Raw genomic sequence first — 56,735 nt, 5'->3', positions numbered from 1 at the left:
GCGCGGCGGGCGGCGGCGTGAACGCCGACCGGTCATACACCAGCGCCCGCAACTGCTCACGGAGTTCCGTGCCGTTCAGGTCCGGTCCCAGCCGCCCACCCAGCGCGATCCGCATGCTGCCGCGCTCCTCGCTGACCACCAGCACCACCGCGTCCGTCAGTTCCGACAGCCCGATCGCCGCGCGGTGCCGCGTGCCGTACCGCCGGTACGTGCCGTCACTCGACTGCAGCGGAAACAGACACCCGGCCGCAATGACCCGCGAACCCTGAATAATCACGCCCCCATCATGCAGCGGCGCGTTGCGTGCGAACAGCGCCTCCAGGAACGGCACGCTGACCAGCGCGTCCAGCGACACCCCGGTCCCCGCGTACTCGCCCAGCGGCGTGCGCCGCTCGATGGCGATCAGCGCGCCCGTCTTGCGTTCCGCGAGGCGTTCCATCGCGCGGGCCAGGTCCTGCAGCGCCGCGCCGCTCGCGCCCACGTCCCGCGCGCGGGGCCGCCCCACCCGTTCCAGCGCCGCGCGCAACTCCGGCTGGAACAGCACCACCAGCGCGAAGATCCCCACCGTTCCCGCCCGGCCCAGCAGGTAACTCAGGGTCGGCAGGTTCAGCACCTGCGCGGCCACCCACACACCCGCGAACACCAGAATGCCGCGCACCACGTTCACCGCCCGCGTCCCGGCCACCAGCAGGTACCCCTGGTACACCAGGAACGTGACCAGCAGGATGTCCAGAACGTCCCGGACATTCACCTGACCGAAGGGGGTGGGCATGACGTGAACGGCACTCCTTTCAAGAAACGGGGCGGAAACGGGCAGCGGTGCGCGCCCACTATACGGCCTTCCCCCTGCCCCTCACCGTTCGCGCGCCCCCAGACTTCACCGCCGCAACCCTGGCAGCATGGGCGGCGACACCCCCCGCAGCCCACAGGGCACCACAGGAGACACCATGAACATTCAATTCATCGGCCACAGCACCTTCCTGCTCGAACACGGCGACACCCGCCTGCTGATCGACCCGTTCATCCAGGGCAACCCGCAGGCGACCGTCACCCTGCAAGACGCCCTGAACTGGAACGTCACGGCCATCCTGATCACCCACGCGCACGGCGACCACTGGGGCGACACCCTGGAATTCACGCGCACCGGCACCCCCCTGATCGCTACCGCCGAGATCGCCGCCTACGCCCAGCAGCGCGGCGCGGCCCACGCCACCGGCATGAACATCGGCGGCACCTACCGCGCCGACTGGGGCAACGTCACCCTAACTCCCGCCTGGCACAGCAGCTCCTTCCCGGACGGCACGTACGGCGGCATGCCCACCGGCCTGATCGTCGAACTCGGCGGCCAGCGCGTATACCATGCCGGCGACACCAACCTCTTCAGCGACATGACCCTGATCGGGGACCGGGGCCTGGACGCCGCCCTGCTGCCCATCGGCGACCACTACACCATGGGCCCCGAGGAGGCCGCCCGCACCCTGGACCTGCTGCGACCCCGCGTCGCCATCCCCATGCACTACGGCACCTTCCCGCCCCTGACCGGCGACCCCGCCGTGTTCCAGCGCGAAGGGCAGGCGCGCGGCGTGGACATCCGCATCCTGACGCCGGGTGAACACACCACCCTGTAAGAACCAGAGAGAGATGGCAGGTGGCCGTTACGTGCCATCTGCCATCTCTTCATGGCCGTCCGCTCAGCGTTCCCCGGTCACCACGCGGCGGCCCGCTCCCTCACCGTCGGCCGCCACGCGCGTCTGGTTCGGCGTGGGCTCCGGAAACTCCGGGTTCGCCTTGCGGTCCGGCGCACGCACGAACGACCGCGAATCCACCAGCAGCTCCTGCGGCTCCCGCACCTTGAAGCGCGTCGTGCGTGCCGGCACGCCCATCGCGATCCCGTGCGGCGGAATGTCACTGCGCAGCAACGCGTGCGTCGCCAGCATCGCGTCGTCACTCACCACGCTGCCCGCCAGCACCGTCGAATGGTACGTGATGCGCGCCCCACGCCCGATCACCGTGCGCCGCAACGTCACGTCCGGGCCGTCCAGCACGCTGTGCGTGTGGCTGTACACGTTCACGTAATCACTGATGCTGGCGTTATCGTGCAGCTCGATCCCGCCGATGTCATCCAGCAGCACATGCCGGTGAACGACCACGTCGTCCCCCACCTCCATGTTGTACCCCACGCTGAACTCCACGTTCTGCCAGCACTTGAAATCCCGCCCCACCCGCCGGAAGATCCGTTCTGCCAGCACCCGCCGCACCGGAATCCCCAGCACCGGATTCTGCCCCAGTGGGGTCAGGTCCAGGTTCTTCCAGAGCCACAGCAGCGGCTTGACCCGCCCGAACTGCTCGGCATCCGTCGCCAGGTAGTACTCCGCCTCGAACGTCACGTTCCGCGCGTCCAGATTCAGGGCCGCCAGCGGCGCGTCCGCCAGCAGCGCCGCGTAGGAGCGGCCATACATCGCCTCGGCCAGCACCTCACGCGCCAGCACGAACCGGTCCGTTCCCGGATCCGCCAGCCGCGCCTCCAGATCCCGCAAGAACTCACCGTACGCCGACTGCGCGTCACGACCCACATCCACCGGCTTCAGCCAAGTCACCCCCACACTCTAGCGCCCACAGTGAAAAACAAAGTGGTGACGGTTAGGCCAATTCGTTGTGTGTCACTACAAGGGCAGCGGTGTCTCCGTGTGCAGCTACTACACTTGCGCCCCTCACAAGAAAGTCACAAACGGCGTCTGAATCGACAAAATACCCCCTATCAGGTGAGCCCCTGCCCTGGGGTGGTTTCTACTCCTCACAAGGAACAGACTGCTGCTATGAAGAAGTCTCACCGCACCGAGGGAGCCATGCTGATCGTGACCGTGTTGGTGGTCATGGTCATGATGGTCGTGATCCTGGCGATCACCTCGCAACTGGCGCTGTCCTCGCGGCGCACATCCACAGCGCAGGAATCGTCCATTCGAGCGATGTATGCGGCTGAAGCAGGTCTGTCCCGTTCGCAGACGCAGCTGAATCTCGTCAACAATCTGCTCCAACCGAACTCTATAGACATTCCGTCCGGTCCATCGGGTGTCACGACCACTCAGATGCAGACTGATATTCTCAACCTCTGTGGCCTCATCGCTGTGCCTGTCAATGTCGTGAATAACGTCACCAATATGCTGTGTAGTTCCACGGGGCCGCTGGGCATCCTCGGGAGTCAGTCCCTTGTATCCCTCTCCACGGGAAACCGCCTGGATTTCTTCGTCAAGTACATCCCCACGTCTGCTTTTGCCTCGGCTTCATATACCCTCAGTGGAGATAGTCGCGCCTTCTGGGGACAGGTGTTTAGCGAGAACGGCGTCGAATTGAAAGGTGGCAAGGACAATGCACAGTACGCCAGCCGCGTTCGGCTGGTTCTGAATTCTGTTCAGAGGACAGCAACCGACACTTTTGTGCTGACCCTCTCGGTGCCCTCCGTCTCTGCCACGGGCACTCCTGACAGCAGCTCCACCCGCAACCTCGCTGTGGGGAGCCAGAACAAGACCTACACCCTGAATGTCGGGCGCGGCTCATTTGCCAAGTACGCCCTGCTGACCAACCGGCATTACTCCAGCAAAGGCGCTGAAGACGAGTGCGCCTCGAAGCCCAGTGACTGTAACCGCATCACCTTCACCAGCAACACCCTGTTCTCCGGTCCTGTACACACCAACTCCAACTTCAACTTCCAGGGGACCCCATACTTTGGCGGGGAAGTCACTTCAGCTGGCTGCCCTGGCGGTGCCATCAAAACCAACAGCAGCGGCGACGACTACTGCTCGGCAGGCACGAACGCGGGCGCCTACTTCTACAGCAAGACCTGGAAGGCCAAGAGTGCGATGTCCCCTAACGATCAGGCGCCCGTCGTCACTACCGGGAGCGGCACTTCCGACCCCAGGTTCCAGGGTGGCGTTTCGTGGAACAAGAACTTCATTGCGCTGCCCAAAAATGCGAACAATCAGGCTCTTCAGGCCAGGCTGGGCGGTGTGTTCATCGACGGTACAGCCTCGAACCTGACCCTCCAGGCCTCGAATATCACCTTAGGCACGACTAGCACTCCGGTGCAGCGCATCACGTATACCCTGGGTAGTAATACCGTCAATCTGGCCACCGACGCAGATCAGAACGTGTATCTGCTGAACACCGCCACCAACACCTGGTCAAAAGCCACCCAGGATCCCATTACGGGTGCCTGGAAGCAGGGTGGGACGGGCACTAAGTTCACGGGTGTCATCTATGCGAAGGACGGAGTGACTAACCTCAACGGTCCTGCGCGGACCGATTCCAACAACCCCGCCACCGCCCCCGCCGCTATTGCTTCCTTCGCCCAGATGACCCTGGCCTCCACCGGCGATATCGCCATCACCAGTGACCTCAAGTATGCCGATCCTCCCTGTAGCGGCAGTAACTCGGTGACGAACGGGGTGTTCAATGCGGCTACCTGCACCAACAAGAACGCCAAGAACATCCTGGGCATCTACTCCTCCGGTGGGGACGTCGATCTGGTCAGCCCGAATTGTAGGGCCACAAACGCTGACGGCGCCTGCACCACCACCGGTACTCGCCCCGGCATGCCCAAGAACGTCAACATTCACGCCGTTCTGATGGCCAGCCAGGGCAAAGTCAAGGTTGATGGGTACGATGGCGGTGCCGCAGACGGTAGTCTGGGACAGGTGAACCTGATGGGTGGCATCATCGAGAACTACTATGGCGCGTTCGGTCTGACGAATGGCAAGGGTTACGGTCGTAACTTCGTCTACGACCAGCGCACCAACGAGGGCGTCACCCCGCCTTTCTTCCCCACACAACAGGAATGGTCAGCCGGCCTGACGACCCCCATCAAACTGCAGCAGAACGGTAATCAGGTTCAGACTGCAAAGGACGGGAGCTGAAGTGACCGCGTTTCCCTCACGAAACCGGCACACCCAGGGGTTCTCGCTGATCGAGCTTCTTGTGGTCATGGCGATCATCGGGATTCTCTCCGCCGTCCTGCTCGCCAGCAGTGCCCGTGGCGTCCGGCAGCAGCAGTTGCGGGAGGCCGGAACCCAGCTGCTGGCGGATTTGAACAGGGCTCGCACCCAGGCCACGCAAAGCTCTATCGCCACTAGTGTGACGCTGACCAGTACCGCAGCCTCGTCGCCTAAGGCAACATACGTGACCGTCTGGTCGCCCGGCGGGAGTGTCACACGTACCCTGCCGAACAACGTGCTGGTCGCCCCCGTGGCCACCTCCGTAAATACCATCACCTACGCGGCTCCCTACGCGGAGAGCAGCGTGCCGGGCGGAGCCGTCTGGGTCCTGAGCAACTCAGTCGGTGAACTGCTCTACATGAAACTCCTGGGAACCACAGGAAAGGGGACTTTTAGTGCGCAACCCTGATTACCGTCACGCCGCACAGGGCTTCACGATCATCGAGGTGCTCGTCGCCGTACTGCTCCTGCTGATCATCGTGACGGCCGTCCTGGCACCGCTGACCGGACTGTTCGGACTCTCACGGCAGTCCACCCAGCAGGTAGCCGCCACCAACCTGGCCCAGGCAGCCATAGAACAGGTCAAAGGCGAATGGCAGGACAGCCCCAAATACCAGATGAACTGTGTCTCGTTGACTGCTTTTCCTGCGGGCGTTCAAGTGCGTACGCAAGGCATGGACTCTAATTTCAACAAGGTCGGCACTGAAGTGGATGTTCAGGCGACCGGTAGCGCTTGTGGTGTCAGCCCGGCATTGCCAGATACCAGTCCGACCAACCGGACTGTGACAGCCACTGCCACAAGCGATGGAAGAACCGTCACCTTTTCTACGGAGGTTGCTCACCCATGAAGTCATTGCAGGCTAGACACCCAGAGGCTGGCTTCACTCTGGTAGAACTGCTGATCGGCATGGCCCTGATGAGCGTGGTTCTACTGGCAGTCTTCAACGTGAATCTCTCCTCCACGCGGGCGTCCATGTCATTACAGACGCGCAACGACCTCCTGCCCGAAACGCAGATCGCGCAGACGTACCTGCTCTCCAAACTCCGTGAGGCAGCGTACGTGTACCCCACCTCAACAACGTTCGATCTGGGAACAGATCCGACCGTGCGGAATCCCCGTACCGGTTCTGGCGTCTGGACTGTGGGTACAGATGCGTTTGTCGCTGTAGTCCTACCGCCCAGAAGCGGGACGCCGAATTGCGCTGTCACTGCTCCAGCCGTGCCGGACACAGCCAACTGCTACACCCTGCACGCTTATTACCCGGTCTTGCGCTCGGCCCTGACCGGCAGCACCACCCTGAGCAGTGGCCGTCGACCGTCGGCTGAGCCGCTGAACGACTCAGCCTGGGTATTGATGGAATATCGCCGCTCGTTCGGCAAACTGACCGGCACCGTGTTCCCGGTCCCAGCGGCCAACACCACGCAGGGCGCGATGGTAATGGATTACCTGCTGCCAGTCACCCTACCGCAGGTGAGCAGTGTTCCAGACCGCCTGTTCAGTCTGGCGGGAGACGCAGGCATTCAACAGGTCGGCAGGACCGCTATCACCGTGAATCTGGCTGCCCAGCGTCAGGTGGGTGGCAGTCCAAGGGTGCGTGTTCCCGGCAGTGGTCGCTCCACGGTCACGGTGTTCCCCAGAAACGTAGGTAAGGGCATCGGCCTGAACTGAACGGCAGGCGTTCTCACTCTGACTGGTGGCTGGTGCGGATTGCATCAGTCACCAGCTTCGCATTACACCCGGTAGGGGTGGCGGTAGGTTTGCTGAAGGTGTGGTCAGGTGGGGGCGGGTAGGCTGTCTGACATGTTGGTGTCGAGTCGGGTGCAGGATCTGCTTGGGCGTGAGCGGGCGCTGCTGGGTGACGTGCTGGGGCTGCTGGTGGGGCAGGGCGCGCCGCCGGAGGTGGTGGAGGGCGCGCGGGTGGCGGTGCGGGCGCTGGATGAGGCGTTCCTGCTGGTGGTGGTCGGGGAGTTCAATGCGGGCAAGAGTTCGTTCGTGAATGCGCTGCTGGGCGCGTCGGTGCTGCCCGAGGGGGTGACGCCGACCACGGACCGGATCTACGTGCTGGTGAACGGGGAGGTGCCGGGGCAGATGGAGGCGACCCGTGATCCGTTCGTGAGTCGCCTGACGTACCCGTTGCCGTCTCTGGAGGGGGTGGCGCTGGTGGACACGCCGGGCACGAACGCGATCGTCCGGCAGCATCAGGCGCTCACCGAGGGGTTCCTGCCGCGCGCGGATCTGGTGTTGTTCCTGACGTCGGCGGACCGGCCGTTCACGGAGTCCGAGCGGCAGTTCCTGTCGCTGGCGGCGCGCTGGGGCCGCAGTGTGATCATGGTGGTGAACAAGGCGGACCTGCTGGAGACGCCGGAGCAGAAGACGCAGGTGCGGGAATTCGTGGAGGCGGGCGCGCGGGGCGTGCTGGGCCTGACGCCGCCGGTGCTGCTGATCAGCGCGCGGGCCGAGCAGCGCGGCGGGGATGTGGGCTTTCACGCGCTGCGGGAGGTGCTGCGGATGCGGCTGTCCGAGGTGGAACGCACGCGCCTGAAGCTGCTGAGTCCGCTGGGAACGGTCGCCGAGTTGCTGGCGGGAGAGGAGGCGCGGGGCGCGGCGGCGCGAGTGACGCTCGCGGAGGACCTGGGGGTGCTGCGCGAACTGGAGGAGCGGCAGCGGGCGCATCAGGAGAGCACGCTGGGTGAACTGGACGGGCAGCTCAACCGCGTGAACCGCCTGCTGAGCGAGTTCGAGGTGCGCGCCGACCGCTTCATCGACGAGAAGTTGCGGTTCGGGAACCTGCGGGGCCTGCTGAACGCGCGCGAGCTGGAAGAGTCGTTCCGGCGCGAGGCCGTGGCGGAACTGCCCGAGGCGATCGACCGGCAGTTCGGGACGATGATCGACCGGTTCGTGGAGGTGAACCTGGGTTTCTGGGAGGACGTGCAGGTGTTCCTGGCGCGGCGGCAGCCGGAGTCGGCGGTGGCCCGCACGCGCTTCAGTTACGACCGGGCGGCGCTGCTGGAGGGTATAGCGGGTAGCGCGCAGCAGCATCTGGAGGCGACCACGCAGACGGAACTGGCGCGGCAGCTGTCGCGGGACGCCGAGGACGCCATGAAGGGTGCCGTGGGTGGCCTGGCGGGCGGTCTGGGCATCGGGGCGGGGCTGGGTGCGCTGATCGGGGCGTCCGCGCTGGATTTCACGGGCGGGATCCTGGCGGGCCTGACGCTGGGTAGCCTGGGGCTGTTCGTGCTGCCGAACAAGCGGTTGCAGGCGCACCGGCAGCTCCGTGAGAAGGTCGCGGCGCTGCGTGAGGTGCTGGAACGGATCGTGCGCAGCGAGTACGGGCGCGAGCAGGAGCGGGCCGATACGCGCCTGCGGGACGCGGTGCGGCCGTTCACGCAGTTCACGGCGCAGGAGCAGACGCGCCTGAACGACGCCGAGCGGAAGCTGGCGGCCCTGCAACTGGAATTGCAGGCGCTGCGCACCGAGGTGCAGGCGCTGGCGGCGCCCCCGGCGGCCGCCCCGTCGTCCCCGGCGGCAGGAGGCGCGGCCGACTGAGCGTGGCGGCCCGGACGCTGGGTGCGGCGGGGGTCAGGGCAGCGTTTCGGCCTCGCGGACGATCTGCAGGACGCGTTCGCGGATGCTGCGTTCCTCGCGCAGGTAGCGTCCGGCGCTCATCTGCACGCCGATGGCGGCCACGACCGTGTCGCCGCTGTGCGGGTCGGGCAGGCCGCTGTGCAGCGCGTGGTACGGCACGCCCAGGGTGCACTGGCCGGGAATCCATTCCTCGATGGAGTACGCGTAGCCCAGGCGGCGGACCTTGGCGACCTCGGTCTTCCATTCGTCCAGCGAGGTGATGGAGCTGGGCGTGCAGGCCTCGAAACTGCGGGGCGTGATGTCGGCGTGCGCGTACAGGATCTTGCCGCTGGCGGTGGCGGTGGCGGGCAGGTACACGTCGAGCGGCAGTTCGATGTCGGCGTCCGGGTGGCGTTCGCGGATGGTCGCCACGACCTCCTCGCCTTCCAGGATGCACAGGAACGCCACGGCGCGGACCTCCAGGGCCAGCCGGGTGATCAGGGCGCGGGCCTCGGGAAACCACGGCAGCGAGGCGGTCAGTTGCGCGCCCATCTCGGCGAGGTGCCAGGACAGGCGGTACTTGCCGGCGGGGGTGCGGCGCAGGAAGCCCGCCTCGGTCAGGCCGGCGAGGTAGGCGTGTGCGGTGGCGCGGGGCACGCCGAGGTGGGAGGCCAGCGCCCGGACGCCCCATTCGGGTTGTTCGGCACTGAAAGCTCCCAGAATGTTGGCCGCTTTCTGGAGTGAGAGCACACGTCCAGCCTACAGGGACAAGCGCGGATTGTATACATCTTTTCAGTCCCTTTGACCCGGTGCAACGACCCGGCCCGGCCGCCTGCCGCCCGTCATCATACGGATTCCGTTTGTTTCGCTGACAATCCGGAACTTCACCGGATTGCCAGCTCCACGTCCGGAACCCGTTTCTCTCCCACTCGCATCCGCTCGGATTGAATGGGCTGCAAAGCCCATTCAATCGGAGTCCGTATCAGTCGCGGCGCAGGTACGCCAGCATCAGCTCACCCGTGGCGCGCAGGGCGTCGGTGTGCGTGCGCTCGTAGGCGTGGCTGGCGTCCACGCCCGGCCCGATCAGCGCCACCGGGTAGTCCCCACCGGCCCGCCACGCCGCCGTGCCGTCCGAGGCGTAGAAGGGGTAGATGTCCACCCGCAGGTCCAGCCCGGCCGTGCGCGCGGCGGCACGCAACCGGTTCCCGAGCGCGTGGTCGTACGGCCCGCCGCCGTCCGCCACGCACAGCGTCACGTGATGCTCGCTGCTCGTCTGACCCTCGCCCACCGCCGCCATGTCCACCGCGATCAGCTCGTCGGTGTGCGGGGGAATGCCGGTGGCCGCGCCGTGCCCGACCTCCTCGTAGGTCGTGATGTGAAAGGCCGCCGTGACACCCACCGGCCGGGCCAGCAGTTCACGCGTGACTGCCAGGAACACCGCGACCGCCGCCTTGTTGTCCAGGTGGCGGGCCTTCACGTAGCCGCTGGCGGTCACGCGGGGCCGCGCGTCGAAACTCACGAAGTCGCCCACGCCCACGCCCAGCGCCTGCACGTCCCGCGCGCCGAACACCGGTTCGTCCAGCCGGACCTCCATGACGGCCGCCTCGCGTTTCAGGTCACGCAGCGCCGCGCCGTGCACGTGCGTGCTCTGGCGGACGTTCACGACCGTGCCCGTCAGTTCCCGCCCGGCCTGGGTGTGCACGCGCACGTCCTCGCCCTCCACGGTCGCCCAGTCGTACCCGCCCAGTCCCCACAGCCGCAGCCGCCCGCTGTCCCGGACGCCCTTGACCATCGCGCCCAGCGTGTCCACGTGCCCGCTGAACGTCACGTGCCCCGCGCCCGTGCCCGGCACCTCCCAGGTCAGAGCGCCCTTGCGGGTCCGCTTGCCCGGCACGCCCAGCGCCCGCAGTTCGGATTCGATCAGGGTCACAGCGCGGTCCGTGAAGCCCGTCGGGCTGGGCGTATCCAGCAGGCGCACCAGCACGTCCAGCGTGTACTCCAGGTTCAGGTCGCTCACGCCGGCACCAGGTCCGACACCGCGAAGCCCTCCGCCTGCGCGGACGCCAGGGTCGCCGCGAGTTCCGGCGTGCCCGGCAGCGCCAGCACGTGCAGGGTCCGCACGGCGCGCCCGTGCAGCTGCGCGGCCAGTTCCGATCCCTCGAAGGCGTCCGGGCGGCCCGCGCGGACCAGCACGTCGCCCTGCTCGGCCCGGAAGTCCGGGTGCAGCGTCCAGGCCTTCGAGAAGGTCTCCCAGTCCGCGCCGCGCGGCGCGTCCCACTGCACGAACGCCACCAGCCACCCGGCCGCGCGGGCCTCATCCACGTGGTGCGCCCAGTCGCGCGCCAGCGCCCGCTCGTCGCTGCGGTCCTCCAGGTCGTGACGCTGCGCGTTCAGCAGCAGCAGGGCGTTCGGGGTGAGGGTCATGCCGCCCAGGATAAGGCAGGGCGCGCAGAGCCCGGCCCCGCTTCTGCCCTCCCAGTTCAGCTCTCCCGGTTCAGCTCTCGATCTTCATGGCCATGATGCTGGAGCCCGCGTCCACGTACACGGTCTGGCCGGTCATGCCGCTGCCCAGGTCGGAAAGCAGGAACAGCGCGAGCTTGCCGACCTCGTCGGGCGTGGCGTTGCGGCCCAGCGGGGCGGCCTCGGCGGCTTTCTCGTACATGGTCCCGAAGCCGGGGATGGAGCGGGCCGCGATGGTCCGCATGGGGCCGGCGCTGATGGTGTTCACGCGCACGCCGGCGGCGCCCATCTCGCTGGCGAGGTAGCGGGTGGTGGCTTCCAGCGCGGCCTTGGCCACGCCCATCACGTTGTACTTGGGCACGACTTTCTGCGAGGCGTGGTAGGTGAGGCTGATCACGCTGCCGCCGGGGCGCAGCAGGCTCTCGGCGTGCCGGCAGGTGGAGACCAGCGTGTACGCGCTGACGTTCAGGGCGGTGTTCCAGTCGGCTTCGGTGGTGTCCAGGAACCGGCCGTCCATGGCGGCGCGCGGCGCGAACGCGATGGAGTGCACGAGGTAGTCCAGCCCGCCGAATTCGTCTTTCACACGGCCGAACAGGGCGCCCAGGTCGTCCTCGCTGGTGGCGTCGGCCTGCTGGGTCCAGACGTTCTCGTGTCCGGCCAGCAGTTTGTCCAGTTCACCTTTCAGGCGTTCGCCCTGGTACGAGAAACCCACCCGGCACCCGGCCGCCAGAAGCTGCTGCGCGATGGCCCAGCCGAGGCTACGTGCGTTCGCCACGCCCATCACCAGGGCCGTCTTGCCGCTCAAGTCAATGCTGACACTCATGGGGGGGACTCTAGCAACCTGCGCGCGTGCCCGCTGAAGCCGGTGCAAAACGCCCCCGTCCGGGCCGGGCGCAGGCGGGGGCGTTCACTGCATGAAGGCCGCATCCCCCGGTGTGGGACTTGACGCGTCAGAATCCGGTGAGAGATGACCCTGCATACTGAACGCCTGATGCTGATCCGCGCGCCGCACCTCACTGCGCCGCACGCCTTCACGACGCGTGCTGGTGGCGTGTCCACCGGTCCCTACGGTGGGCTGAACCTCGACGACCGTGAAGACGACCCCGCGCACGTGCAGGAAAACCGCCAGCGGCTGTGTGCGGCGCTGGGCTTCACGCCCGCCCAGGTGGCCCGCCTGACCCAGGTGCACGGCACCGACGTCGTGCACGCCCGCAGCGGCGGCCACTGGACCGGGGACGCCCTGGTCACCGCCGACGCCGGGGTGCTGCTGGCCATCGGCACCGCCGACTGCTACCCGCTGCTGCTGCACGACCCGCACGCCGGCGTGATCGGCGCCGCGCACGCCGGCTGGAAGGGCACGCTGGGTCGCGTGGCCGCCCGCACCGTGGAGGCCATGACCGACCTGGGCGCCGACCCGGCCCACATCCTGGCCGCTGTCGGCCCCGGCATCCGCGCCGCCGCGTACCCGGTGGGCGAGGAGGTCGCGCTGGCCTTCGCGCAGGACGGCCTGGGCGCGTTCGTGGGAGCCGACGAGGACGAACTGCGCGGCGATCCCGCCTGGCATCTGGATCTGGCCGGAGCGAACCGCGCGGTGCTGCGGGAGGCGGGCGTGCCGGACGCGCAGGTGTGGGTGAGTGGCCGCTGCTCGACCGAGGCCGACTTCTACTCGTACCGCCGCGACGCGGGCCGCACCGGGCGCATGTGGGCCGTGATCGGCCAGCGCGCCCTGGGCGACACGCCGGCGCGGGGGCAGGCGTGAGTCTGCTGCGCCCCCGCGACGTGATCGACCACGTCACGCACCTGACACCGGAATTCCTGGCCGACCGGGGCCTGCACGGCCTGCTGCTGGACCTGGACAACACCCTGGTGCCCTACGGCAGTTACGACCCGGTGGGCGTGGCCAGCACCCTGGCCTGGGTCCGGGACCTGAAGATTGCGGGCGTGGGCCTGTACCTGCTGAGCAACGCCACCGGGCGGCGCGCGGCGTTCTGGCTGGACAAACTGGAATTCCAGGGTGTCGGACTGGCCGGGAAACCCAACCCCCGCGCCTTCCGCCGCGCCCTGAGCGAACTGCACCTCCCGCCGCATCAGGTGGGCATGGTCGGTGATCAACTGTTCACGGACGTGCTGGGCGGCAACCTGAGCGGCATGCATACCATCCTGGTGCGTCCCCTGGCCACCAACGCCCTCCCGCATACCCGCGTGGCCCGCCGCCTGGAACGTGCCGTCCTGAAACGGTACGGACACGACTGGAACCACTGACATGACGGCACCCCCTGACCCGCCCGGCCTGCACGCGGCCCACGTTTCCCTTCCTCATCTTCCCACCATCTGCACTTTCCCTCACGCCGCGCGGCCCGGCCGGGCCTGAACTAAGGAGACACAACATGGCACTCTCAATCGGTGACCGGCGCCTGGGCGCCATTCTGCTCGAACAGGGGTACGTGAACGACACGGACCTGCAAAAAGCCCTGGTCCGTCACGCCGAGGTGGGCGGCCGCCTCGCGGAGATCCTGATCGACTCCGGTCTGGTCGGTGAGAAACGCATCGCGCGGGCCATCGAGGAGGCGCTGGGTATTCCGCTCGTGAACCTGCTGGTCGTCACGCCCGAACCGCAGGCGCTGGCCGCCGTGCGCTCCCAGACGGCCCTGAGCGTGCAGGCCTTCCCGTTCGCCGTGGACGGCGGGACCCTGCGCGTGGCGATCGTGGACCCGTTGTCCAGCCTGAGCATCGAGGCGCTCGAGGACGACAGCGGCCTGAACATCGAGCCGTATCAGGCGCTGCGTGACCAGATCATGTGGGCCATCGCCACGAACTACCCGGACCTGAACCTGCAGGCCGAACTGCCCGCCGACGCCGAGGGCAACAGCGGCGGCGGCATGATGGGCCAGCGCCTGATCTCGCGCGGCCTGATCACCGACGCGCAACTGCAGATCGCGCTGGACTCGCAGCAGCAGACGGGCGAACCGCTGGGTTCCACCCTGATCGCGCAGAAAGCCATCACGGAAGATCAGCTGTACGAGATCCTGGCCGAGCAGGTCGGCGCGGTGTACCTGCGCAACCCCCGCGACTTCCAGCCCAGCGAGGACGTGCTGGGCAGCATGCTGCGCGCCGACGCCCTGCGCCTGAACGCCGTGCCGGTCGACGAGACCGACAGCGGCGTGACCGTGGTCGCCAGCGACCCCCGCAAGCGCGAGGACATCGAGGCGCTGGTGGGCCGCCCCGTTCAGCTGATTCTCGCCAAGCCCCGCGACGTGGAACTGCTGATCGAGCGCTTCTACCCGCAGCGCGGCCGCCTGGGCGAACAGATGGTGCAGCAGGGGACGCTGTCGCGCGCGCAGCTGCGCGAGGCGCTGCAGGTGCAGGCGCGCGAGGGCCGCGTCAAGCCGCTGGGCGAGGTGATCGTGGAACTCGGGTTCGCCGGGGCTGACGAGATCGACAACGCCCTGCAGAAACAGAACGCGGGCGGCGGTCGCCTGGAAGATACGCTGGTGCAGTCCGGGAAGCTCAGCCCGGAGATGCTGGCCCGCTCACTGGCCGCGCAGCTCGGCTACGAGTTCCTCGATCCCGTGCAGAACCCGCCGGACAGCAAGGTCGCGCTGCTGATCCCGGAAAGCACCGCCCGCCGCTACGGCGTGGTGCCGGTGAGGTTGCAGGGCGAGTCGCTGGTCATCGCCATGAAGGACCCGCGCAACGTGTTCGCGCTCGACGACCTGAAACTCATCACGGGCCGCGAGGTCATCCCGGCCGTCATGGCCGAGAAGGACATCGTCCGCCTGATCGAGCGGTACTTCGGCAGCAAGGACATGGCCGACCTGAACCAGCGGCTGGTGCAGGAAAGCAACAAGCGCGACAAGGACAACAAACGCCAGGAGGACACCGACGTCAGCGCGGGCCTCGACGACAACGCCGTGGTGCGCGTCGTGGACAACATCATCCGCGAGGCGGCCCTGCAGGAAGCCAGCGACATCCACATCGAACCGACCGAGACGGCCCTGCGCGTCCGTTACCGCGTGGACGGCATTCTGCGCGAGCAGAACGAGCTTCCCAAGGGCAGTTCGCAGAGCATCCTGGCGCGCATCAAGATCATGGGCCACCTGGACATCAGCGAGCGGCGCGTGCCGCAGGACGGCCGCGTGCGCTTCAAGAAGGGCAGCATCGACCTCGACCTGCGACTGTCCACGCTGCCCACCGTGTACGGCGAGAAGGCCGTCATGCGACTGCTGCAGAAGGCCAGCAACATCCCGGAAGTCGAGCAGCTGGGCTTTTCCGAACACAACTACCAGCGCTACCTGGACACCATCCACAAACCCAACGGCATCTTCCTGGTGACCGGCCCCACCGGTTCGGGCAAATCCTTCACGTCCTTCTCGACCCTCAAGCGCATCGCGGTGCCCGAGAAGAACACCACCACCATCGAGGACCCGGTCGAGTACGAGATTCCGGGCATCATCCAGTCGCAGGTGAACAACACGGCGGGCATGACCTTCGCCCGCGCCCTGAGGGCCTTCCTGCGACAGGACCCCGACATCATCTTCGTTGGCGAGATCCGAGACACCGAGACCGCCAAGATCGCCGTCGAGGCCGCCCTGACCGGACACCTCGTGTTGGCCACCCTGCACACCAACGACGCGCCGGGCGCCATTGTGCGCCTCGAGGAGATGGGCGTCGAGCACTTCAACATCGGCGCGGCCGTCGTGGGCGTGGTCGCCCAGCGACTGGTGCGCAAGGTCTGCCCGGACTGCAAGGCCCCCACCAACGCCGACCCGGACGTGCTGCGCCGTCTGGGCATCACCGAGCGCGACCTGCGCGGCGCGCAACTGATGCGCGGGGCCGGCTGTAACCGCTGCGGCGGCACCGGCTACAAGGGCCGCATGGGCATCCACGAGCTGATGGTCATCGACGAGCCGCTGCGCGTGGCCATCGGCTCCGGCAAGAACGCCACCGAGATCGCCGAGGTCGCCATGACCCAGAGCGGCATGAAAACCCTGCGCCAGGACGGCATCGAGAAGGCGCTGTCCGGCATCACCACCCTCGAGGAGGTGCTGGCCGTCACCAGCAAGTAAGCTCCTGCCCGCGCGCCCCCGCTCTTTCGCCCCACGTTTCCCCCGAGGTACCCCCATGACCCAGCCCGCCGCCGACATCACCGACATCCTGCGTTTCGCCGCCGAGAAGGGCGCGTCCGACGTGATCCTGACCGTCGGACTGCCGCCGAAGTTCAAGTTGCAGGGCGTGTACGACTCGCAGGGCTTCACGGAACTGGCCGCCACCGAGACCCGCAAACTGATGTACTCCATGATGAACGAGAAGCAGCAGCGCACCTTCGAGGAACGCCGCGAACTGGACTTCTCGTTCGCGCTGGGCGAGAAGGCCCGCTTCCGCGTGAACGCCTTCATGCAGCGCGGCAACGTGGGCGGCGTGCTGCGACTGATCCCCACCAAGATCAAGAGCGCCCAGGAGATGGGCCTCCCGCAGAACGTCATCGACATCGCCAACGCGCCGCGCGGCCTGGTGCTCGTGACCGGCCCGACCGGCTCGGGGAAGTCCACCACGCTGGCCGCCATGATCGACTACATCAACACCACCAAGAACCTGCACATCATGACCATCGAGGACCCCATCGAGTTCATGCACACGCACAAGCAGTGCATCATCAACCAGCGTGAGGTCGGCGCGGACACCATGAGCTTCAACGACGCCCTGCGCGCCGTGCTGCGCCAGGCGCCCGACGTGATCCTGGTCGGCGAAATGCGCGACTACGAGACCATCAAGGCCGCCGTGACCGCCGCCGAGACCGGGCACCTCGTGATGGGCACCCTGCACACCAACTCCGCCCCGGAATCCATCGACCGTATCGTGGACGTGTTCCCCGAAGAGCAGCAGGAGCAGATCCGCGTGCAGCTCGCCAACAACCTCGTGGCGGTCATGACCCAGCAGCTGCTGCCCCGCCTGGACGGCCAGGGCCGCATCCTGGCGTACGAACTGCTGATCGCCAACCCCGCCGTGCGCGCCCTGATCCGCGAGGGCAAGACCTACCAGATCACCAGCGTCATGCAGACCGGCGCGCGCGAGGGCATGGTCACCATGGACGCCTTCCTGGCGAACCTGTACCGCCGCCGCGTGATCTCCTTCGACGTGGGCGTGGAACGCTCCGTGGACAGCAAGGAATTCGCCCGCCTCGCCAACGACCCCACGGTCGGCACGGCCGGAGGCAGCGCCGCCGCGCCCGCCGGGTACGGCAGCGCGCCCGTGGCGGGCTTCGCACCTGCTGCGGCGCCCGCTGCCGGCGGGTACGCGGGCCGCAGCGACGCCGGTGTGGGGCGGGGCGCCGCCACCACCGGCACCCCCGAGACCGGCGGAGGCGGAGGCTACGGCCGCCGCTGATCCGCTCCAACGTGAAGCGTCCCCCCAGACCAGCTGGGGGGACGCTTCATGGTGGCAGGGGAGGCTTACGCGCCGGGCTGGGCAGAGGTCTTGCCCAGTGGAACGGGCATCGTGCCGTCGGCCTCGGGTTTGGGCAGCAGCAGCAGGTCCAGGACCTCACCGACCCGCTCGGCGGCGTGCACGCGCAGGTCGCCGCGGATGCTGTCCGGCACCTCCTGCAGGTGCGGCTCGTTGTCCTTGGGAATGATGACCTCGCGGATCCCGCCCTGGTGCGCGGCCAGCAGTTTCTCCTTGACCCCGCCGATAGGCAGCACGCGGCCGCGCAGGCTGATCTCGCCGGTCATGGCGACGTCCATGCGGACGGGGCGGCCGGTCACGGCGCTGATCACGGCCGTGGCGATGGTGATGCCGGCGCTGGGGCCGTCCTTGGGCGTGGCGCCGTCCGGGAAGTGCACGTGCAGGTCCATGGTCTTGTGGAAGTCCGGGTCGGCGCCGTAGCGGGCGGCGTTGGCGCGCAGGTACGCGATGGCCGCGCTGACGCTTTCCTTCATCACGTCGCCCAGGCTGCCGGTCATGACGATCTTGCCGGTGCCGGGCGTGGCGAGCGCCTCGACGAGCAGCATGGTGCCGCCCACGCTGGTCCACGCCAGACCCTGCGCCACGCCGACCTGCGGTTCCTTCTCCATCTTGTCCGGGCGGTGCACCGGCACGCCCAGGTAATCCGGCACCTGCGGCGCGTCGATGACCTTCACGCCGTCCCAGGCTTTCTCCAGCAGCTCACGGGCGGCCTTGCGGGCCAGTTTGCTCACCTGACGGTCCAGGTTGCGCACGCCGCTCTCGGCGGTGTACTCCTCGACCACGCGGTTCAGGGCGGCGTCCGTGATGTCCAGCTTGCCGGTCAGGCCGTGGCTCTTGATCTGGCGGGGCACGCGGTAACGCCGGGCGATCTCGACCTTCTCCGGCTGGGTGTAGCCGGGGATGTTGATGATCTCCATGCGGTCCAGCAGCGGGCGCGGAATGGTCTGCAGGCTGTTGGCAGTCGTGATGAACATGACCTGCGACAGGTCATACGGCACTTCCAGGTAGTGGTCCTGGAAGGTGTGGTTCTGCTCGGGGTCCAGCACTTCCAGCATGGCGCTGCTGGGGTCGCCGCGCCAGTCGCTGCTCATCTTGTCGATCTCGTCGAGCAGGATCACGGGGTTCGTGACGCCGGCGTTCTTCATGGCCTGAATGATCCGGCCCGGCATGGAGCCGATGTACGTGCGGCGGTGACCACGGATCTCGGCCTCGTCGCGCACGCCGCCCAGGGCCATGCGCACGAACTTGCGGTTCAGGCTGCGCGCGATGCTCTTGCCCAGGCTGGTCTTGCCGACGCCGGGAGGACCGACGAGCACCAGGATCGGGGCGCGCAGTTCGGCGTCGTCCGTGCGTTCCTCGGCGCTGCGTTCCTTGCGGGCTTCCTCGGTCTCGCCGGGCCGGTGGGTCAGCTGACGCACCGCCAGGAATTCCAGGATGCGGTCCTTCACGTCGCCCAGCGCGTAGTGGTCGGCGTCCAGGATCTCGCGCGTGCGGGCGATATCCAGGATCTCCTCGTCGCGTTTGCTCCAGGGCACGTCGATCAGCCAGTCGATGTAGTTGCGTACGACGGTGCTCTCGGGGCTGCCGCCGGGCGTGCGTTCCAGGCGGTTCAGTTCCTTCAGGGCCTTTTCCTTGACCGATTCGGGCATGCCCGCCGCCTCGATCTTCTCGCGCAGCGCCTCGACCTCGGCCGGGCCGTCCTCGCCGCCGCCGAGTTCCTTGCCGATGGCTTTCATCTGCTCGCGCAGGTAGTACTCGCGCTGGTTGGCGTCCATCTGTTCCTTGACGCGCCCCGCGATCTTCTTGTCCATGTTGAAGCGTTCGGTGTCGCGGCCCAGGAACTTCAGCACGCCTTCCAGGCGGGCGCGCAGCGCGACGGCCGCCAGGATCTCCTGCTTCTCCTCGGGCGTCCAGGTGGCGTGGTGCGTGACCTGATCGGCCAGCGCGCCCGCGTCAGTCAGGGCTTTCAGACCCTCGAGCTGGTAGTTGTCCAGGCGCAGGTTCTTGTTCTGCCGCTGGTACTCCTCGAAGGCGCTCTTGACCTCCTGGGCCAGCACGACGACCTCGCGGCTGTCGTCGGCAGGGGTGGCCTGCGTCTCGGCGCGCACGCGCATGTACGCCGAGGACACCTCGTCGAGCACGGCGGCGCGCTCCTGGGCCTCCACGAGCACCTGATAGGTGTTGTCGGGCATCCGCACGACCTGCTTGATGACGGCCAGCACGCCCATGTCGAACAGTTCAGCGCGGGTGGGGTCGTCGGTGCGCGCGTCACGCTGGGTGAGCAGCAGCACGCGGCGGTCGCTGGCCTGGGCCTCGTCCACGGCGCGTTTGCTCTTGGGTCGGCCCACGTCCACGTTCATGGTGACGCCGGGCAGGATCACGATGTTTCTTAAGGCGACTACGGGCAGTTCCCAGATCATGCTTGCTCCTTGCGGCCGCGCCGGGGTGGGCGCGGGAATACTTGAGTGTAACGCGGGGGGGCCGAAAGCCGACACCCCCGCACGGTGTCCCAGAAGTGTAGGGACGCGGGCGGGGGCTCGCTGTAATGCCTGTTGCGTTTAGGCAGACTTCTTGAGTCCCTTAGACTCAAGCAGGCCCATCGGCGCGTCGATATGATCCGCGTCGAAGCGCAACTCCTTCAGGTTCTCCACCGGCAGCTCGAACAGCAGGTCCGTCATGGCCTTCTCGAGTACCGCCCGCAGCCCACGCGCGCCGGTCTTGCGTTCCCGCGCGCGGCGCGCCACTTCCCGCAGCGCCTCGTCCGTGAAGCTCAGGTCCACGTTCTGGAACCCGAACAGCGCCTGGTACTGCGACACGATCGCGCCCTGCGGCTCGGTCAGGATCCGCACCAGCGCCTCCTCGTCCAGATCCTGAAGCTGCACCACCAGCGGCAGGCGACCCACGAACTCCGGAATCAGACCGAACTTCACGAGATCCTCCGGCAGGAAGCGCAGCTCGGCCTTCTCGTCACCCTTGTGCTCGGCCCCGAAGCCGACCGCGCGCACGTTCGTGCGGCTGCGGCCGATGTCCGCGATCCCGTCGAAGGCGCCGCCCACGATGAACAGGATGTTCTTCGTGTTCACCTGCACCAGCTCCTGCTGCGGGTGCTTACGGCCACCCTGCGGCGGCACCTGCGCGACCGTCCCCTCGATGATCTTCAGCAGCGCCTGCTGCACGCCCTCACCGGACACGTCGCGCGTGATGCTGGTGCCCTCGGACTTGCGGGCGATCTTGTCGATCTCGTCGATGTAGATGATCCCGCGCTCGGCGGCCGCCACGTCGTACTCGGCCGCCTGCAACAGACGCACGATCACGTTCTCCACATCGTCGCCCACGTACCCGGCCTCGGTCAGGGTGGTCGCGTCGGCAATCGCGAACGGCACCTCCAGCATCTCCGCGAGACTGGCCGCCAGCAGCGTCTTGCCGGTCCCGGTCGGCCCGATCAGCAGGATGTTGCTCTTCTGCAGGTTCACGTCCGGGTGCGCCAGCCGCTGGTAATGACTCACGACCGCCACCGCCAGCGCCTTCTTCGCCTCGTCCTGCCCGATCACGAACTCGTCGAGGTACGCCTTGATCTCGCGGGGCGTCGGCAGTTCCTCCAGACTGAACTCCGCGCCCGCCTTCTTGTTCTGCTTGACCAGCTCATGCGCCCGCTCCGTGCACTCGTTACAGATGAACGCCGCGCGGCCCGGAGCCTCGATCAGCTGCGCGATCTGCGGATGCTGACGCCCGCAGAACGAGCAGCGGTCCCCACCGTTCTTCGTCATTCTTCCTTCGCCTCCCCGGAACGCACGCGGTCCACCACGCTGTCGATCAGGCCGTACCCCATGGCCTCCTCGGGCGACATGAAGTAGTCGCGTTCCATGTCCCGCATCAGTTTCTCGTGCGGAATGCTGGTGTGCTCGTGGTAGATGCTCACCAGCTTGTCACGCAGGTGCAGCACCTCCTTGGCCTGCACTTCCAGGTCCGGGGTGTTGCCCCGGAAGCCGGCCGAACCCTGGTGAATCATGATCCGGCTGTTCGGCAGCGCCATGCGCTTGCCCTTGTCCCCGGCCATCAGCAGCACGCTGCCCATGCTCATCGCGATTCCCACGCAGATCGTGCTGACCGGCGCCTTGATGTAGCGCATGGTGTCGTAGATCGCCAGCCCCGCGTACACCTCGCCGCCGGGGCAGTTGATGTACATCTGGATCTCCTGCTCGGGATTCTGGGAATCCAGCAGCAGCAACTGCGCCACGATGGTGTTCGCCATCTGCGACTCGATGGGCGTGCCCACGAAGATAATCCGGTCCTTCAGAAGGCGCGAGTAGATGTCGTACATCCGCTCGCCACGCCCGGTCTGCTCGATCACGTAGGGAATCACGCTCATGGCAGTGATTATCGCACGGCCCGCCGGAAGGAACGTAGGCGAACCCCGACTTGCACCCGGACCACTCCGCGCGCCCGTTTCCCCCGCCCACCACACCGGACAGGCCCGGCCTTCAGCAGAGGCCGCCCGCAACCAGACGGCCCCCGCCGGTTGACAGGGGCCGCCGGGGAAAGTGGGCGTTCAGTCCACGATCAGGGGAATCAGGACCGGGTTGCGGCCCGTGGCCTTGCGCACGAAGCGCCTCACCGCGCCGTACATGTCGTCGCGTACGTCTTCGAGGCGTTTCTTCTCGCGCAGGCCCTGCTCGACGGCTTCCAGCGCGACCTTGCGGATCTGCCCGTCGAGTTCGCGGTTGGCGCGCACGAAGCCGCGCGACACGACCTCCACGTGCGGGGTTGGGTGCAGCACGGCCGTCATGATCAGGATGCCTTCCTGGCTCATGTTCACGCGGTCGAGCAGCACGTCGTCGCCGATGTCGCCGACGCCCAGGCCGTCCACGTACACGGCTCCGGCGGGCACGGTGCCCGTGACCTTGAACTCGTCCTGGCTCAGGCGGATCACGTCGCCGTTCTTGGCGATCAGGGTGCGCTTGGGCGGGCGGGGGAGGGTCTGCGCGAGGCGGGCGTGGTTGATCTGGTGGCGGGGCTCGCCGTGCCACGGCAGGAAGTACTTGGGCCGGGCGAGGTTGAGGATCGTGGCGAGTTCCTCCTGGCTGCCGTGCCCGGAGGCGTGCACCCGGTAGGTGGGGGGGTAGTACACGTCCACGCCGATCTCGTACAGGCGGTTGATGACGAGGTTCACGGCTTCCTCGTTGCCGGGGATGGGGTTGCTGCTCAGGATCACGCTGTCGCCGCGGCGCAGGGCGATCTTGGCGTGATTCCCGAACGCCAGGCGCGACAGGACGCTCATGGGCTGGCCCTGGCTGCCGGTGCAGACGTACAGCACCTGCTGGTCCTGCAGGCCGCCGACCTCGTCGTTCGTGAGGAACGGTTCGGGCAGTTCCATGTACCCGAGCTGCTGTGAGACCTGCGCGTACTTGAGCATGGAGCGGCCTTCCATGACCACGCGGCGGCTCTGGCGGTGCGCGATGTTGATGACGTTCTGGATGCGGTGCACGTTCGACGCGAAGGTCGTCATGAACACGCGGCCCTTGATCCCGGCGATCAGGGTTTCCAGGTTGCGGGCCACGTCGGCCTCGCTGGCCGTGCGGCCCGGACGCTCGGCGTTCGTGGAGTCGCTGAGCAGCAGCAGCACGCCGTCCTTCCCGGCCTGCTCGATGCGGGCGAGGTCGCTGGTCTTGCCGTCGCTGGGTTCCTCGTCGAGTTTGAAGTCCCCGGTGTGCAGCACCACCCCGGCCGGCGTGGTCAGGATGTACCCGGCGTTGTCGGGAATGGAGTGCGTCATGCGGATGAACTCCACCTGGAAGTGCGTGCCGATGCGGACCTTGTCGGTCAGCTGCACCTCGCGCAGGTCCACCTCGCCGTCCTTGATGCCGAACTCGCTGAGTTTCTCGCGCACCAGCCCCAGCGTGAGGCTCGCGCCGTACACCGGGATGCGCGGCAGGCGCGGCAGGACGTACGGCAGGCTGCCGATGTGATCCTCGTGCCCGTGCGTGAGGATCATGCCCTTGATCAGCCCGGCGTTCTGCTGCAGGTAGTCGATGCGGGGGATGATCAGGTCGATGCCCATCTGGTGGCTTTCGGGGAAGGCCAGCCCGGCGTCCACGATCATGATCTCGTCTTCGTAGCGGTAGGCGGTGATGTTCTTGCCGATCTCGCCCATCCCGCCCAGCGGGATGACTTCGAGGTGTGGGGCGGCGCCCGCTTCGTTCGGGGCGGCTTTGCTGGGTTGGGTCATGGAAACTCCGGGTGCCTGTCGCGGTGACGCGGGCGGGTTGTGTGAGACGGCGGGGCCTGGAATGCGGCCTGAGTGCGGGTCATGCGGTTGTGTCGCTCGGGCCCCCTCGTCAGGGCAGGGTCAGAGCGCGGTAGCTTCACCGTACCACACTGTCTGCGCGGCCCCCACCGGCCGGGGCGGGGGCGCGGGCCAGGACTGTGCGTCGGGGCGACAGCGTGAAGGGAGGCTCAGCGTCGCCGGTCTTCATGAAGGGGTATCATCCTGTGCGTGAGCTCTCAACGCATTCTTGTCATCGAGGACGACCTGGATATCGCCAACGTCCTGCGCATGGACCTGACGGACGCCGGTTTTGAAGTGGAACACGCGGATTCGGCCATGAACGGCCTGATCAAGGCGCGCGAGGAGCAACCCACCCTGATCCTGCTGGACCTGGGCCTGCCGGACTTCGACGGCGGGGACGTCGTGCAGCGCCTGCGTAAGAACAGCGCCGTGCCGATCATCGTGCTGACCGCCCGCGACACCGTCGAGGAGAAGGTCCGCCTGCTGGGCCTGGGCGCCGACGACTACCTGATCAAGCCCTTCCACCCGGACGAACTGCTGGCCCGCGTGAAGGTGCAGCTCCGGCAGCGCACCACCGAGAGCCTGACCATGGGCGAACTGACCCTGGACCCTCAGAAGCGCCTCGTGACCTACAAGGGCGACGAGCTGCGCCTGTCGCCCAAGGAGTTCGACATCCTGGCGCTGCTGATCCGCCAGCCGGGCCGCGTGTACTCCCGCCAGGAGATCGGCCAGGACATCTGGCAGGGCCGCCTGCCCGAGGGCAGCAACGTCGTGGACGTCCACATGGCCAACCTGCGCGCCAAACTGCGCGACCTGGACGGCTACGGCCTGCTGCGCACCGTGCGTGGCGTCGGGTACGCCCTGCGCGGCTGACCGGCCGCATGAACGACTTTCCCGCCGTGGCCGGAGCGGACGCCGGCGCGCTACTGGCCGCGCTGCCCGACCCGGTCGCGTGGCTCGGCCCGGACGGCGACTGGACGCTGAACGCCGCCGCCGCCGACCGCCTGGACCGGTTACAGGGCCGCGAGAACTGGAGCGCGCTGTTCAGCGAGGACAGCGCCGCGCAGTTACGTCAGGCGGTGCGGGCAGCCCAGGCGGGACAGACCACGCGGGTCACCGCGAAGGTCGTGGATACCGCCGCGCCGGGCCTGGTGACGGTCGCCCCGTCGGGCGGCGGGGTGCTGCTGCACCTGCACGTCGCCCGTGACCCGCTGGAGGTGGCGCTGGAACTCATGGACGGCCTGCACCTGGGCCTGACCGTGCAGTCCCCGGACAGCCGCATCCTGCTGGTGAACAGCGCCGCCCCGGACATCCTGGGCCTGAGCGCCGAGCAGCTGACCGGACGGGACTCGCTGGACCCGCGCTGGCAGGCCATCCACCCGGACGGCCGTCCCTTTCCCGGCGATACCCACCCGTCCTACATGGCGCTGCGGACCCGTCAGGTCGTGCGGGACGTGCCGATGGGCATCTTCCACCCGCCCAGCGGGACGTGGCGCTGGTTGCAGGTGACGGCCATTCCGCGGCTCGTGGCCGGCACGGACGAACCCAAGCAGGTCACCACCGTCTTCGCGGACGTCACGGACCGGTACGTGCTGCAACGCGAGATGCAGCGCAGCGAGCAGCGTTTCCGGTCGCTGATCGAGGCGACCTCGCAGATCGTGTGGGACACCTACCCGGACGGGCACTTCCCGCCCCCGCAACCCGGCTGGGAGGCCTTTACCGGGCAGACGCCCGGCGAGTACGGCGGGGCCGGCTGGTTGAACGCCGTGCATCCGGACGACCGCGCCAGCACCCTGCGCGACTGGCACCGGGCCGTGCAGACCGAGCAGCCCTACCTGACCGAGCACCGCCTGCGCCGCGCCGACGGCACGTACGTACCCATGCAGGCCCGCGCCGTGCCCGTCCGGGACGAACACGGCGCGATCCGCGAGTGGGTGGGCATCCACACCGACATGAGCGCCGTGCGTGACGCGCAGCAGGCGCTGATCGACCTGAACGCCGACCTAGAGCGCCGCGTGCAGGAACGTACCGTGGCGCTGGCCGACCTGACCCGGTTCAGCACCCTGCTGCTGACCGCCGCCGGCGAGGGCATCTTCGGCCTGAACCCGGACGGCGTGACCACCTTCGCCAACCCGGCCGCCGCGCGGATGCTGGGTTACAGCGTGGAGCGCATGATCGGCGCGTCCCAGCACGAGCTGGTCCACCACCACCACGCCGACGGGCGCACGTACGACCTGCACGAATGCCCCATCCATCAGACCCTGCAGGACGGGCAGGCCCGCCGCGTCGAGCAGGACGTCATGTGGCACGCACAGGGCCACGCCGTGCCGGTCGCGTACGTGGTCACGCCCACCCACGACGAGGCCGGGCAGCTCAGCGGCGCGGTCGTCATGGTGCAGGACATCACGGAACGCGAGCGTGCCCAGGCGCAGCTGCGGGAACTGATCGAGAACCTCGAACGCAGCAACCAGGACCTCGAGCAGTTCGCGTACGTCGCCAGCCACGACCTGCAGGAACCGCTGCGCACCATCGGCAGTTACACCGAACTGCTCGCCCGCCGCTACCAGGGGCAGCTCGACCCGCGCGCCGACCAGTACCTGCACTACATGCAGGACGCCGTGCTGCGGATGCGCAGCCTGATCCAGGACCTGCTGGGCTTCGCCCGCGTGGGCCGCCAGGAGGGACTGCTCGAGCGCCTCGCCCTGGACGACCTGCTGCGCGACGCCGGGCAGAACGTGCGCGGCACGCTGGATCAGGGGGGCGGCACGCTGGAATGGAACACCCCGCACCACGTGCTGGGCCAGTCGTCCCTGCTGATCCAGCTGCTGACGAACCTGATCAGCAACGGCCTGAAATTCCGCGCCGAGGACCGCGCGGCGCACGTGCAGGTGACCTCACACCTGGAGGGCGAGTTCGTGCGCGTGACCGTACAGGACAACGGGATCGGGATCGCGCCCGAGTACCACGCGCGGGTGTTCGACATCTTCCAGCGGCTGCACCGTCGCGAGCAGTACGCCGGCAACGGCATGGGGCTCGCCATCTGCCGTAAAATAGTCGAGTTCCACGGCGGCCGCATCTGGCTCGAATCTGTCCCGGCACAGGGCAGTACCTTCCACCTGACGCTGCCCGTGGCTCCCTCCCAATGACCCCAACACCCATCACTGATCCCATTGAAATTCTGCTGGTCGAGGACAACGAGCCGGACGTCCTGCTGACCCTCGAGGCCTTCGAGGACGCCCGCGTTCCCAACCGCCTGCACGTCACCCGTGACGGCGTGGAGGCCATGCGCTTCCTGCGCGGCGAGGGCGAGCACAGCGGCGCGCCCCGCCCCGACGTGATCCTGATGGACATCAACATGCCCCGCAAGACCGGCCTGGAAGTCCTGGAGGAGATCAAGGCCGACCCGGACCTGCGCAGCATCCCGGTCGTGATGCTCACCACCAGTCAGGCGGACGACGACGTGCGCGCCTCGTACGAACGCCACGCCAGCGGGTACGTGGTCAAACCCGTGGGCTTCGAGAACTTCCTGGGAGCCATGCGCGCCTTCGAGGCCTTCTGGATGACCTTCGTGCGCTTCCCGCCGCGCGGACCGTAAGCGCAGGCCGCGTGAGCAGAGGGGACCGGACCACACGCCCCGGTCCCCTCTGCCCATGTGGTTTAGCCCGTGCCGTTCAGGTGGGGGCCGGCTCGGGCGCGGCGTCCTGAAGGGCGCGCAGCACCCGCTCCATGTGCTCGTCGAGCGGCACGCCCAGTTCGCGGGCGCCCTGCTCGACCTCGTCGCGGTTGACACCCGCCGCGAACGCCCGGTTTTTAAAGCGTTTTTTCAGGCTGGATAGTTCCACCTGCCGCACGTCCCGGTCCGGGCGGACCAGCGCGGCCGCCTGCACCAGCCCGGTCAGTTCGTCCACCGCGAACAGCGTCCTGGACAGCCGCGACTCGCGGGGCGTACCCGTGAAGGCCGCGTGACCCATGATCGCGTCCAGCACCTCCGCCGGCGTGTCGGTGTGCTCACGCAGGAACGCCACGCCCCAGACGGGATGCTCGTCCGGGTGGGCCTCGTAGTCGAAGTCGTGCAGCAGGCCCGCCACGGCGTACAGTTCCTCGTCCTCGCCCCAATGGCGGGCGTAGGCGCGCATGGCGGCCTCGACGTTCAGCATGTGCCGCCGCAGCGACCCGGACGGAGTGTGCTCCAGCATCAACGCGTACGCCTGATCACGGTTCATGCCGCAGTCTAGCGGGCAGGCCGCCACGCGGGGGGCCAGGGTCAGCCGCCCAGGTAGCGGCTCCACTGCGGCTGCCAGTGCGCGAACTGCCCGTGGGCGTACGCGCCGAAGGTCGGGGCGCGCGGACGGGTCCGCAGCGGCATGGCGGCCTCCTCGGGGGTGCGGTTGCCCTTGCGCTGGTTGCAGGCGCGGCAGGCGGTCGTGACGTTCTCCCAGGTGTGGCGCCCGCCGCGCGAACGGGGCAGCACGTGGTCCAGCGTGAGTTCCTCGGATGAACCGCAGTACTGGCAGACGAAGGTGTCGCGGCGCAGCACGTTGCGGCGGTTGAACGGCACCGGGTGCACGCGCGGGCGGCGCACGTAGCGGCGCAGGCGGATCACGCTGGGCACGCTCATGACGGTGCTGGGCGAACGGACCACGTCCGCACTGTCCTCCAGAATCTCGGCCACGCCGTACTGCACGAGCGTGATGGCCCGCTTGGCACTCGTGACGTGCAGCGGCTCGTACGAGGCGTTCAGCACCAGCACACGCGGCGCGTTCAGGTCGGCCGCGATACGGGGTATTCGGGTGTCTTCCTGCACGTCCTTTCTGGAGGTCATGCACGGCATTCTAAGGCGCGGCCGTCAGGTCAATGTTGCGCTGGGACGCTTAGTGATTCCTGTCACACCCTGCGGCGAATGGCCTACCAGGGGGCGGGTCGGATCAGTGGGGTCAGCCCAGCCAGGGCAGCGTGCCGGGCACCCAGCCGGTCTTCAGGCCGCCCCGGATCAGTTCCAGCGTTCCGTCGGCCACGTACTGCACGGCCAGTGCGCCCAGCAGCACGCCCAGCACCCGCGTGACCACATGCACGCCGGTCAGGCCGATCACCCGCGCGATCTGCCCCGACAGGCGCAGCGCCAGGTAACACAGCAGCAGCACGGCGGCCGTCACCAGGAACACCGCCGAGAGCAGCAGCGGCGACCCGTGCGCGTCCGCCGCGAGAATCATGATGCTCGCCAGCGTGCCGGGGCCCGCGATCAGCGGAATGGCCAGTGGGAACACGCTGATGTCCTCACGCTGCTGCGCCTCCTGCTCCTCCTCGGCGGTTTCCTTGCTGCCGCTGGGCCGCGCGAACACCATGTCCAGCGCGATCAGGAACAGCAGGATGCCGCCCGCGATCCGGAACGAACTGAGGCTGATGCCCAGGTGCCCCAGCAGTTCCCGCCCGAACAGACCGAACAGCAGGATGATGATGCCCGCGACCACGCAGGCCTTCAGGGCCACGCGCCGCCGCTCGAAGCTCGGGCGGTTCCCGGCCAGCCCGATGAAGATCGGCGCCAGCCCGATAGGGTCCATCACGACCAGCATCGTCAGGAACGTCTGAAGGGCAATGCTGGAAAGTTCCGTCACATCCACCGAACGAGCGTACCATCCCTTCTACATCCTGCCCTCACCCCGTCCCCGCCCGGCAGCGGGAGCCTGGACCGGGGAGCGCGGGTCAGGGTCGCGCGGGGTCAGCCGGGGTGGCCGGCGTGTTGGTTCCCGGCGTATCGGTGCCCGGCGCGGGCCGCACGTTCAGTTCCAGCGTCCCGGCAGCCTCGGCGGGTCGGTCCCCCCCCGCCTCACGCGCCCCGATGCCGATGGTGTACGTGTTCACGGGCGTCGTGGCCGGGACCGTGACCGTCACGGGGAAGTCCTCGCCCACCCGCACCTGCGTGCGCCCCGGCGTGACCGTCACCCCCGGCGCGGCCGTCTGCGCCTGCACCGTGAACACCCCCGGATGCGTCTGCGTGGTGTACCCGCCCACCCGCGCCGTGACCGTCACGGACGACCCGGCCTCCAGCCGCAGGCTGCTGATGCTGCCGCCCGGCTGACCGTCGGCAGCGACGCGGGACACCACCACGTACCCGCCGGCGCACCCGGTGCGGCGCAACTCCCCGATGTCCTGCGCGCCCACGTACAGCGCGGGCAGCAGCGACGCCACGACCAGCCCCAGCCCCAGCGCCGCGCGGCGGGGCCGCCGCCAGTTCGCGGCCGTCAACGCCAGCCCGCCCGGCCCCAGCAGCAGCGGCAGCAGCAGCGCCAGCAGCGTGCGGCCCTCGCAGGGATCGCCCAGCAGCGCGCCGCCCACCGCGCGCACCGTGAAGGTCAGGGCGGCCCCCACCCCCCAGCCCAGCAGGAACGGCGGCAGGAAGGTCGGCAGGCGGTAGGTGGGAAACTCCTGTACTTCAGGAGGGGAGGGCGGCGCGGGCGTCATACCGGGCAGAGTACCGCCCGCCCGCCGGGACGAACCGCCCCGCGCCCGGTGCTGGCCGGGTTCAGTCCCTGGCGGCCTCGGCGGCCTGCGCCTGACAGCCCGGACACACGCCCATGAACTCCAGGCGGACGTCCGTCACCTGGAACCCGGCCGGGAAGGCCGAGGCGGGCAGGGTGGGCACCACGGCGGCGTCCACGTCGAAGATCGCGCCGCAGCCCCGGCACACGGCGTGGTGGTGCGCGTCGCCCTCGTGCTTGTAGTCGTAACGGGTGGCCTGCCCGGCGCGTTCCAGCGTGACCACCACGCCGTCGCGAACCAGCGCGTCCAGCGTGCGGTACACGGTCCCCAGGCTCACGCTGGGCAACTGCCCACGCACCTGCGCGTGAATCCACGCGGCGTCCGGGTGGGACCGCGCGGTCCGCAGGACCTCGATCACCGCCGCCCGCTGCTTGGTCTGCCGCACCATCGTCATGCGCGCAGTCTAGCAAATGCAGCTGACGCGCCCGTGACGTGTACGACACAGTCTCCGGCCGCGGCCGCGACCACGGTCTGAACCCGGTTCATTGCCTTCGTTCAGCAAAGCGGATAAAACACTGAACGAATGCCCGACCGCCTGCTGCCCCTCCTGACCGAACGCCCCCAGACCGGGGACGCCCTCGGGCAGACCCTCGGTGTGAACCGCGTCACCGTGAACACCCTGGCCCGCCACCTGATCGAGGCCGGCGTGCCCGTCCAGGTCACCCGCGCCGGCTACGCCCTGCCGCCCGGCACGCCCACCCCGCACCTGACCCCCCGCAGCGGCACGCTGGGACAGGCCATGCGCTACCAGGGCACCGTCACCAGCACCCAGGACAGCCTGCGCGCCTGGGCCGACCACCCCACCCACCCCGCCCCGCACGGCGCGGTCACGGTCGCCGAACGCCAGACCGCCGGACGCGGCCGCCGGGGCCGCACCTGGGACACCACGCACGGCACCCTGGTCTTCAGCGTCCTGCTGACCCGCAGCCTGCGCGGCGGCCCCCTGACCCTCGCGGACCTGCCGCTGATGCCGCTGGCCGCCGGAGTCGCCGTGCAGCGCGCCGCCGGCGTGGGCGGCCTGAAATGGCCGAACGACCTGCTCGCCCCGAACGGCCGCAAACTGGCGGGCATCCTGCTCGAAGCCGACCTGCGCGGCGAGGAAGCCCGCCGCGCCGTCCTGGGCATCGGCATCAACGTCACGGCCGCCCCGCAGGACGCCGCGCACCTGGGCGCCCTGCACGCCCCCGGCACCCCCGAACCCACCCGCGCCGCCCTGCTCGGCACGCTGCTGCTCGAACTGGAACGCTGGCTGGCCGCGCCCGCCACGGACATCCTGAACGCCTGGCGGGCCGCGAACGTCACCCTGGGCCGCCCCGTCCTGATCCACACGCACGAAGGCCCCCTGGAGGGCGTCGCGACCGACCTCGACGCGCAGGGCAGCCTGATCGTCACGACCGCGCACGGCCCCCGCACCGTCAGCGCCGGGGACGTGCAACTCGTCGGCAGCCTCGCCCCGGAACTCCCGGAACCGTCCGGGAGCGGCCCCGCACCCTGAGCGCACGGACCACTCCCGGCCCCCACCCCGCCCCCACCCCACCAAGGAGAGACCACCATGACCCTGACCCACCCCACCCTGGCCCGCCAGCTCGCCCCCACCCCCAGCCTCGCGCGTGACCTGCTGCTCGTCGGCGGCGGCGCGGCCCTGATCGCGCTGCTCGCGCAGGCCGAGGTGCCGCTGCAACCCGTCCCCATGACCCTCCAGACGCTGGGCGTGCTGCTGGTCGGCGCGGCCCTCGGCTGGAAACGCGCCTTCGCCGCCGTGCTGCTGTACGCGCTGGCCGGCGCGGCCGGACTGCCCGTGTACGCCGGCGGCGCCAGCGGCTTCATGAACTCCACGGGCACCGGCCTGCGCGCCAGCATCGGCTACGTCATCAGCTACCCGCTGGCCGCCGCGCTCGTCGGTTTCCTGGTCGAACGCTTCGGGCTGGACCGCCGGTTCCTGGGGACCTGCCTCGCCATGCTGGCCGGCAGCGCCCTCATCTACGCCATCGGCCTGCCCGTCCTGGGCGCCATCACCGGCCTGAAGGGCGCGGCCCTGCTGACCGCCGGCCTGACCCCCTTCCTCATCGGCGACAGCATCAAGCTGCTGCTGGCCGCGCTGCTGCTGCCCGCCGCCTGGAAGTTCGCCCGCCGGTAAGTTTTGCCGCCACAGGCAGCGAAAAAGCCCCCCACCTTCACTCGGGTGGGGGCTCTGACCTTGGGTGTGGGTTGTCGATGTCTCCCACGCGGAAACCCCACCCCGAAGCCTGCGCCCAGTCTGCGCCGCGCCGCACGCACGCGGCATCCGCCGAAAGAGGGACGGCGGGGTAAGCCAGATGGCAGGCCCCCGGCGCGAACAGGAAGCCATGAAACGGGGGAGAGGCTCACCGGCCCCTCCCCCTCACCTTTCAACCATCAACCATCAACTTCCGTCCATCGACCTCACTCGGCGATGGCGGCGGGTTTGGTGGGCAGTTCCGGGGCGTTGCCGGTGCGGATGGCGCTCAGGACGCGCTCGCGGATCTCGTTTTCCATCTCGGGGCGCTCGGCGATGTAGGCGATGGCCTTTTCCTTACCCTGGCCGATGCGTTCGTCGCCGTACGAGTAGAAGCTGCCGGCCTTCTTGATGATGTCCATGTCGCTGGCCAGTGTGACGAGGTCACTGAGCTGGTCGAAGCCCTTGCCGTACACCAGGGCCAGTTCGACTTCCTTGAAGGGCGCGGCGACCTTGTTCTTCACGGTCTTGACCTTCACGGTGTTCGCGACGGCGTCGTTGCCGACCTTGATGGGCTGCCCGATCTTGCGGACGTCCAGGCGCACCGAGGCGTAGAACTTAAGGGCGCGGCCGCCGGTGGTGGTTTCCGGGTTGCCGTACATCACGCCGATCTTTTCGCGGACCTGGTTGATGAAGATGGCGGCAGTGTTCGTCTTGCTGAGAATCCCGGTCAGTTTGCGCAGCGCCTGACTCATGAGGCGGGCCTGCAGGCCGGGGAGGCTGTCGCCCATCTCGCCCTCGATCTCGGCGCGGGGGGTCAGGGCGGCGACCGAGTCGACGACGACGATGTCGACGGCGCCGCTGCGCACCAGCAGTTCCATGATTTCCAGCGCCTGCTCACCGTTGTCGGGCTGCGCGACGAGCAGTTCGTCGGTGTTCACGCCGAGCGCGCGGGCGTACACGGGGTCCAGGGCGTGTTCGGCGTCGATGAACGCGGCGGTCCCGCCGGCCTTCTGCGACTGCGCGATGATGCTGAGCGCCAGGGTGGTCTTGCCGCCGCTTTCCGGGCCGTAGATCTCGGTGACGCGGCCCTTGGGGATGCCGCCCACGCCCAGGGCGAGGTCCAGGCTGAGGCTGCCGGTGCTGATGGTCTGCACGTCGAGTTTGCTCTCGGCGCCCAGTTTCATGATGCTGCCCTTGCCGAACGCCTTCTCGATCTGGCTCATGGCGGTGTCGATGGCCTTGGCGCGTTCCTTGGCATCGGTGGGGGCGGCGGTGATGTCTTTTTCCTTGCTCATGGGGTCTCCTTGCCTGCTGGCCGCTGGGGCCGGCCGGGTGTCGTGGCGGGGTTCGGGGTTACTGCGGGTCGGTGACGGCCGGTGCGGCCGGTGGGGTGTCGGGACTGGGGTCGGGAAGCGGGACGTCGGTCTCGGTGGGCAGCGGCGCGCGGAAGCGGAAGCTGCTGGCGGTCTCGTGGATGGGGCCGGTCTTACGCAGGATGCTGCGGTACAGGACCGCGCCGCCGGCCTGCCAGCCGTGCGTGAAGGTCAGGGGCGGCACGCGCGGCGCCGGTCCCTTCTTGCGCGCCAGGGTGATGTGCCCCTTGAACGGCTGATCGTCGGTTTCCAGACCCAGCGCGTGAATGCCGTCCCGCAGCGCCTGCGCCAGTTCCGGCAGGCCCTCGGCCTCGACTTTCACGAACCACACGCGCGGGCTGCCCTCGTTCGGGTAGTAGCCGGTGCCGCGCAGACTGACCTGCATGGGCGCCAGGTCCTGCATCAGGGTCACGCCCAGGCGTTTGAGGTCGTCCACGCGGTCGACCGGCACCGCCGGCAGGTACGCCAGGGTCACGTGCAGCTGGTCGGCGTCCACCCGGCGCCAGTTGCCGCGCAGTTTGCGCTGCGCTTCCCGCAGCGGCCCGACGAGGTTCGCGGGAACCTTCAGCGCGAAGAACAGGCGCTGCGTGCCGGCCGGCTGGTGTCCGTCGTCAGGGGCGGGGCGGCTGCCGTCACGGCTGCCCGTGTCCTTCGCGGGGCGGGCGTCCGGGCGACCGGCGGGCCGGGCCGGTTTCGCGCCCCGGCTCTCGCCGGGCTTCCCGCCAGACGGACCCCGGCTGTCCGGACCCCGACTGCCTGCACCCCGACTGCCTGCACCCCGGCTGGCCGCGCCCTTGTTGCCTGCCGCTTTGTTGCCCGCACCCTGACCGGCTGCACTCTGACCGGCCGGTCGGTCACGGCGCGGCGCGGCGGCCTGCGCCTCGGCGACGGTGCGCCGCAGCGCGCCGGGCTCGCTGGCCGGGGCGGAAGCGGGGGTAGAGGCGGGGCGGGGCGGGCGGTTGGTCTTCTTGATCTTCATGCGGTCCTTCCTTCGGGCCGCTGTTCGGGGGCCGGGGCAGTGCGGTTCTGTGAATCGGAGGTCTGTGAATCGGTCGGGGCGGGTGTGGGGGCGGGCGGGTCACTCAGGGCGGCGCGCAGCAGCGACAGGGCGCTCACGGCGGCGCGTTCCCGCACCTGCGCGGCGTCGCCGGGCCAGTTGACGTGCAGTGTGCGCTCCAGCGGCGCGCCGCCCGGCTGCGGGACGTTCAGGCCCACGAAGGCCTGCCCGGCCCGTTCGCCCGTGGTCGCCACGACCACCGCGAGGCCCACGTCGGCCCCCAGGTGTTCGCGCGCCCCGGCGGCCAGTTCGCGGGCGGCCTGCTCGCTCACGAGACCCTGGTCCCGCAGCGTGACGGGCGTCAGGCCCAGCGTGATCAGGCGGGCGTGGTCCTGCGTGACGGCGGCGTCCAGGAAGCCCGGCTGGTCGGCCAGCAGCGTGCACAGCGTCCCGGCGCTCCCGGCCTCGATGACGCCCAGCGTGAGGCCCAGCAGCGCTCCCTGCGCGGCCCCGGCGAGCGTCTGGTCGTCCTCGCCCCAGGTCCAGCGGGCCAGCAGTTCGCGCACGCGCTGCCGGACCGGGTGCAGCAGCGCCGCCGCCTGATCGCGGTCCGGGGCGCTGGCGGCCACGCGCACGTCCACGCCGGTCGCGCGGGCGTACGTGGCGACGCTGGGGTTCGCCTGCCGGGTCAGGTCGCCCAGCAGTTCGGCGACCGTACTTTCACCGATGCCCTGGGTGTGGATGGTGGTGTGTTCCAGCGCCGCTCCGGGCAGCGGCAGGCGCGGCAGCACCTGCTCACGCCACATGCGCTGCATCTCGCGGGGCGGGCCGGGCAGCGCGACCAGCAGCTTCGGCGTGCCGCGCGTGGTCCGCACGAACCAGCCGGGCGCGGTGCCGACCGGGTTGGGCAGCGCCTCGGCGCTGGGAATCAGCCACGCCTGCTTGCGGTTGATGTCGGGCATGGTGCGCCCACGGGATTCGAACAGGCCGCGCAGGTGCGCGAGCTGGTCGGGGTCCTCGGTGGGCGTCTCGTTCAGGGCGGCGGCGATGGCCTCGCGGGTCAGGTCGTCGTCGGTGGGGCCCAGGCCGCCGCCCAGGATGACCAGATCCGCGCGGTCCAGGGCCGTGCCGATGGCGTCGGTCAGGCGGGTCAGGTTGTCTCCCAGCACGGTCTTGCGGTGCAGGGTGACGCCGCGCGTCCCGAGTTCACGGGCGAGGAACGCGGCGTTACTGTCGACGATCTCGCCGAACAGCAGTTCCGTGCCCACGCTGATAATTTCTGCTAGAAGCATAACAACCTCGGTGCAGTATAGGCCAAAGCGAAACGTACGTCCAGTGAATCACCAGACGTACGCACAGGGCAGAGGAGGGTCATCCGTCCAGTCTACCCTCCGGCTGTGACCGCCCCAGGACCCCCCGGACCACCGGCTTTCCCCCCACGGATACGGCGTTCAGGCCGCCAGTTTCCGGCAGGCTTCCTCGCAGCGGCGGCAGGCCTCGGCGCAGCGCTGGCAGTGATCGTGACTGTGCCCACCGCACTCGGCCGCACACGCCGCGCAGGCCCCGGCACACAGCGCACACGCCTGCGCGTGCAGGTCGCTACCACGCATCAGCAGCCGCGCCGTCACGGCGCACACGTCCGCGCAGTCCCGGTCCAGCCGGATGCAGCCGCGCATCATGTCGATATCCGGCTCGGACAGGCACGCCGAGGCGCACTCCTCGCACGCCGTCACGCACGCCAGACAGGCCTCGATGCACTCCCGGATCAGCTGATCGTTCATGCCCCACCGTCCCACACTCCTCCCGGCGCGGCGTGGGAGTTCACTTCAGGTCCACTTGAGTCCCGGTGAAGCCGGCGTTCATGAACCCAGCGGCAACTCGAAACACAGGCTGTTCTCCACGCCCTCGTAGTACCCGAAGTTCGGAATGCGCCGGAAGCCCGCCCGCGTGTACAGCGCCAGCGCCGCCTCCTGCTGATCCCCGGTCTCCAGCACCAGCCGCGCGTACCCCTCACGGCGGCCCCGCACGATCAGTTCTTCCAGCAGCGCCCGCGCCAGCCCCTGCCCGCGCACCTGCGGCAGCGTGTACATGCGTTTGACCTCGGCCGACTGCGCGTCCCAGCGTTTCAGCGCCCCACACGCCAGCAGCGGCGCGCGGTCATCGCCCCGCCGGGCGGCCAGCAGCACGCACCCCGGCCCGGTCAGGACCATCGGATCGAAGGGCTCCGTGCGCTCGTCGGTATCCTGGTACAGCGCCCGCAATTCACGCTGCTGCGCGTTCATCAGCCCGGCCACACGCGGATCGTCCGGCGCGGCGTCCACGATCACGGCGGGCGGCAGGTCCTCGGGACGCGGGGCGGCGGGCGTGCGTGGCAGCTCAGGGGTCATGCCCGAGCGTAGAACCCCGCCGCGCTCCGCGCAAGGCCAGCGCCCTTCAGCGGTTCACGAGTTCCGCCACCCACTCCCCGGAAGGCTCGCGGTCGTCCCGCACCTGCCCGGCCGCGCTGGCATGGGCCGTGAACCGCGACACCGGCCACTCGCGCCCCCGCGCACTCAGCACGTACGCGCCGTGATCGTGCGCGCCCGTCACGCGCCGCCCGGAATCCCGGAACTGCACCGCGACCTCCGTGCCCACCGGAAGCGCTTCCAGATCAGAGACGACGACCTGCCCCTGAAAGGAACGGGCCGGATCGGTCGCCTCACCCCGCCACGCCCCCAGAAGCCCCACCGTCAGACTGCCTGCCTTCACACCGGAATTCGAATCAGTCATGCCTCATCAGGACACACCCGCCGTGAAGAGAGGTGAGTACGCCCCCGCCCCCACCTTCACGCCCCACCCATCCAGCCGGCCCGGCCACCCAGGTCGCTCCGGGCCACCCGCATCAGGTCAGGAACAACCGGTACGCCGGATTCGCCGTCATGTCCACCGCCGGGTACCCCACCCCCGCCAGGAACGCCGCGAACGCCGCCCCGTCGCCGGGCGGCACCTGAAACCCCGCCAGCACCCGCCCATGCGCCGACCCGTGATTCCGGTAATGGAACAGGCTGATATTCCAGCGCCCATGCAGATGCGTCAGGAACTCCAGCAGCGCCCCCGGCCGCTCCGGGAACGTGAACGAGTACACCCGCTCATCCGTCGCCTCCGGCGCCCGGCCCCCCACCATGTGCCGCACATGCACCTTGGCCAGCTCATCCTCCGTCAGGTCCGCCACCGCGTACCCCAACCCCAGCAACTCTGCGACCAGTTCCGCCCGTTGCCCCGCGCGGGCCAGCTGCACCCCCACGAAAATCTGCGCCTGCGCCCTCGGCGCAAAGCGGTAATTGAACTCCGTGATCGCCCGCGCCCCCACCACCTCGATGAACTCCCGGAACGCGCCTGGCCGCTCCGGAATCGTCACCGCCAGAATCGCCTCGCGCTGCTCGCCGACCTCGGCCCGCTCCGCGACGTGCCGCAGCCGGTCGAAATTCACGTTCGCGCCGCACGTCAGACCCACCAGCGTCTCACCACTCACGCCCCGCTCGGCCACGTACTTCTTCAGGCCCGCCACCGCCAGCGCCCCCGCCGGCTCCATCACGGCCCGCGTATCGTCGAACACGTCCTTGATCGCCGCGCACACCTCATCCGTGTTCACCCGCACCCAGTCATCCACGTACCGGCGCGTCAGATCGAACGTGAACGCCCCCACCTGCTTGACCGCCACGCCATCCACAAAAATCCCCACCGTGTCCAGCCGCACCCGCTCCCCGGCCTGCACCGACTGGAACATCGCGTCACTGTCCTCCGGCTCCACGCCCACCACCCGGATATCCGGCCGCAGCGCCTTGAGCACCCCCGCCACCCCCGCAATCAGGCCGCCGCCCCCCACCGGCACGAACACCGTCACCGGCCCGTCCACCTCCACCTGACGCAGCAACTCCAGCGCCACCGTCCCCTGCCCCGCCAGCACCAGCGGATCATCGTACGGATGCACGAACGTCATCCCCCATTCCCGCTGCAACGCGAACGCGTGCGTCTCGGCATCACTGAAACTGTCCCCGAACAGCACCACCTCCGCCCCCCGCGCCCGGCACGCCCCCACCTTGATCTCCGGCGTGGTCGCCGGCATCACGATCACCGACCGCACCCCCAACCGCTGCGCCGCGAACGCCACCCCCTGCGCGTGATTCCCCGCCGACGCACAGATCACCCCACGCGCACGCTCCTCCGGCGTCAACTGAGCCATCTTGTTGTAAGCGCCCCGCAACTTGAACGAAAAGATCGGCTGCAGATCCTCCCGCTTCAGCAGCACCCGGTTCCCCAACCGCGCACTCAACGACGGCGTCTCACTCACCGGCGTCTCGATCGCCGCGCCATACACCTTGCTCGTCAGCGCCAGCCGCAGCACATCCATCGCGTCCATCTCACCCGGTTTGAACTCCCTGACCTGCATCACCACGCATCACCCCTTGATCCCACCGAAAGAAAAACCCCCACCAGCAGCGGGTGGGGGACGATTGGCAGCGCGCAGGCCGTCAGGCGTTCACCCCTGACCAGCCCGTAATTCGCGCCGCTCTCATGGGCGACAGCTTAGGCGCCAGGGGCGGCAGGCAGGTGGGGAAGGGGTAGACAACAGAGGCCGGGTCTGGGTGGGAGGTGTGCGTCTTGCGGCGGGCTTTCCGTGTGCTGCCCCACCCCCCAGCCCCCTGCCCCAGCGGGGCAGGGGGAGCCAGCGTTGGCACTGAGCAGGTATTTCGCGGGCTTTTCGGGTGTGTGATCGGCGGGTTCGGCCACGCCTCACACGCCATCCTTCGCTCCCGCGCCGTGCGCCCCGCGCGCTGCGCGCACGACGGGCTCGGTTTCTACGACGGTCGCCTTTCAAGGCTCCCCTTGAGGGGAGCTGTCAGCGAAGCTGACTGAGGGGTCCTGCGAAGCAGAGGGGTGTCCTGCGAAGCAGCTGTGTTCCGCTGCGTAGCAGCCGCCCTTCCCACTCCCTACGCCCCTGCGAGTTGCTGTGCGAGTTGCTGCGCGAGTGCCTGGGCGGTGTGTGGGCCGAGGGTGTCGGCGTGGGGGCCGCCGAGCAGCAGGGTGGTGTGGTCGTCGAGGGGTTCGTGGGTGGGTGGGGCGTGGGGGTGGCCGTGGGGGAGGGCGACCCAGCTGCCGGGGATGTCGCTGAGGCTGCGGCCCAGGTGGAGGGCCGGGGTGGCGAGGACGGGCAGGGCGTCCATGAGGGCGACGAGGTCTTCGAGGGTTTCGCGGCGCAGGCCGGTGGGCACGCCGGTCAGGTGACCGCCGGTTGGGTTGTAGCCGTGGGGGTCGCGGTGGTGGATGGCGGGGTGCAGGGTGTACGCGCCGTGCTGGGGGGTGAGGGTCAGTCCGGCGTGGTGCAGGGTGGGGCTGGTGGGGGTGCTGGGGGCGTTCAGGTGCGGGGTCTGCTGGTAGGCGCGGGCGTGGCGGGTGTGGATGCCGAGGTGCTGTTCGGCCTGGGTGGGGGCGTCGGCGCCGGTGGCGAGGATGACGTGCCGGGCGCGCAGGGTGTGGGTTTCGTGCGTGACGATCTGGTGGGTGTTGGTGACGGTCAGGCGTTCGGCGGTGACCACGCCGGCGGGGTGGGGGGCGGCGCGGGTGTTGAGCATCAGGTGCGCGCCGGCGCGGACGGCGGTCTGCGTGGCGTTCAGGGCGAGCGTGCCGGGGCGGTAGGCCAGGGCGTGCGGGTCGGTGGTGGCGTGCGTGAGGACGCCGGGGTCGATCAGGGCGAGGCTGTCCGGGTGGCCATCCAGGGCGTCTGCGCTGGCCACGCTGCCGGGGGCCGCGTGGGTGTGCAGCGTGACGTGGGGGCGGGGGGTGGGCTGGGCGAGTTCCTCGATCAGGGCGCGGCTGGCGTGCGCGGCGGCGTGCTGGTCGGGGGGCAGGTGCGCGGTGGTCCAGACGCCGGGCGCGAGGATGGTGTGGCCTTCCTCGTTGGGCAGGCCGCCCTGTTCGATCAGCAGCAGGCGCGCGTGCGGGGCGGCGCGGGTGAGGGCCAGCGTCAGGAGGCTCCCCATGCGGCCCGCGCCGATCACGATGAAGTCGTAGTGCGTGCCGTCCGGGTGCGGGGTGGGGGGCGTGAACGGCTGGCCGACGTGCGCCCAGACGTGGCCGGGGGTGGGGGTGCGGGGCATGGCTGGCATGATGCCGCGCTTCTCACGCGGCTGTCAGTTGCGCGCGTGGGGGCGCGGGTATACTCGTTCTTGATCATGCGTTCATGTCTGCGTTCCGGCGTTTCCCTGCTTGCTGCGTTGCTGCTGGGAGCGGGCGGCGCGTCTGCCCTGGAGGTCCGGGTGCTGGTGGCGTCCGCGCCGCAGTTGACGGTCCGGGTGCCGCCCTCGCCGGCAGCCGTGACGGGCCTGCCGGGAGCGGTATCGGCGGGCGCGTTGCCGTCAGTGACCCTGCCGCCCCAGGCGTGGACGGTGGGCGTGACGGGGACGGGCGCGGCGGCGCAGCTGACCCTGAACGGTCAGGCGACCGGGAGTGGCACGCTGTACCTGCCGCCCGGCGCGGGCCGCACGGTGGAGATCGCGGGCCGCACGTACCGGGGCGGCGTGCACCTGCGCGCCGAGAAGGGCGTGGTGCAGGGCGTGAACGTCGTGGATATCGAGGACTACCTGCGCGGCGTGGTCCCGGCCGAGATGCCGGCGTCGTGGCCGGCGGCGGCCCTGCAGGCGCAGGCGGTGATCGCGCGGACGTACGTGGCGGCGCGGGTCAATCCGGCCGCGCCGTACGACACCTGCGCCACGCAGAGCTGTCAGGTGTACGCGGGCACCCAGGCCGAGAAGCCCGCCACCGACGCGGCCATCGCGGCCACACGCGCGCAGGTGGTGGCGTTCGGGTCGAAGGCGGCCAGCACGTACTTCAGCAGTGATTCGGGCGGATTCACGGCGTCCAGCGCCGAGGTGTGGGGCACCGAGGTGCCGTACCTGACGGCCCGCCCGGACCCGTTCTCGGCCGGGGGACCGCGCGCCCGCTGGCGGCTGGAGGTGCCGCTGCCGCAGGTGCAGGCGGTGGCGGCGCAGTACGGCGTGAAGGTCGGGACGCTGAGCAGTGTGACGGTCACGCGCCTGAGCGCCTCGGGCCGCCCGGCCGAGATCCTGCTGGTCGGGGCGTCCGGCGCCTCGCGGCTGGGCGGCGCGAGGGCCGGGGGGTTCATCCGGTCGCTGGGTGCGTCGGGGACGCGCGTGACGCTGGCGGGCCTGAACCCGCTGGTGATCGAGGGCAGCGGCGCCGGGCACGGCGTGGGGCTGTCGCAGTACGGGGCGCTGGGACTGGCGCGCGCCGGGTACGATCACCTGCACGTGCTGGGCTTCTACTACCCCGGGACGGTGCTGGGAACCCTGAGCGCCCCGGCCGCGCAGCTTCCGGCATCGCTGGTACCGGCGCTGTCACCCGCGCTGGCCTCGCCGGTCCTGGCATCCGGCCCGGCGCTGCCCGTCCCCGATCCGCTCACAGTCCCGCTGGCCCGCGCCGGAACGCGCGCCGAATGAGCCGCGCCGGGATCAGTCGGCGCCGGGGCCGGCGCGTGCGCGCGGCGCTGCTGGGTCTGGGCCTGCTGGGCGGCCTGCTGGGCGCCGCCGAGGCCCGCACGGTGAGGATCGTGTCGGCCGACACGCTGGAACTGCGGCAGGTGGACGGTCAGGAGCTCGTGATCATCACGGGCGAGGCCGTGGAGCTGCGCGTGGACGACGACGTGGTGCGGGCCCGGCGCGTGGAGTTCAACCGCACGCGCCGCGTCCTGACGCTGGTCGGCGCGGCCAGTTACCGCAGCGCCGGTGACGGACAGGACCTGCGCGGCGAGAACCTGGTCGTGGAACTCGGTCAGGAGCAGGTGACGGGCGAGGACGTGCTGATCAGTGACAGTCAGCTGGAAATCCGGGGCGACGAGGTCGAGCGCATTCCGGGGCAGCTGCGCGCTGCGGGCGGGTACTTCACGACCTGCGCCCGCTGCGGCCGCACCCCGAACGATTTCGCGTTCCGCGCCGAGCGGCTGATCGTGTACCCCGGCGACCGGCTGGTCGCGTACCGCGCGCAGCTGCTGCTGGCCGACGTGCCGGTGCTGTTCCTGCCGGTGCTGGTGCTGCCCCTGAACGACCGCGAGCGGCAGCCGCGCCTGGAAGTCGGGCGGGACGCCGTGGACGGCTACACCGTGGAGGCCGACCTGCCGTTCAGCGTGGGCAGCAGCACGCTGGGCACCACGCTGCTGCGCTACTACCAGAACCGCGACCCCAGCGTGGGCCTGGGCGTGAGCCTGCGGTCGTTCGCGCCGCTGCCGCTCGTGGACCGACTGAACCTGTACGCCCTGGCGAACCCCCGCCCGGTGGGCAGCGGCGGGTACGACCTGGACCTGGATTTCAGCGTGCGGGGCCGCCTGCCGCTGGTGACGGCCCTGCGCGACCTGGACTACACCCTGAGCGTCAAGCGCAGCGACGTGGGGCGCACTGACAGCGACCCGCAGCGCGGCGTGACGAACGTCGCGTTCGGCGCGAAGGCCGACTACCCGCTGTTCACGGCGGACTTCAACTACGTGAACCGTTTCGGCCCCGAACCCACCACCGCCCTGACCACTCCGCTGAAACTCCCGGAGGTCACGGTGGACCCCAAGGTGTACACGAGCGGGAACCTCAGCGCGGACGTGCGCGTGACCGCCGGTCGGTACACGGCGGCCAGCAACCCGCTGTCGCGCAGCGCGTCGGCGCAGGGCACGAACATCACCACCGAACGCCTCGAGGAGCAGCACAACCTGTCGTACACCGCCAGCCCCTGGCAGAACGCGGACCTGAGCCTGAAGAACACCTTCACCGGCCGGTACTACGGCACGGGCGCCCGCACGGTGCAGCTGACGCTGGGCGCGACCCTCACGCAGCGGTTCAATACTACGAACACCCTGAGCGTCAGCGGCGCGTACAACCGCACCGAGGGCACCAGCCCCTTCGCCTTCGACGCGCTGGGCGGCCGCCTGCTGAGCGCCCCGCTGGGCGTGACCCTGTCGGCCGTGCCGGCCCGCGACGTGACCTTCGGCGCGTCGTACAGCCGCGACCTGTTCCTGAGCCCCGACCAGCAGGGACCGCTGAACTTCACGTTGCGCGTCAACCGCCGCCCCCTGACCCTGGACGCCAGCAGCAGCGTGAACCTGTACACGCAGGCGCTGGAAAGCGCGTCGTTCACGGCGACCCTCAGCGACCCGGACGCCGGGCAGATCACGCCCGCGACACCCGGCACGCCTGCCCGCCCGGCCGGCCCGACGTGGCCCGCCCCGAATCTCGCCCTGAGCGCCTCGGGCAGTTACGCCCGCCTGACCGGCCCGGGGCCGCTCACGCTGCGCGCCACCGTGACCGGCGACGTCCGTACGAACACCTTCAGCGCGTACCTGATCCACAACGTCCGCACGCCCGACGTGAACGAGATCGGCGTGTCCTACACCCTGAACCGCACGCGCGACACCGTCCTGAACGCCCTGACCCTCAGCGGCAGCCAGCGCCTGCTGCCCCGCACGGCCGACCAGAGCGGGGCCGCGCAGCTGATCGGCGAGACCAGCCTGACCTGGCGCGGCGCGTACCGCCTGAGCAGCGCGCACAGCCTGCTGCTCAACCGCCCGGCCACCGCGCAGGACAGCGGCACCCTCAGCTTCAGCGTCGGGACGGTGCAGGGCAGCGCCACGAACTGGAACGTCACGTACGGCGGCGCGTACGACCTCGTGCGCGGCGGGTTCACGCGCCCGGCCCTGAGCGGCAGCCTGACCGCCACCCGCCCCGGTCAGCGACTCGCCCTGGGCGCCGCGCTGAACACGCCGGGCCTGGACCAGCCGCGCACCGAACTGAGCCGCGCCAGCCTGGACGCCTCCTGGCTGTTCGGCACGCGCGCCGCGCTGGCCGGGCGGGCCGCGTACACCCGCACCCGCAGCGGCACCTTCCCGGACGACCGCGCCACCGACACGCTGACCCTGGATCCCGTGCGGCTCAGCGTGGGCATCGGGCGCAGCGGGCAGGCGCCCGGCGCGTACCTGAGCGGCAGCCTGCGCCAGACCTTCACGTGGCTGGACGGCGTGCGGCAGAACCCGGCGCCGCTCTCCCCGGTGATCGGCCTGACCATCGACCGCTGCTGCTGGGCGCTGCAGGCCGAGGCGGACCTGGGCCTGCGCCGCTACCGCGTCGCGGTGGGCCTGCCGGGGCAGAGCTTCTACCCGCTGTTCGACCTGACCGACGGCAACGTCAGCGTGCCGCTCGTCAGTCCCTGATCCGCTCCTGCCCGAGGTGCCCCCCATGTTCCAGCGTTTCCCCTTCCGTGTTCCCACTGCCCGCGCCCGCCTCACGGGGCGGCCCACCCCGCTGCGGCCTGCCGCGTTGCTGGGCGCGGCCCTGCTGACCACCCTGCTAACCACCCTGCTGAGCGCCTGCACCGGCACCGAGGAGGCCGGCGTTCCCCTGACCCTGGCCATCCTGAGCGACGGCGGCACCGTCCTGCGCGCCGTCACGCCCACCGACACGAACGGAGTGGTGACCGCCCCGGAACAGGCGCGCGTGACCGTCACGGGCGGCGTGAGCCTCGCCACGCCCGCCAACGGCCAGCGCCTGCTGCTGACCCGCCGGGACGGCGTGGAGAGCCGCGCGCCCGACCTGAGCGACCCGCGCCCCTACCCCAACCCCACGTTCACACCCCGCTGCAACCTGCAATCCGCGCAGAACGCCGCCCGTGACCGCCTGCTGATCCTCAGCGACTGCGGCGGCGTGCAGAACCTCGCGCTGTACCAGTCGGGCGCGCTCGTCTGGACGGCCGCGCTGCCCGGCGCGCTCGTCACGGCGCCCGGCGCGGACACGCCCCCCACCCGCCTCGCCGTGCAGGGGGACGTGGGAATCGTCGCCCGCGCCCGCCTGGGCGGCGGCAGCGAGGTCCTGCGCGCCGCGCCCGTCACGGCCGGGGATCCGGTCGCCGAGGTCAGCCTCCCGCAGGCCTCGCCCGCCATCCGCGACCTCGCCAATCTGGGCGGCACCCTGATCGCCGCGACCGACACCGGCGTGCAGAGCCTCGCGCCCGCCGGACTGCCGGACGCGACCACCACCCGCTCGGCGCTCGGCGCGACCCGTTTCGACCACCTGTGGACCGGCGGCAACCAGAACCTGCTGGCCGCGTGGCGCGACGCCGCGCTGTCCGGCAACGGCAGCGAACCGCTGCGCCTGTGGGACGGCCGCGCTGCGACCGCCGCCACCGTCGAGAACGTCACGGACCTGCGCGACCTGACCATCACCCCCGACGGGTTCCTGTACACCCTGACCGGCAATGCCCTGCGCCGCCACGACACCCTGCTGGGCCTGCAGAACGGCAACTGGCGCAGCGTCACCCTGCCCGTCGCGCTGCAGGACGCCCGCAGCGTCACCTGGGTCGTCCCCACGCCCTGAACACCGCTGTCGGCTGCTCGTTCAGAGGCTCCGGGGCAGACCCCCGGGGCCTCTGAAGTCTGCCGTCACTCCAGCAGGCGCAGCAAGAGGTGCGTCAGGGGCGCGCGGCGGCCCAGCAGCGGCTCGCCGCCCCGTGCCAGGATCGCCGTGGCCGCGCCCGTCCCGGCGTGAAAGGCCAGTCCCGCGCGGGCGTGCCGGGCCACGCCGTCATGCCAGCGCAGCGGGCCGCGCGCCAGCCACCCGGCCGTGACCTCCAGCCCGGCCGGACGGCCCGGCGGGCGCTGCGCCGCCACCCAGTGGTCCCCCAGTCGCCCGTCCAGGTGCGCCTGCGCGAACGCCAGTAGGGCGCCGGGCGAGGCGAACAGGCCTCCCGCCCCGGTCAGCGGCCCGAATCCCGTGGGCGGCCCGGCCAGCCCGGACAGGCGCGGCGGGTCCAGCGTGACGGTCAGGTTCAGCGGGCCGGTCACGAAGCGCCGCAGCGCCTGTCCGTACCCGGCGGCGCTGCACGGTTCGCCCGCCGCGACTGCCCCGGCCAGCGCCAGCGCGCCCGCCCCCAGGTTCGAGTACCGGAACCGGCCGGGCGGCCCGGCCCAGCGGCGCACGCTGTCCAGAACGGCGCGGGCGTCCATGCCGCCGTAGGGATCGTGGTAACGGGTCAGGACCGTCAGGGCCGCCCGCGCCGGGTGGGTCGGCAGGCCCGCCGTGTGTGTCGCCAGTCGCCACGCCGTCACTGTGCGCGGCACGCCCCGCAGCGGCCCGCCCAGCGCCGACAGGGGCGCGTGCCAGTCCAGCCGCCCGGCACGTGCCAGTTCTCCGGCCAGCGCCGCCGTGAACGGCTTGCTGACGCTCGCCAGTTCGAACGGCCTGTCCTCACGGGTCAACCCCGGCGACAGGTTCAGCGGCACGATCACCTGCCGCCCGTCACGCGCCGCCGCGATCACGCCCCCGCCCGGCAGTGCGGCCCGCAGCAGCGGGCGCAGCTGCGTCAGGTCGCGGTCCAGCACGCCGCCCAGGTCCTGCAGGGCGGCGCGGACCGGGTCGCGGCGGAACATGCCGCCCAGCGTACCCCGGCCGCGCCGCCCTGCACGCGCACGCCTTCACGGGCGCTGGGCGCCGCCGCCTGTCAGAGTCGTGGGAGGCGTCTGTTCCTATCCTGTGATCCGTAAGGAGTCTGCCACATGCCCATGATCGCCACGTCCACCCCCGCGCCGCCCTGTCCGCGCCCACGCGCCGCCGGACGCGGCCCTGACGCGCGCCGGGGTCGGCCATGACGTCCGGCGGCCGGCTCCCGGACCCGCAGGCCGACGCCCGGCACAGTCTGCCCGAGCGGATCGGGCGGCTGTACTTCCGGGTGGCGCTGCCGATGGTCGCGGCGTCCCTGCTGGTCGGGGCGGTCGGCGCGACCCCGGCCTCGCAGCGGGTGATCGGGGGTCTCGTGGTTCTCTCGCTGCTGACGGCCGCCCTGCATTTCCTGCTCCCCATCCGGCTGCACGACCCGTTGCGGCGACTGTTTCCGCTCATGACCATCGCCTTCGTGACGGTCGTGGCGGGGCTGTCCGGGCCGGGCGGCCTGCGCGGCGACGCGCTGCTGCTGTCCATCGTGCTGCTGCTCGGGCCGGGCACCGTGCTCGCCTGGACGCTGCTGTTCATGGACGACGCCCGCATGGGCCGCCTGACCGGGCTGGGCCTGACCGCCAGCGCCACGCTGCTGCTGTGGCGCTGGCAGCAGTCCGGGCTGCAACCCACCCTGACCGGCAACACGCCGCTGCTGATGCTGGTCGTATGCCTGACGGTCGTGCTGTACGGCGCGGCGTTCACGGACATCAACCGCCGGTACGCCGACGGCGAGCGGCAGCGGCGACGCGACCCGCTGACGGGCCTGCTGAACCGCCGCGCCTTCGACGAGGACAGCCGCGCGTCCGGCCCGGACCGCTGGGCGCTGGCCGTGCTGGACATCGACCATTTCAAGCGCGTGAACGACACGCACGGCCACACCGCCGGGGACCGCGTGCTGCGCGGCGTGGCCGACGTGATCCTGGACGTGCTGGCCGGGCGCGGTCAGGTGTACCGCTGGGGCGGCGAGGAATTCGCGGTGCTGCTGCCGGGCCTGCCCGGCTCGGACCACACGGACCTGACCGTGCAGGCCGCCGCACTGATCGAGGACATCCGCGCGGAGGTCGCGCGCCGCGCCTTCACCGGCGGGCAGCGCGTGACCCTCAGCGCCGGCCTGAGCCTCAGCGCGGCCGGTGAACCCCTCCAGGCGGCCTTCGAGCGGGCCGACAGCGCCCTGCGCCGCGCCAAGACCAGTGGCCGCGACCGGGTGGTGCTGGCCCCGCCGCCGGGCCGCCCGCCCGCCCCCCCTTGACTTTTGCGGCTGCGGCCCGTAATCTCTGTTCCGCTGGTCCGGTAGTGTAGCGGTTAGCATATCTGCCTGTCACGCAGAAGGTCGCGGGTTCAAATCCCGTCCGGACCGCCAGCCAGAAGGGAGCGAGGTGAAAGCCTCCGCTCCCTTCTTCCTTTTGCCCGGCCGTCCTGTCCGGCGTCCGGGCTTTCGCGGGGCGTCGGGGGTCGCCTGCCGGGTCGGGGAGGCAATCAGGGGGCAGATGACATCCGCGCCGCCACGTTTGCCGTATCATGCGCCCGGTTTCGCACGGCGTCCGTGAGGGCTGCTCCACCAGTGTCCGCTCCGGCGGGCTCCGGGCAGCACAACACTCCGAACCCCGCGCACGGCGAGCCTATCCCCACGGAGGAGGACGCCCTTCATGACGACACCCAGCAGTTTTTCCACCACCGACGCCGCCGAGCTCTACCAGGTTCCCAACTGGTCCGGCGGCTGGTTCCGCGTGTCCGACAAGGGACAGGTCGAGGTCACGCCCAGCCCCGGCCTGCACGTCCCGCTGCGCTCGATCGTGGACGAGATCGTGGACCGCGGCGAGAGCCTGCCGGTCATCCTGCGCTTTCCGCAGGTCATCACGGGCCGCGTCAAGCACCTGAACGAGTCCTTCCAGGCGGCCATCCAGGAGTACGGGTACACCGGTCACTACCAGGGCGTGTTCCCGATCAAGGTCAACCAGCGCCGCGCGGTCGTCGAGGCCGTCGCGTCGGCCGGGTACGACTTCGCGCACGGGCTGGAGGCCGGTTCCAAGGCCGAACTGGCGCTGTGCCTCGCGCAGAAGATGCACCCGGACGCCCTGCTGTGCTGCAACGGCTTCAAGGACGACGGCTTCATCAAGCTGGCCCTGTGGGGCCGCACGCTCGGCAAGAACGTGGTCATCACCATCGAGAAGTACAGCGAACTCGACCGGATCCTCAAGCAGGCCAAGGCGCTCGGCGTTCGCCCGGCCATGGGGGTGCGCTTCAAGCTGCACGCGCGCGGTAGTGGCCAGTGGGAGGAGAGCGGCGGGGATCAGGCGAAGTTCGGCCTGAACGCCTACGAACTGCTGCGCGTCGTCGAACGCCTGCGCGAAGAGGACATGCTGGACACGCTGGTGATGCTGCACACCCACATCGGGTCGCAGATCACCGACATCCGCCGCGTGAAGGTCGCCGTGCGCGAGGCCACCCAGACGTACGCCGGTCTGATCGCCGCCGGCGCGCAACTGAAGTACCTGAACGTGGGCGGCGGCCTGGGCGTCGACTACGACGGCTCCAAGACCACCTTCTACGCCAGCATGAACTACACCGTCCGCGAGTACGCCGCCGACATCGTGTACACCGTGCAGGAGGTCTGCAAGGCCCGCTCGGTGCCGGAACCCGTGATCGTCTCCGAGTCCGGCCGGGCGCTGACCGCGCACCACGCCGTGCTGATCCTGCCGGTCGTGGACGTGACCGGCCCCACCCGCGACCTCGAGGACCTCGCCCCGGCCGACGAGAACAGCCACCAGATCGTCAAGGACATGGAAGAGATCCTGGCGAACATCACGGCCCGCAACTACCGCGAGTCGTACAACGACGCGGTCGGCGACAAGCAGACGCTGCACAACCTGTTCGATCTGGGCTACGTGACCCTGCCGGACCGGGCGCGCGGTGAGGCGCTGTTCAACGCCATCCTGCGCCGCATCGCCAAACTCATCCAGAACGAGAAGTATGTCCCGGACGAACTGGAAGACCTGCAGAAAGTCCTGGCGGACAAGTTCATCTGCAACTTCTCGCTGTTCCAGAGCCTTCCGGACAACTGGGCCATTCAGGCGCTGTTCCCGATTGTGCCGCTCGACCGCCTGAACGAGAAACCCACCCGGCAGGCGACCATCGTGGACATCACCTGCGACAGCGACGGCAAGATCGAGAAGTTCATCGACCTGCGCGACGTGAAAGCCACCCTGCCGCTGCACGAACCCGGCGACCGCCCCTACTACCTGGGCGTGTTCCTGATGGGCGCGTACCAGGACGTGCTGGGCAGCGCACACAACCTGTTCGGCAAGGTCAGCGAGGCCCACGTCACCGTGCGCCCCGGCGGGAAGTACCACATCGACCTGTTCGTGCGCGGCCAGAAGGCGCGGCGCATGATCGAATCGATGGGCTACGAGGAACCCATGCTGCGCGACGCCATCGAGGACCAGGCCGACGCCGCCATCAAGGCGAAGACCCTGACCAGCGAGCAGGAACACGAACTGCTCGAGGATTACGGCGAGGAACTGCTGGGCTACACGTACCTGGAGTACGAGAACTGATCTGGACTCGGGTTGAATGGTCTGCACAAACCGTTCAACCCGTGTGAACACCGACTTTGAATGGCGCGGCGGCCTCCGGGGGGATTCCCTGGGGGCCGCCGCGTCCGTCCTGGCCGGGGTCCACCGGGCACGGCCGGGGCGCAACGTGAGCTGAGGGCAGCGGCGCGGGCGCCGGACGCGCTACCCTGTACGTTATGTCGGACGCTTTACTTACGCTGGAAATCGAGAAACTTGTTGCGGGGGGGCTGGGGCTCGCCCGGGATGAGTCCGGCGTGGTGCTGGTCCGCGGGGCGCTGCCCGGCGAGCAGGTCACGGCCCGCGTGCGCGCCGGGAAGGGCGTGCGCCAGGGCCAGACGGTCGAGGTGCTACGCCGCAGCCCCGCCCGCGTGGACGGCCCGGAACTGCCCACCGCCGACCTGGCGCACGCCACCTACGAGGCGCAACTGGACTTCAAGCGCGCCTTCGTGCAGGAGGCCCTGAGCCGCATCGCGAAGGTGCAGCACGGCGTGGCCGCCACCGTCCCCAGCCCCGAGGCCTGGGGGTACCGCAACACCGCGCAGTACCTCGTGACGCCCGGGGGCCTTGCGTACCGTGAGCGGCGCGGCAGCGAACCGCTGGTCGTGCAGAAGGACCCGCTGGTCATGCCGCAGATTCAGGCGGTCATGGACCGCATCGACCCCACGCTGCTGGACCCCGCCACCGAGGTCGCGTTCCGCGCCAGCCGCCTGACCGGCGAGGTCGTCGCGGCCGTGATCGGCGCGGGCGAAACCCGCCAGTACCTGCGCGCCAGCGACCACCTGATGGAAGCCGGCGTGGTCGGCGTGTCCCTGGCGCAACCTGCCGGGAAACGCTTCAGCGCCGGCGTGCGCCTGATCGCCGGGGAAAGCGAGATCCGCGAGCAGTTCGGGCGGGTGCAGGTCAGCGTGTCCGCCACGGGCTTCGCGCAGGTGAACCCGCAGGCCGCCGGACTGGCCTACGAACGGGCCGCCGAACTGGCCGGCAAGGGCGAGCACGCCGTGGACCTGTACGGCGGGGCCGGCGCGATCGGCCGTCACCTCGCCCCGAACTTCCGCCGCGTGACCGTGCTGGACGCCGCGCCCGAGGCGCTCGCCCGTGGCCGCCAGGACGTGGCCGTCAGCGGCGAGAGCAACGTCACCTTCCGCAGCGGCGACGCCGCCCGCTTCAGCGAACTGGGCACCGACGTGATCGTGGTGGACCCGCCCCGCGCCGGGCTGGAGGAGGGAGCGCGCGAGCACATCAACTCCAGCACCGCCGACCGCCTCGTGTACGTGTCCTGCGACCCGGCCACCTGGGCGCGCGACGTGGGCGACCTCGTGCGGCGCGGCTGGAAACTCGCGGAAGTCATCCCGCACGACTTCTACCCGCAGACCAGTCACGTGGAGATCGTCAGCGTCCTGAACCGCTGATCCGAAGTGCTTCCACCGGAAGCAGAGGCGAAGGGGACGGCCGTCCGCACGGGGCGCGCACCTTCATGAAGCTCTTCATGAGCGGCGCGGCCTGGGTATCGCGGCGCGCGGTGCGGTAACCTGCCCCGCGTGATTCGCCGTGCCTGCGTCCTTCTTCTGCTGGTTCCGCTGCTCGGCGGCTGCCAGGACCGTGAGGCCCGCGCGCAGAACGCCGAGCTGACCCGCCGCGTCGAGGCGCTGGAGCGGCAGCTGAGCGCCGCGCAGGCGGCCCGGCCTGCCGGCGTCCCGGCCGACGCGGCCCGCGTGACGACCAACGCCGCCGCGCAGAACTGCGCGAACAACCTGACGCGTGAACTCGAGACCTTCCGGCAGAACAGCCTCGACCGCGCCTACCCCACCGCCTCGCAACTGGACCTGCCGGACGCCTGCGTGGATCACCGCGTGAACTGGATCACCCGCAGCGCCGGGGCGTACACCTTCAGCGTCACGGACCCTGCCGGGCGCGAACTGGCCCGCCAGAGCAGCCAGGGCGGCTCCTGACCCTCAGGGCGACGCGCGGCGCTGGCCGTCCGGCTGGCGGGCGACGGGCGCGTCGCGGCGGTCCTCCTCCAGCGCGATGCCGAAGGTCGTGACCTGCGCGCCGGTGAAGCCCATGACAAGTGCCCACACCAGCTCTGGCGCCTTCTCGAAGGCGGCGCTGCGCACGTAGTACACCTCGCGGCCGCGCGTGAAGGTGCGTTCCTGCACGACCTGCCGTTCCGGGCCGTACTGCGCCAGTCCGCCGCGCCGGAACGCCTGGAAATCGGTCAGAGTGCCCCACTGGGCGCGCACGTCCGGCGAGAACGCCCGCCACAGTCCGTCCAGGCGTACGGCGTAGAAGTCCTGCACCAGCGTCCGCCCACGCGTCATGGCGACCTGCTCGGCGGCGCTGGCCCGCACGGGGGTGGCAGCGGTGGAGGCTGGGGTGGAGGCGGGGGGCGGCACCTTCGCGGCCGCCCCCGTTCCCGGCCCGCCATGCAGGGCGGCGCCCAGCAGCAGGGTCAGAACGGGAAACGCGCGCCGGTGTGCCGGGTTCATGCTCCAGCGTAGCCCCGCGCCGGCCGGGTCCGCTGTCAGCGCGGCGACGTTTGCGCCGGGACAGCGCCGGACTCTTCAGGAACGCTCAAGTTCCCGGCGTGGGCCGCTCCTCGAGAACCACCACCGCCGACGCGTGCTCGCGGGTGTGCGTGAGCGTCAGGTGCGCCACCCAGCCCTGCTCGCGCATGTGCTGCGCGATGTGCGGCGCGAATTCCAGGTGCGGCCGCGCGAACGGAAAGGGGCCGCCGGGCGTGGCCGTGCGCTCCACCCACACGTCCCGCCAGCCGTGCGGGCGCGGCCAGACCTTCTGGAAGGCCTCCTTGGCCGCGAAGCGCGCCGCGAGGCTGGGCGCCGGGTCGCTCAGGCGCGCGCAGTACGCGAGTTCCGTGGGCGTGAACAGCTTCTCGGCCCGCCGGCCCTCGCGCTCCAGCATGCGCCGGATACGGTCGATCTCGATCAGGTCGTGGCCCACGGCGATAATCACCCGTTCAGGATACGGTCCCCGCGCGCGGGCACGCCGTATCCTGGGCGCCATGAACGCTGCCCAGCCGCTGTTTCCCGATGTTCGCCTCGACACGGTCGCCGGGCGTCTGCGGGCCGCGCAGCCGCAGTGGGAGGCGACCGGCGTGACGCGCGTGCGGGTATTCGGGTCGGTCGCGCGCGGCGAGGCGGGCGAGGCCAGCGACATTGACCTGCTGATCGACTTCGCGCCCACCTCGCCGCGCGGCCTGCTGGACCTGATGCGGGCGCGCGCCGTGTTCGAGCGGGCGCTGGGCCGCCGGGTGGACGTGGTGACGGAAGCGGCCCTGCGCCCCCCGCTGCGCGGCGACATCCTGGCCGACGCGGTGGACGTGCAGAGCGTCCCGGAGCGCCTGCCCCGCTCGCACCGTGAGAAACGCTGGCGCTGGCGGGTGTTCGACCTGCTGCGCGCCATCGACCGCATCACGGACTTCACGGACGGCCACACCCTGGCGACCTTCGAACGTGACGAACGGACCCAGGACGCCGTGCTGCACGGACTGGCGCGGCTGGGCGAGACCACCAAGTTCATTCCGCAGTCCGTGCAGGACACCCACCCGCACCTGCCGTGGGCGCTGCTGCGCGACGTGCGCAACCTCGTGTCGCACGACTACTTCGGGATCGAGGTGGCGCTCGTGTGGCACACGGCGCGCGTGGAACTCCCGGCGCTGCGCCCGGAGCTTCAGGCCCTCGCGGAAGGCGAGACGGTGTCCGGGGCCGCGCAGTAGGCCCGCCGGTCGCCAGCGGACGGCTGGAATGATACGGACTCCGATTGAAGGGGCTGCGAGGAGGAGAAAAGCGGGTTCCGGGCGTGGAGCCGGCAATCTGGTGAACAAGAGTTTCCACAGGCGAGAGAACAGCGACCAGCACGAAGGCCCACGAGGCAGGGGCTTGAAATTCCCCGGTCTCATGGGCCTTGATGCGAAGTGACTATGCCTCGCACACCCAGCCTACCGCAAAGCATCATCACCGCTCAGCTGAACCGGGTCACCAGCCTCAGTGGCCTTGTTCCCTACAGCACCCTGCGCAAAAGCGCCATCTCCAAGGAGATGGCGCGGGACTCCTTCGAACAAGAGTTTCCACGCCCGCTGGAATCGCGCGCCACACAACGTTGCGATGGCACGGAGGAGGAGAAACGTCGGTCAGCACGGCATTTTCCCTGTTGCGTCCTGGAGGAGATTTTCGGCCGTGATGAGCCTTTCTCGGCCTGAACAGCCCGGATACGAGCATCTGCCAGTCGAAGTACGAAAAGGCGAGAGGCGTCGGATGTCGTGTGGTACGGGGTACAGGGGATCGAGACACGAAGAATGCTGTTCTGACCGATAAAAATCCACATGGGGCTATGCTCGGTAGCGTCCTGGAGGGCATCTCGTGCCGCCTGGAAACTCTTGTTCGAATCGACAGAAGACCTCCAGCGCCGCGCCAGGAACGCGCCGGACGGCGCGTTCCTGGCCATTGATTTCGTCATGGTGCCCCACGCCGGACGGACGATGGAAGGCGTGAACTACCACTACAGCGGTCAGGCCCAGACCCGCCTCGGTCATCAGTTCACCTCGGCGGCCCTGGTCAGGTTCGGTGAAGATCCAGTTCCGTTGCTGGAGCGCTTCAAAGTGTCACAGGCCCTGCATACAGAGCGCTATCCGTACCGTACAGCGACTCAGGAAATGATCCACGTCGTCCAGGATTGCCTCACGGCCGGCGTCCCCATGGCGGGTCTTCTGCTGGATGGAGAGTTCGGGAGGGACGCGGCCGTGACCTTCAGTCGCCAGCATCAGATTCCAGTCCTGATCCGTGCCAAAGCCAATATGACGGTGCAGTTCGAGGGTGAGTCCCTCACCCTCAATGCGCTGAGCAAACAATTCCCTCCAGACCGCTGTCACCTGTACGCGGAGTTCGGGTGGCGTGTCCGCCGATTGCCGGTCGTCCGTGAGGTCGGTGGGTTCGATGTCCTGATCGTGTGGCGCAAGGTTCACGGTGAGTGGACGCGCTTTTTCCTGTTCAGCACGTTTGGCAGTGACGTCACGGTTCGCTCGCTGCTGCGGGCCTGGAAGGCCCGCTGGGGGATTGAGGTGATTCACCGGTTCTTCAAGCAGAACCTGGGGCTGGGACGTTGTCATTGCCGAACCATCCAGGCGCAGGAGAACTGGGTGTGGTGCGTGGTGGAGGCCTTTCACGCGGTCTTACGGGTGCGTCGGGAAGTACCGGGAGTGACGTGGAGGGCCGCACAACAGCAGGCAGCTCTGAATGCGGAAAAGTACGTCCTGACCGGCCTTGAGCAGGATGAACCCCTGCTTGAGGCCGCGTGACACGTCATCGGCAGTGAAGTGGAAACTTTTGGGTGAAGTTCCGGATTGTCGGCGAAACAGACGGAATCCGAATGAGTGCGAAACTTCACACCCCGGTGGGAGCCCCTGATGGGGGAAATTTCACATTCCGGCCCGGCCGGGTTCTACCATGAGGCATGAACAGCATCGTCCTCACCGATTCCACCAGTGACCTCGAAGCCGGTCAGGCCGACGCCATCGGCCTGCGGGTCATTCCACTCACCGTCCGTTTCGACGGGCGCGACTGGCTCGATCACCAGGAACTCGGCAGCGAGGAACTGTTCCGCCGCGTGGACGCCGGCGCCGCCATGCCCGTCACCGCGCCCCCCACCGTGCAGACCTACCGCGACACCCTGGACAACCTGCTGCAACGCCACGACCACGTGTTCGCCGTGCACCTCAGCAGCCGCCTGAGCGACACGCACGCCCACGCCACCGAGGCCGCCCTGGC

52 protein-coding genes and 1 tRNA gene (2 of these 53 cut by a window edge) are annotated in these 56,735 nt (G+C 69.6%); 27 read left to right on the top strand and 26 right to left on the bottom strand.

Annotated features, from left to right (window positions below; translation table 11 throughout):
- A protein-coding gene (gene cdaA, locus BXU09_RS05770; RefSeq protein WP_078301133.1) for a diadenylate cyclase CdaA crosses the window boundary here: on the bottom strand, nt 1-772 show its 5' portion. It extends 68 nt beyond the left edge of the window; only the first 772 of its 840 coding nucleotides appear in the window; its start codon is at nt 770-772; its stop codon lies off the left edge, out of view.
- A 175-nt stretch (nt 773-947) separates the two neighbouring features.
- On the opposite strand from cdaA, the gene BXU09_RS05765 reads away from it, so the two are divergent.
- The gene (locus tag BXU09_RS05765) at nt 948-1,628 is read left to right on the top strand and encodes a metal-dependent hydrolase (RefSeq protein ID WP_078301132.1); all 681 of its coding nucleotides are present in this window, start codon (nt 948-950) and stop codon (nt 1,626-1,628) included.
- Nucleotides 1,629-1,691: 63 nt separating this feature from the next.
- Here the strand turns inward: BXU09_RS05765 and BXU09_RS05760 are convergent, their stop codons facing one another.
- Nucleotides 1,692-2,597: an acyltransferase gene (locus tag BXU09_RS05760; RefSeq protein WP_078301131.1), complete on the bottom strand. Its 906-nt coding sequence runs from the start codon at nt 2,595-2,597 to the stop codon at nt 1,692-1,694.
- 219 nt (nt 2,598-2,816) lie between these two features.
- On the opposite strand from BXU09_RS05760, the gene BXU09_RS05755 reads away from it, so the two are divergent.
- The 5 genes from BXU09_RS05755 (at nt 2,817) to BXU09_RS05735 (ending at nt 8,535) form a co-directional block, all read left to right on the top strand.
- Nucleotides 2,817-4,910 carry a DUF4900 domain-containing protein gene (locus BXU09_RS05755; RefSeq protein WP_078301130.1) on the top strand — a complete coding sequence of 698 codons (2,094 nt, stop codon included), beginning with the start codon at nt 2,817-2,819 and terminating at the stop codon, nt 4,908-4,910.
- A 1-nt stretch (nt 4,911) separates the two neighbouring features.
- A complete protein-coding gene (locus BXU09_RS05750) occupies nt 4,912-5,397 on the top strand; it encodes a type II secretion system protein (RefSeq protein ID WP_168174567.1) in 486 nt (161 codons plus the stop codon).
- Nucleotides 5,384-5,836, top strand: a complete 453-nt coding sequence (locus BXU09_RS05745) for a prepilin-type N-terminal cleavage/methylation domain-containing protein (RefSeq protein ID WP_078301127.1) — start codon at nt 5,384-5,386, stop codon at nt 5,834-5,836. The genes BXU09_RS05750 and BXU09_RS05745 overlap by 14 nt, the downstream gene beginning before the upstream one ends.
- A complete protein-coding gene (locus tag BXU09_RS05740) occupies nt 5,833-6,657 on the top strand; it encodes a prepilin-type N-terminal cleavage/methylation domain-containing protein (RefSeq protein WP_078301126.1) in 825 nt (274 codons plus the stop codon). Before BXU09_RS05745 ends, BXU09_RS05740 begins: the two co-directional genes overlap by 4 nt.
- 132 nt (nt 6,658-6,789) lie before the next feature.
- Nucleotides 6,790-8,535, top strand: coding sequence for a dynamin family protein (locus tag BXU09_RS05735; protein ID WP_078301125.1), 1,746 nt, complete (start codon nt 6,790-6,792; stop codon nt 8,533-8,535).
- A 33-nt stretch (nt 8,536-8,568) separates the two neighbouring features.
- Here the strand turns inward: BXU09_RS05735 and BXU09_RS05730 are convergent, their stop codons facing one another.
- From BXU09_RS05730 to BXU09_RS05715, 4 genes are all read right to left on the bottom strand, one after another.
- Complete coding sequence (locus BXU09_RS05730; protein ID WP_078301124.1) at nt 8,569-9,303, bottom strand: IclR family transcriptional regulator; 735 nt, start codon at nt 9,301-9,303, stop codon at nt 8,569-8,571.
- Nucleotides 9,304-9,535: 232 nt separating this feature from the next.
- Entirely contained in the window at nt 9,536-10,570 is a 1,035-nt protein-coding gene (locus tag BXU09_RS05725) for a M42 family metallopeptidase (RefSeq protein WP_078301122.1), read from the bottom strand.
- On the bottom strand, nt 10,567-10,977 hold the full coding sequence (locus BXU09_RS05720) for an isochorismatase family protein (RefSeq protein WP_078301121.1): 411 nt from the start codon (nt 10,975-10,977) through the stop codon (nt 10,567-10,569). The genes BXU09_RS05725 and BXU09_RS05720 overlap by 4 nt, the downstream gene beginning before the upstream one ends.
- A gap of 70 nt (nt 10,978-11,047) precedes the next feature.
- On the bottom strand, nt 11,048-11,836 hold the full coding sequence (locus BXU09_RS05715) for an enoyl-ACP reductase (RefSeq protein ID WP_078301120.1): 789 nt from the start codon (nt 11,834-11,836) through the stop codon (nt 11,048-11,050).
- Nucleotides 11,837-11,980: 144 nt separating this feature from the next.
- Here BXU09_RS05715 and pgeF point away from each other — a divergent pair, with 144 nt between their 5' ends.
- The 4 genes from pgeF to BXU09_RS05695 all read left to right on the top strand — a co-directional run bounded on the left by pgeF (nt 11,981) and on the right by BXU09_RS05695 (nt 17,397).
- On the top strand, nt 11,981-12,772 hold the full coding sequence (gene pgeF / locus BXU09_RS05710) for a peptidoglycan editing factor PgeF (protein ID WP_078301119.1): 792 nt from the start codon (nt 11,981-11,983) through the stop codon (nt 12,770-12,772).
- Complete coding sequence (locus tag BXU09_RS05705) at nt 12,769-13,275, top strand: YqeG family HAD IIIA-type phosphatase (RefSeq protein WP_078301117.1); 507 nt, start codon at nt 12,769-12,771, stop codon at nt 13,273-13,275. Before pgeF ends, BXU09_RS05705 begins: the two co-directional genes overlap by 4 nt.
- Nucleotides 13,276-13,400: 125 nt before the next feature.
- Nucleotides 13,401-16,079, top strand: a complete 2,679-nt coding sequence (locus tag BXU09_RS05700; RefSeq protein ID WP_078301115.1) for an ATPase, T2SS/T4P/T4SS family — start codon at nt 13,401-13,403, stop codon at nt 16,077-16,079.
- A 55-nt stretch (nt 16,080-16,134) separates the two neighbouring features.
- Nucleotides 16,135-17,397, top strand: coding sequence for a type IV pilus twitching motility protein PilT (locus BXU09_RS05695; protein ID WP_078301113.1), 1,263 nt, complete (start codon nt 16,135-16,137; stop codon nt 17,395-17,397).
- Between the two features lie 65 nt (nt 17,398-17,462).
- On the opposite strand, the gene lon is transcribed toward BXU09_RS05695, so the two are convergent.
- The 4 genes from lon to BXU09_RS05675 form a co-directional block, all read right to left on the bottom strand.
- Nucleotides 17,463-19,895, bottom strand: a complete 2,433-nt coding sequence (lon, locus tag BXU09_RS05690) for an endopeptidase La (protein WP_078301111.1) — start codon at nt 19,893-19,895, stop codon at nt 17,463-17,465.
- A gap of 138 nt (nt 19,896-20,033) precedes the next feature.
- Entirely contained in the window at nt 20,034-21,242 is a 1,209-nt protein-coding gene (clpX, locus tag BXU09_RS05685; protein ID WP_078301109.1) for an ATP-dependent Clp protease ATP-binding subunit ClpX, read from the bottom strand.
- Nucleotides 21,239-21,844: an ATP-dependent Clp protease proteolytic subunit gene (clpP, locus tag BXU09_RS05680; RefSeq protein WP_078301107.1), complete on the bottom strand. Its 606-nt coding sequence runs from the start codon at nt 21,842-21,844 to the stop codon at nt 21,239-21,241. The genes clpX and clpP overlap by 4 nt, the downstream gene beginning before the upstream one ends.
- Nucleotides 21,845-22,024: 180 nt before the next feature.
- Nucleotides 22,025-23,701 carry a ribonuclease J gene (locus BXU09_RS05675; RefSeq protein WP_078301106.1) on the bottom strand — a complete coding sequence of 559 codons (1,677 nt, stop codon included), beginning with the start codon at nt 23,699-23,701 and terminating at the stop codon, nt 22,025-22,027.
- Between the two features lie 267 nt (nt 23,702-23,968).
- Here BXU09_RS05675 and BXU09_RS05670 point away from each other — a divergent pair, with 267 nt between their 5' ends.
- Genes BXU09_RS05670 through BXU09_RS05660 form a run of 3 tightly spaced genes read left to right on the top strand, consistent with a single transcriptional unit; the run spans nt 23,969 to nt 27,356 of the window.
- Complete coding sequence (locus BXU09_RS05670) at nt 23,969-24,634, top strand: response regulator transcription factor (RefSeq protein WP_078301105.1); 666 nt, start codon at nt 23,969-23,971, stop codon at nt 24,632-24,634.
- 8 nt (nt 24,635-24,642) lie between these two features.
- Nucleotides 24,643-26,907, top strand: coding sequence for a PAS domain S-box protein (locus BXU09_RS05665; protein WP_078301104.1), 2,265 nt, complete (start codon nt 24,643-24,645; stop codon nt 26,905-26,907).
- A complete protein-coding gene (locus tag BXU09_RS05660) occupies nt 26,904-27,356 on the top strand; it encodes a response regulator (protein ID WP_078301103.1) in 453 nt (150 codons plus the stop codon). Before BXU09_RS05665 ends, BXU09_RS05660 begins: the two co-directional genes overlap by 4 nt.
- Before the next feature lie 76 nt (nt 27,357-27,432).
- Here BXU09_RS05660 and BXU09_RS05655 read toward each other — a convergent pair whose 3' ends face one another.
- The 5 genes from BXU09_RS05655 to BXU09_RS05635 form a co-directional block, all read right to left on the bottom strand.
- Nucleotides 27,433-27,984 (bottom strand): HD domain-containing protein, encoded by a 552-nt coding sequence (locus tag BXU09_RS05655; RefSeq protein ID WP_078301102.1) that lies wholly within the window; start codon nt 27,982-27,984, stop codon nt 27,433-27,435.
- Nucleotides 27,985-28,025: 41 nt separating this feature from the next.
- Entirely contained in the window at nt 28,026-28,583 is a 558-nt protein-coding gene (locus tag BXU09_RS05650) for an HNH endonuclease (protein ID WP_078301101.1), read from the bottom strand.
- Between the two features lie 112 nt (nt 28,584-28,695).
- Nucleotides 28,696-29,379, bottom strand: a complete 684-nt coding sequence (locus tag BXU09_RS05645; RefSeq protein ID WP_078301100.1) for a MarC family protein — start codon at nt 29,377-29,379, stop codon at nt 28,696-28,698.
- A gap of 82 nt (nt 29,380-29,461) precedes the next feature.
- A complete protein-coding gene (locus BXU09_RS05640; protein WP_240501038.1) occupies nt 29,462-30,220 on the bottom strand; it encodes a hypothetical protein in 759 nt (252 codons plus the stop codon).
- Nucleotides 30,221-30,281: 61 nt separating this feature from the next.
- Complete coding sequence (locus BXU09_RS05635) at nt 30,282-30,692, bottom strand: transcriptional repressor (RefSeq protein ID WP_078301099.1); 411 nt, start codon at nt 30,690-30,692, stop codon at nt 30,282-30,284.
- A 129-nt stretch (nt 30,693-30,821) separates the two neighbouring features.
- Between BXU09_RS05635 and BXU09_RS05630 the strand changes: the two genes are divergently transcribed.
- Both BXU09_RS05630 and BXU09_RS05625 read left to right on the top strand, forming a co-directional pair.
- Complete coding sequence (locus tag BXU09_RS05630) at nt 30,822-31,793, top strand: biotin--[acetyl-CoA-carboxylase] ligase (protein WP_078301098.1); 972 nt, start codon at nt 30,822-30,824, stop codon at nt 31,791-31,793.
- Nucleotides 31,794-31,850: 57 nt separating this feature from the next.
- On the top strand, nt 31,851-32,435 hold the full coding sequence (locus tag BXU09_RS05625; protein WP_078301096.1) for a biotin transporter BioY: 585 nt from the start codon (nt 31,851-31,853) through the stop codon (nt 32,433-32,435).
- A 284-nt stretch (nt 32,436-32,719) separates the two neighbouring features.
- On the opposite strand, the gene recA is transcribed toward BXU09_RS05625, so the two are convergent.
- The 8 genes from recA to BXU09_RS05585 all read right to left on the bottom strand — a co-directional run bounded on the left by recA (nt 32,720) and on the right by BXU09_RS05585 (nt 41,002).
- On the bottom strand, nt 32,720-33,790 hold the full coding sequence (gene recA / locus BXU09_RS05620) for a recombinase RecA (protein WP_055362833.1): 1,071 nt from the start codon (nt 33,788-33,790) through the stop codon (nt 32,720-32,722).
- Nucleotides 33,791-33,848: 58 nt separating this feature from the next.
- Nucleotides 33,849-34,847 carry an RNA 2',3'-cyclic phosphodiesterase gene (gene thpR / locus BXU09_RS22095; protein ID WP_078301095.1) on the bottom strand — a complete coding sequence of 333 codons (999 nt, stop codon included), beginning with the start codon at nt 34,845-34,847 and terminating at the stop codon, nt 33,849-33,851.
- Nucleotides 34,844-36,157 carry a CinA family nicotinamide mononucleotide deamidase-related protein gene (locus BXU09_RS05610; RefSeq protein ID WP_078301093.1) on the bottom strand — a complete coding sequence of 438 codons (1,314 nt, stop codon included), beginning with the start codon at nt 36,155-36,157 and terminating at the stop codon, nt 34,844-34,846. The genes thpR and BXU09_RS05610 overlap by 4 nt, the downstream gene beginning before the upstream one ends.
- Before the next feature lie 159 nt (nt 36,158-36,316).
- Nucleotides 36,317-36,646 carry a four-helix bundle copper-binding protein gene (locus BXU09_RS05605; RefSeq protein ID WP_055362835.1) on the bottom strand — a complete coding sequence of 110 codons (330 nt, stop codon included), beginning with the start codon at nt 36,644-36,646 and terminating at the stop codon, nt 36,317-36,319.
- A gap of 78 nt (nt 36,647-36,724) precedes the next feature.
- Nucleotides 36,725-37,252, bottom strand: coding sequence for a GNAT family N-acetyltransferase (locus BXU09_RS05600; protein WP_230274907.1), 528 nt, complete (start codon nt 37,250-37,252; stop codon nt 36,725-36,727).
- A gap of 46 nt (nt 37,253-37,298) precedes the next feature.
- Complete coding sequence (locus BXU09_RS05595; RefSeq protein ID WP_144011999.1) at nt 37,299-37,634, bottom strand: hypothetical protein; 336 nt, start codon at nt 37,632-37,634, stop codon at nt 37,299-37,301.
- A gap of 112 nt (nt 37,635-37,746) precedes the next feature.
- Nucleotides 37,747-39,264: a threonine ammonia-lyase, biosynthetic gene (gene ilvA / locus BXU09_RS05590; RefSeq protein ID WP_078304786.1), complete on the bottom strand. Its 1,518-nt coding sequence runs from the start codon at nt 39,262-39,264 to the stop codon at nt 37,747-37,749.
- A gap of 571 nt (nt 39,265-39,835) precedes the next feature.
- Nucleotides 39,836-41,002 carry an FAD-binding oxidoreductase gene (locus BXU09_RS05585; RefSeq protein ID WP_078301090.1) on the bottom strand — a complete coding sequence of 389 codons (1,167 nt, stop codon included), beginning with the start codon at nt 41,000-41,002 and terminating at the stop codon, nt 39,836-39,838.
- A gap of 75 nt (nt 41,003-41,077) precedes the next feature.
- Between BXU09_RS05585 and BXU09_RS05580 the strand changes: the two genes are divergently transcribed.
- From BXU09_RS05580 to BXU09_RS05570, 3 genes are read left to right on the top strand one after another with little or no spacing between them, the layout of a single operon-like run.
- Nucleotides 41,078-42,361, top strand: a complete 1,284-nt coding sequence (locus BXU09_RS05580) for a SpoIID/LytB domain-containing protein (RefSeq protein ID WP_078301089.1) — start codon at nt 41,078-41,080, stop codon at nt 42,359-42,361.
- Nucleotides 42,358-45,108 carry a hypothetical protein gene (locus BXU09_RS05575; RefSeq protein WP_078301087.1) on the top strand — a complete coding sequence of 917 codons (2,751 nt, stop codon included), beginning with the start codon at nt 42,358-42,360 and terminating at the stop codon, nt 45,106-45,108. Before BXU09_RS05580 ends, BXU09_RS05575 begins: the two co-directional genes overlap by 4 nt.
- A 25-nt stretch (nt 45,109-45,133) precedes the next feature.
- Nucleotides 45,134-46,267: a hypothetical protein gene (locus tag BXU09_RS05570; RefSeq protein WP_240501036.1), complete on the top strand. Its 1,134-nt coding sequence runs from the start codon at nt 45,134-45,136 to the stop codon at nt 46,265-46,267.
- 65 nt (nt 46,268-46,332) lie between these two features.
- Here BXU09_RS05570 and BXU09_RS05565 read toward each other — a convergent pair whose 3' ends face one another.
- A complete protein-coding gene (locus tag BXU09_RS05565; protein WP_078301085.1) occupies nt 46,333-47,319 on the bottom strand; it encodes a serine hydrolase domain-containing protein in 987 nt (328 codons plus the stop codon).
- Between the two features lie 215 nt (nt 47,320-47,534).
- Between BXU09_RS05565 and BXU09_RS05560 the strand changes: the two genes are divergently transcribed.
- From BXU09_RS05560 to BXU09_RS05540, 5 genes are all read left to right on the top strand, one after another.
- Nucleotides 47,535-48,632, top strand: coding sequence for a sensor domain-containing diguanylate cyclase (locus tag BXU09_RS05560; protein ID WP_078301083.1), 1,098 nt, complete (start codon nt 47,535-47,537; stop codon nt 48,630-48,632).
- A gap of 35 nt (nt 48,633-48,667) precedes the next feature.
- A tRNA-Asp gene (locus tag BXU09_RS05555) sits at nt 48,668-48,743 on the top strand.
- Between the two features lie 286 nt (nt 48,744-49,029).
- Entirely contained in the window at nt 49,030-50,937 is a 1,908-nt protein-coding gene (gene speA, locus BXU09_RS05550) for a biosynthetic arginine decarboxylase (protein ID WP_078301082.1), read from the top strand.
- A 194-nt stretch (nt 50,938-51,131) separates the two neighbouring features.
- The gene (locus tag BXU09_RS05545) at nt 51,132-52,364 is read left to right on the top strand and encodes a class I SAM-dependent RNA methyltransferase (RefSeq protein ID WP_078301080.1); all 1,233 of its coding nucleotides are present in this window, start codon (nt 51,132-51,134) and stop codon (nt 52,362-52,364) included.
- 129 nt (nt 52,365-52,493) lie between these two features.
- A complete protein-coding gene (locus tag BXU09_RS05540; RefSeq protein WP_240501035.1) occupies nt 52,494-52,904 on the top strand; it encodes a hypothetical protein in 411 nt (136 codons plus the stop codon).
- A 3-nt stretch (nt 52,905-52,907) separates the two neighbouring features.
- Here BXU09_RS05540 and BXU09_RS05535 read toward each other — a convergent pair whose 3' ends face one another.
- Nucleotides 52,908-53,441, bottom strand: coding sequence for a hypothetical protein (locus tag BXU09_RS05535; protein WP_078301079.1), 534 nt, complete (start codon nt 53,439-53,441; stop codon nt 52,908-52,910).
- An 85-nt stretch (nt 53,442-53,526) separates the two neighbouring features.
- On the bottom strand, nt 53,527-53,925 hold the full coding sequence (locus BXU09_RS05530) for a 4'-phosphopantetheinyl transferase superfamily protein (protein ID WP_078301077.1): 399 nt from the start codon (nt 53,923-53,925) through the stop codon (nt 53,527-53,529).
- A gap of 49 nt (nt 53,926-53,974) precedes the next feature.
- On the opposite strand from BXU09_RS05530, the gene BXU09_RS05525 reads away from it, so the two are divergent.
- The 4 genes from BXU09_RS05525 to BXU09_RS05515 all read left to right on the top strand — a co-directional run.
- Entirely contained in the window at nt 53,975-54,688 is a 714-nt protein-coding gene (locus tag BXU09_RS05525) for a HepT-like ribonuclease domain-containing protein (protein ID WP_078301076.1), read from the top strand.
- Nucleotides 54,689-54,892: 204 nt separating this feature from the next.
- The gene (locus BXU09_RS20140; RefSeq protein ID WP_144011996.1) at nt 54,893-55,171 is read left to right on the top strand and encodes a hypothetical protein; all 279 of its coding nucleotides are present in this window, start codon (nt 54,893-54,895) and stop codon (nt 55,169-55,171) included.
- 177 nt (nt 55,172-55,348) lie between these two features.
- Nucleotides 55,349-56,266 (top strand): transposase, encoded by a 918-nt coding sequence (locus tag BXU09_RS05520; RefSeq protein WP_168174566.1) that lies wholly within the window; start codon nt 55,349-55,351, stop codon nt 56,264-56,266.
- A gap of 155 nt (nt 56,267-56,421) precedes the next feature.
- Nucleotides 56,422-56,735, top strand: partial view of a DegV family protein gene (locus tag BXU09_RS05515; protein WP_078301073.1) — the beginning only. 550 nt of this gene lie beyond the right edge of the window; the window shows 314 of its 864 coding nt (coding positions 1-314); it begins with the start codon at nt 56,422-56,424; the stop codon falls past the right edge of the window.

Source organism: Deinococcus sp. LM3, assembly GCF_002017875.1.
In the GTDB taxonomy this organism is placed as follows: Bacteria; Deinococcota; Deinococci; order Deinococcales; family Deinococcaceae; genus Deinococcus.
The sequence above is the reverse complement of the archived record's forward strand: the minus strand, read 5'-3'. Positions and strand labels throughout refer to the sequence as shown.

Excerpts from the sequence above, each read along its gene's own strand:
- BXU09_RS05765 (WP_078301132.1), top strand. The coding sequence starts at position 948 with ATGAACATTCAATTCATCGGCCACAGCACCTTCCTGCTCGAACACGGC.
- BXU09_RS05755 (WP_078301130.1), top strand. The coding sequence starts at position 2,817 with ATGAAGAAGTCTCACCGCACCGAGGGAGCCATGCTGATCGTGACCGTG.
- BXU09_RS05740 (WP_078301126.1), top strand. The coding sequence starts at position 5,833 with ATGAAGTCATTGCAGGCTAGACACCCAGAGGCTGGCTTCACTCTGGTA.
- BXU09_RS05735 (WP_078301125.1), top strand. The coding sequence starts at position 6,790 with ATGTTGGTGTCGAGTCGGGTGCAGGATCTGCTTGGGCGTGAGCGGGCG.
- BXU09_RS05720 (WP_078301121.1), bottom strand. The coding sequence starts at position 10,977 with ATGACCCTCACCCCGAACGCCCTGCTGCTGCTGAACGCGCAGCGTCAC.
- BXU09_RS05715 (WP_078301120.1), bottom strand. The coding sequence starts at position 11,836 with ATGAGTGTCAGCATTGACTTGAGCGGCAAGACGGCCCTGGTGATGGGC.
- pgeF (WP_078301119.1), top strand. The coding sequence starts at position 11,981 with ATGACCCTGCATACTGAACGCCTGATGCTGATCCGCGCGCCGCACCTC.
- BXU09_RS05700 (WP_078301115.1), top strand. The coding sequence starts at position 13,401 with ATGGCACTCTCAATCGGTGACCGGCGCCTGGGCGCCATTCTGCTCGAA.
- BXU09_RS05695 (WP_078301113.1), top strand. The coding sequence starts at position 16,135 with ATGACCCAGCCCGCCGCCGACATCACCGACATCCTGCGTTTCGCCGCC.
- lon (WP_078301111.1), bottom strand. The coding sequence starts at position 19,895 with ATGATCTGGGAACTGCCCGTAGTCGCCTTAAGAAACATCGTGATCCTG.
- clpX (WP_078301109.1), bottom strand. The coding sequence starts at position 21,242 with ATGACGAAGAACGGTGGGGACCGCTGCTCGTTCTGCGGGCGTCAGCAT.
- clpP (WP_078301107.1), bottom strand. The coding sequence starts at position 21,844 with ATGAGCGTGATTCCCTACGTGATCGAGCAGACCGGGCGTGGCGAGCGG.
- BXU09_RS05675 (WP_078301106.1), bottom strand. The coding sequence starts at position 23,701 with ATGACCCAACCCAGCAAAGCCGCCCCGAACGAAGCGGGCGCCGCCCCA.
- BXU09_RS05665 (WP_078301104.1), top strand. The coding sequence starts at position 24,643 with ATGAACGACTTTCCCGCCGTGGCCGGAGCGGACGCCGGCGCGCTACTG.
- BXU09_RS05660 (WP_078301103.1), top strand. The coding sequence starts at position 26,904 with ATGACCCCAACACCCATCACTGATCCCATTGAAATTCTGCTGGTCGAG.
- BXU09_RS05655 (WP_078301102.1), bottom strand. The coding sequence starts at position 27,984 with ATGAACCGTGATCAGGCGTACGCGTTGATGCTGGAGCACACTCCGTCC.
- BXU09_RS05650 (WP_078301101.1), bottom strand. The coding sequence starts at position 28,583 with ATGACCTCCAGAAAGGACGTGCAGGAAGACACCCGAATACCCCGTATC.
- BXU09_RS05640 (WP_240501038.1), bottom strand. The coding sequence starts at position 30,220 with ATGACGCCCGCGCCGCCCTCCCCTCCTGAAGTACAGGAGTTTCCCACC.
- BXU09_RS05635 (WP_078301099.1), bottom strand. The coding sequence starts at position 30,692 with ATGACGATGGTGCGGCAGACCAAGCAGCGGGCGGCGGTGATCGAGGTC.
- BXU09_RS05630 (WP_078301098.1), top strand. The coding sequence starts at position 30,822 with ATGCCCGACCGCCTGCTGCCCCTCCTGACCGAACGCCCCCAGACCGGG.
- BXU09_RS05625 (WP_078301096.1), top strand. The coding sequence starts at position 31,851 with ATGACCCTGACCCACCCCACCCTGGCCCGCCAGCTCGCCCCCACCCCC.
- recA (WP_055362833.1), bottom strand. The coding sequence starts at position 33,790 with ATGAGCAAGGAAAAAGACATCACCGCCGCCCCCACCGATGCCAAGGAA.
- thpR (WP_078301095.1), bottom strand. The coding sequence starts at position 34,847 with ATGAAGATCAAGAAGACCAACCGCCCGCCCCGCCCCGCCTCTACCCCC.
- BXU09_RS05610 (WP_078301093.1), bottom strand. The coding sequence starts at position 36,157 with ATGCTTCTAGCAGAAATTATCAGCGTGGGCACGGAACTGCTGTTCGGC.
- BXU09_RS05605 (WP_055362835.1), bottom strand. The coding sequence starts at position 36,646 with ATGAACGATCAGCTGATCCGGGAGTGCATCGAGGCCTGTCTGGCGTGC.
- BXU09_RS05600 (WP_230274907.1), bottom strand. The coding sequence starts at position 37,252 with ATGACCCCTGAGCTGCCACGCACGCCCGCCGCCCCGCGTCCCGAGGAC.
- BXU09_RS05595 (WP_144011999.1), bottom strand. The coding sequence starts at position 37,634 with ATGACTGATTCGAATTCCGGTGTGAAGGCAGGCAGTCTGACGGTGGGG.
- ilvA (WP_078304786.1), bottom strand. The coding sequence starts at position 39,264 with ATGGACGCGATGGATGTGCTGCGGCTGGCGCTGACGAGCAAGGTGTAT.
- BXU09_RS05585 (WP_078301090.1), bottom strand. The coding sequence starts at position 41,002 with ATGCCCCGCACCCCCACCCCCGGCCACGTCTGGGCGCACGTCGGCCAG.
- BXU09_RS05580 (WP_078301089.1), top strand. The coding sequence starts at position 41,078 with ATGCGTTCATGTCTGCGTTCCGGCGTTTCCCTGCTTGCTGCGTTGCTG.
- BXU09_RS05575 (WP_078301087.1), top strand. The coding sequence starts at position 42,358 with ATGAGCCGCGCCGGGATCAGTCGGCGCCGGGGCCGGCGCGTGCGCGCG.
- BXU09_RS05570 (WP_240501036.1), top strand. The coding sequence starts at position 45,134 with ATGTTCCAGCGTTTCCCCTTCCGTGTTCCCACTGCCCGCGCCCGCCTC.
- BXU09_RS05565 (WP_078301085.1), bottom strand. The coding sequence starts at position 47,319 with ATGTTCCGCCGCGACCCGGTCCGCGCCGCCCTGCAGGACCTGGGCGGC.
- BXU09_RS05560 (WP_078301083.1), top strand. The coding sequence starts at position 47,535 with ATGACGTCCGGCGGCCGGCTCCCGGACCCGCAGGCCGACGCCCGGCAC.
- speA (WP_078301082.1), top strand. The coding sequence starts at position 49,030 with ATGACGACACCCAGCAGTTTTTCCACCACCGACGCCGCCGAGCTCTAC.
- BXU09_RS05545 (WP_078301080.1), top strand. The coding sequence starts at position 51,132 with ATGTCGGACGCTTTACTTACGCTGGAAATCGAGAAACTTGTTGCGGGG.
- BXU09_RS05535 (WP_078301079.1), bottom strand. The coding sequence starts at position 53,441 with ATGAACCCGGCACACCGGCGCGCGTTTCCCGTTCTGACCCTGCTGCTG.
- BXU09_RS05525 (WP_078301076.1), top strand. The coding sequence starts at position 53,975 with ATGAACGCTGCCCAGCCGCTGTTTCCCGATGTTCGCCTCGACACGGTC.
- BXU09_RS20140 (WP_144011996.1), top strand. The coding sequence starts at position 54,893 with ATGCCTCGCACACCCAGCCTACCGCAAAGCATCATCACCGCTCAGCTG.